Source organism: Stenotrophomonas sp. 10N36, assembly GCF_056395005.1.
Genome location: NZ_JBFTIS010000007.1, coordinates 56,545 through 114,215 on the forward strand (window position 1 = coordinate 56,545; position 57,671 = coordinate 114,215).

Sequence of the window (57,671 nt, forward strand, 5' to 3'; positions counted from 1 at the left end):
AGACCCGGGTGGCCTACTGGGAACAACGCGCGTCCGATGAAGTGGCCACCATCCTTGGCGTCAACGGTAGCGTTGGCAGCAACGAAGTGGGCAACGTAGGCAAGACCCTGCGCCGTGGCTGGGACGCGCAGCTGACCTGGCAGGCCAACCCGCACTGGCGCGCCTGGGCCTCGTACTCGCGGCAGAAGGCCGTGATCCAGGTACCCGACCCCACCGCGCCGAGCACCCGTGGGCGGCAGATCGAAAACGTACCGAACTGGCTGGCCAGCGCCGGCATGGAATACGCCCCCACCACGGACTGGACCTTCAGTGCCTGGGGCAATGGCCAGGGCGACTACTTCGTGGAGCGCACCAACACACTCGGCCGTTACGGGGGCTACGCGCTGTTGAACCTCAGCGCCAGCTACCGGCTGGATGCGCGCACCCAGCTGGCCCTGCAGCTGAAAAACGCGACGGACCGCTTCTACGTGTATGCCTGGTATGACACTGGCTCGTCGGGCTACTCGCCGGGCGATGGCCGCGCGCTCTACCTGAGCTGGACCCGGGAGCTCTGAGATGGACACCATCCCCACCCCGCGCACCCCAGGCCGCTGGCGCTTCTACCGCGCGGTGTGGCGGTGGCATTTCTATGCCGGCCTGTTCGTGCTGCCCTTCATCGCCTGGCTGGCGCTGACCGGTGCCGCCTATCTCTACCAGAAGCCGATCGACCGCTGGGTGCATCATGACCTGAAAGTGGTGGCACCCTCGCCGCAGGCGCCTGCGCTGCCCAGCGCCCAGATTGCCGCAGTCACCACCCTCTCCCCCGGCGACGTGTTCCGCTACACCACGCCCGAACGCGCCGATGGCAGCGTGGAAATCGGCGTGCTGCGGCCCAACAGGCAGCGCGAGGTCTACTACGTTGACCCCACCACCGCGCAGGTGCTCGGGCACCTGCCCGACAAAGGCACGTTCTCCGGCGTCGTGCGCCGCCTGCACAGCCTGGACCTGCTGGGCGACTACGCCAGCGCACTCATCGAGATTGCCGCCGGCTGGGCGATCCTGCTGGTGCTCACCGGTCTCTACCTGTGGTGGCCACGCGGTCAGAAAGGCGGCATCACGACCGTGCGCGGACAGCCGCGCCAGCGCCTGTTCTGGCGCGACCTGCATGCTGTCACCGGCGTCTGGGTCGGATTGGTGCTGCTGTTCCTGGCCGTCACCGGCATGCCGTGGTCAGTGGTGTGGGGCAAGCAGGTGAACGCCTGGGCCAACGGCCAGGACTACGGCTACCCCGCCGGTGTGCGCGTGCAGGTGCCGATGTCGCAGCAACGGCTCGCCGATGCCACCTCGCCCACCTGGTCGATGGAACAGGCGCGGCTGCCGGCGTCGGCCCTGCCCCATGCGCACCACGCCGCTGCCGAAAAGCACGACGGGCACGAAGGCCACGGCGGTGGCACGCTGGGCGACCTGTCAGCGCAACCGGGCGCCATCGGAATCGACGCGGCCGTGCAGCGGTTCAACCGCCTTGGGCTGGCGCCCGGCTACAGCGTGGCCCTGCCGCGCGGGCCGACGGGCGTGTACACCGCCTCGGTGTACCCGGAAGACGTTGCGGGCCAGCGCGTGGTCCACCTGAACCAGTACAGCGGTCGGGTGCTGCTGGACATGGGCTACGCCGACTACGGCGCGCTGGGGCGCGGGCTGGAATGGGGCATCAACGTGCACCTGGGCCAGGAATACGGCACGTTCAATCGGCTGTTCCTGCTGGTGGCCTGCGCTGCCATCGTGATGCTGTGCGTCAGCGGCGCGGTGATGTGGTGGAAGCGCCGGCCACTGGGCGGCATCGGGGTGCCGCCACTGCCCAAGGAACGGCGCACGGTCGCCATCGTGTTCGCGCTGCTGTGCGTGGGCGGGGTGCTGTTCCCGTTGGTGGGGGTGTCGCTGCTGGTGGTGGGCGTGCTGGATTTTGTTGCCAGTGGTGGATGGCGCAGCCAGGGCTAAGGCATGGCGCGTTGCACTGTGCCAACAGGTCAGCCCCCAGGACCAACGGCGCTTGGCAACGCGGCCAAGATCCCGCAGAGTTCCCGGCACGCACCACCTGCCCTTGAGTCATGACACGCCTGCTCATCATTGAAGACAACCCGGAGTTGGTCGCCAACCTGTACAGCTTCTTCGAGCCACTCGGCTATGTGCTCGACGACGCGCGTGATGGTGCCACCGGGCTGCGCCTGGCCACGCAGAATGATTATGACGCCATCCTGCTGGACCTGATGCTGCCGCGGCTGGATGGCATGACGCTGTGCCAGAAGCTGCGTCAGGAATTCCAGAATCCCGTACCGATCATCATGCTGACCGCACGTGATCCGGTCGACGACCGGGTGCAGGGGTTGGCGCTGGGGGCCGACGACTACCTGATCAAGCCTTTCTCGCTCCGGGAACTGGATGCGCGCATCCAGGCGCTGGTGCGTCGCGCCCAGGGCCGGCAGGTGCAAGGCACCCTGGCATGGGAAGACCTGCAGGTGGACACGCGTGCTCCCCAGGCATGGCGGCAGGGCCAGGCCATCAGCCTGACCCCCAGTACCCACAAGCTGCTGCTGTGCCTGATGCGCGCCGCACCTGCCGTGGTGAGAAAGCAGGAGATGGAATACCTGCTCTGGGGCGACGATCCGCCCGACAGCGGCGCACTGCGTACGCACATCCATGAACTTCGCCAGCACGCCGACCGGAACTTCCCGTCCACGCTGATCGAGACGGTTCACGGCGTCGGCTGGCGCTTGAGCAAGCCGCAGAAGGCGACCGCGCAATGACACGGGAGCAGCGCTGAGGCCATGCGATCGATCTACCGCCAACTCACCCTGCGCACGCGCATCATCATTTCCTTCGTGCTGCTGATGGTGGCCGTGATGGGCTTCATCGTGGCCGCAGAGCAGCTCGACTATGACGAGCTGCGGGCCTACGTCATCTCAAAGAGCCTGCACAACGAGATGCATCGGCTGGAAGCGGAGATGGCCAACGGCACCCTCCCCACCCTGCCCGATGGGAGCCAGCTCTATGACGCCAACACCGTGCCCGCAGCGCTGCGAAGCTATACGCCCGGCTACTACAGCGCCAAACATCCCGACGTCTGGCACATGCTGGTGTTCGACCGCGACGGACAGCGCTACTACCTGCGCCAGGACGCCAAACGCTACCAGTACCTCGAGCACGTCATCGACGCGTACGCGTTGGTGGTCATCATGTCGTGCATTCTGTGCGCGTTCTGGATCGGCCGGCTGACAGCGGCGCGCGTCATCGCGCCCATCACGCGCCTGGCCGATGCGGTGGAGCGCAAGGAAATGCCGTTTCCGTTCCAGGACGCCCGGGACGAGATAGGCGTGCTGGCACGCGCTTTCGCGCAGCACAGCGACGAGGCACAGCAGTTCCTGCAACGCGAACGGTGCTTCGTCGGCGATGCCAGCCATGAACTGCGCACGCCCCTGGCCATCATCGCCGGCGCGGCCGAAACCATCGTGCACCAGCTGCCCGACGACAGTCACCTGCACTCCAGCGCCGAGCGCATCATGCGCACCACCCAGGAGATGCAGCGCCAGCTGACCTGCCTGCTGTTGCTGTCGCGCGACCCGCATCGGCTTGAGAAGGACGACGTCGCGCTGCGCCCCTTGATCGAAGAATGCATTTCCCGTTGCCCGCCCTGGCTGGCCAACAAGCCGGTGGTGGTGGTGCTGGACGCCCCGCAGGATCCGCGCGTCCCCACCAACGCCGAACTGGCGCGTAGCGTGGTCTGGAACCTGCTGCGCAATGCATGCCAGTACACCGACGAAGGTCAGATACACATCAGCGTGCAGGACACCACCCTGGTCATCGCCGACACCGGCCCAGGGCTGCCCTCCAGCATCGATCCCCAGCAGTTTCAGCGCTTCACCCCCAGCGCGCGCCAGAGTGGCGAAGGGCTTGGCCTGTCCATCGTGCAGCGGATCGTGGAACACCTGGGGTGGCACATGGCCGTCGAAAGCTCGGAGCATGGCTGCCGTTTCACCTTGGACATGTCGGCAGCCTAACCACCTGGCGCGGCCACACCCTGCAACAGGGGCGAATCCTGACAGCTTTCTGACGCCGCCTTCCCAATGCTCTGCAGCGATCCATTCCCCGTGAGCTGCACATGCATCCCCAAAATCCCCCTGGAACCGGCAAATATCGCCACGGCAAAACCGGGCTGAACCGGATCCTGCACACCCTGATTTACTCCCGCGATGGCTTCATGGCCACCGTCCGCGGCGAGGCCGCCTTCAGGCAACTGCTGGTCCTGCATGGCGTGCTGATGGCCGTGACCTTCGTACTGAACCTCAGCCCCATAGAACGTGCCGTGATGCTGGCCGTGAGTTTCATCAGTTTGTTGGTGGAGCTGCTCAACTCCGCCATCGAGGCGGTGGTCGACCGCATTTCGCTGGAGCGCCACCCGCTCTCCAAGAACGCCAAGGACATGGGCAGTGCCGCCCAGACCGTGGCACTGCTCATGGTCGGCGCGGTATGGGCCGTGGTGCTGCTGGCGTAGGTCACCACGCAACGCGCGCATCTGGTTGCGAGCAAACCTGACAACTTCCTGATACTCGCCTTCTGATACTTCGCGCACTTTTCGCTCCCCGGAAGAATGCGCGTGATTCAACGTCTTGTTTCTGGGCGGCTCAACCCGGTGCACCTCACCTGGATAGCCGCACTGTTCTTTGCCACTGTGGGCAACATGGCACTGTGGCAAACGCTCTGGACCCACGTGGAGATCAACAGCCTGCGCAGCGTGTTGTTCTTCATCAGCCTGCCCATGTTCCTGTTCTGCGCGTTCAACGTGCTGCTTACGCCGGTACTTGCGCTGCCTTATCTGCGAAAACCGCTGCTGGCGCTTCTGGTGCTGGTCAGCGCGGCCTGTACGTACTTCATGCTGCATTACGGCGTGCTGATCGATCGCAGCATGGTGCAGAACGCACTGGAGACCAACCAGGCAGAGCTTGCCTCCTACTTCTCCGCCCCCCTGCTGCTCACCGTGCTGGCGCTGGGCGTTCTGCCGGCTGCTGCCATGGTGTCCTTACCCACCCGGCGTTTCGGCGGCGCCCTGCACACCGTGTCCTGGTGGGTCATCAACATGGTGGCGGCACTGGTGATCCTCACCGTCGTGTCCCTGGCGTTCTACAAGGACTACGCTTCCCTGCTTCGCAACAACCGCCAGCTCAAGGACCAGCTGCTGCCCGTCACCGTCGTGCGCAACGCCAATGGCTACCTCAAGCGCAAGTACATCGCCGTCTCGAGACCCCTGCAGACCGTCGCCGAAGATGCCCGGCGGCCGGTGCCGGTGGAAGGCCGGCGGCCCCGGCTCGTCATTGCCGTCGTGGGTGAAACCGCGCGGGCCCAGAACATGCAGCTCAACGGCTACCCCCGCGCCACCAATCCGGTGCTGTCCACGCGCGGGGACGTCATCGCCTTCAAGCACGTCTCCTCGTGCGGCACCGCCACCGCCATTTCCGTGCCCTGCCTGTTCTCCCGCATGGCACGAACGCAGTACGACGAGGTCCGCGCAGCCACCGAGGAGAACCTGCTGGACATCCTGCAGCGCACGGGCGTGGGCATCCTCTGGCGCAACAACAACAACGGCGGCTGCAAGGGGGTGTGCGCGCGCGTGCCTACCGAACACATGCCGGCGCTCAAGGTGGCCGGGCAGTGCGTCAACAAGGACGGCACCTGCTACGACGAGGTCCTGCTGCACCAGCTCGGGGCCCGCATCGATGCCCTGCAGGGCGACGCGCTGATCGTGCTTCACCAGCTGGGCAGCCATGGCCCCACCTACTTCGAGCGCTACCCGCCAGACGGCAGGGTGTTCAGCCCCACCTGTGACAGCAACCAGATCCAGACCTGTACCAACGAGGCGCTGACCAACACCTACGACAACACCCTGGTCTACACCGACCGGATGCTGGGCAAGGCCATCACCCTGCTGGAGGGCTACGCGGACCAGCGCGACGTGGCGATGGTCTATGTGTCCGACCATGGCGAGTCGTTGGGCGAGCGCGGCATGTACCTGCACGGCACGCCGTACCTCATTGCGCCCCCGGAGCAGACGCATGTCCCCCTGCTCATGTGGTTCTCGCCGCGCTTTGCGGAACAGGCCAACCTCAGCCTTGAATGCCTGCGCGACAGCGCCGAGGTCGGGCGCTACAGCCACGACAACCTCTACCACTCCCTGCTGGGGCTGTTCGATGTGCAGTCCCGCGTCTATCGGAAGGAGCTGGACCTGTTCGCGGGCTGTCGTCCCGCTGCGGCCGCTATGACGCCGGGGATGACCCACTGACACGGGCACCGGGCGTCCCGTCCAACCCACCCGCGCGGTGCCGGGTCCGGTGCACCTCCACGGCCCGTCCTACTCGCCCCTCAGGCCCCGCCACTGGTCCCTTTCCCTTGTGCGGCGGTCCCTTCCGGCCTGTAACCGATCCGCCTGCCCCGCATGCTGCGGCTCCCTCATCCCGTCCCTTCGTATGACCCGACGACACGATATCGACGCCCTGCGCGTACTGGCCTTCGCGCTGCTCATCCTCTATCACCTGGGCATGGCCTACGTGGACGGCTGGGGCTTCCACCTCAAGAGCACCCACACCACGCCGGACCTGCAGTGGCCGATGCGCCTGGTCAACGGCTGGCGCATGTCCCTGCTGTTCCTGATTTCCGGGGTGGCCATTGCGCTGCTCGGGCCGCGCCTGGCGGCCGGGCGCTTTGCCCTGCTGCGCACCTGGCGACTGCTGCTGCCGCTGGTATTTGGCATGTTCGTGGTTGTCCCGATCCAGCCCTACTGCGAAGCCGTCAGCAACGGCCATGCGTCGCCCGGGTTCGGTGCGTTCCTCCTGCGCTACTGGCAGGTCCGCCCCTGGCCGGAGGGCAGTTTCGCTGGCGCCCCGTTCGGCATCACCTGGAATCACCTGTGGTATCTGGCCTACCTGTGGTGCTACAGCATGGTGCTGGTTCTGCTGAAGCCGCTGCTGGATTCGGCCCCGGTTCGTCGGCTTACCGGGCGCATGGCACGGTCCCATGGCCTGTTCCTCCTTCTCGGGCCGGCCGCGGTGTTGCTGCTGTGGCTGGTCTGGCTCGCCCCGGCGCATCCGGCAACCAACACCCTGGTGAACGACACCTACCAGCATGCCAAGTACTTCACGGTGTTCCTGATCGGCTATGCACTCGGGCGGGAGACCGCGTTCTGGCAGCGCGCTGTCGCCTTGCGCTGGGCCAGCCTTGTTGCCGTGTGCCTGGCGGTCTGCTGGTACTTCCTGCTGGAAGCGCTGGGCCGATGGCTGCCGGCAGACTCGGTATTGCGCACCTGGCCGGAAGGGTTCTGGAGCCTGCAATCCCGGTTCTGCGAGATGCTCTATGTGTGGGGCGTGATGCTGACCCTGCTGGGCTGGGCCAAGCGCCATCTCGACCGGCCCTTCGCCTGGCTGCCGTACTGCACCGAGGCCGTGTACCCGTGGTACATCCTGCACCAGAGCGTTCTCATCGCCGCCCTGTTCTGGCTGAAGCCACTGCACCTTGGCCCCGTGCTCGAACCCCTGCTGGTGTTGTTGGCAACGGTGGCCGGCTGCCTGCTGCTGCACGAATACCTGATTCGTCGCGTGCGCTGGATCCGCCCCCTGTTCGGGCTGAAGGCAGCCAACGGCGACATTTCCCGGCGCCACGCCGCCGTCACGAACGCACGCGCATAACGTGCCAACCCCCGCGAGCGTCGGGGCAGTTCGTCCCGACCTTCGAGCCTGTGCACGTGAATCCATCGCCCCCCGTCCTGCAGCCGTCCCGCTCGCCCGATCGCGCGCTCGACGCGGTCAACTTCTTCCTGGCCGATGTGCGGGACGGACTGGGGCCCTACCTCGCCATCTACCTGCTGGCCGTCCACAAGTGGGAACCGGCCAGCATCGGCGCGGTGATGACCGTGGCCGGGCTCGCCGCCCTGGTCGCGCAGACGCCGGCCGGCGCCTTGATCGATCGGGTGAACGGCAAGCGGGCGACGATCGTGATCGCCGCGATTCTGGTTACCGTGAGCTGTCTGGTGCTGCCCTGGACCGCCTCGTTCACGCTCGTCGCGCTCACCCAGGCGCTCGGCGCCATCGCCGGTACGGTCTTCGCCCCGGCCATCGCGGCCATATCGCTCGGTATCGGCGGGCCGCGGGTGTTCGCGCGGCGCATGGGCCGTAACGAAACGTTCAATCATGCGGGCAACGCCGTCGCGGCGGTGCTGGCCGGCGGGCTGGCCTATGTGGGCGGGCCCGTGGTGGTGTTCTACCTGATGGCGGCCATGACAGTGGCCAGCATCGCCGCCGTGCTGATGATTCCCTCCGCGGCCATCGACCACGAGCGTGCACGCGGGTTGCCGTCGCCCGGGCAGGACGCGCCCGCGCCGGCCTGGGTCCGCCTGCTGCTACAGAACAGAACGTTGGTGATCCTGGCCGCCTGCTGCGCCCTGTTCCACCTGGCCAACGCGGCGATGCTTCCACTGGTGGGCCAGAAGCTGTCCCAGACCAGCCCCGCGCTGGCCACCACGCTCACTGCCGCATGCATTGTCGCGGCCCAGCTGGTGATGGTGCCGGCCGCGCTGCTGGTGGGTTCCCGGGCCGACGCCTGGGGGCGCAGGCCGCTGCTGCTGGCGGCGTTTCTCATCCTGCCGATCCGTGGCGTGCTGTATCCGCTGTCCGACGCGCCTGCCTGGCTGCTCGGCGTACAGCTGCTCGATGGTATTGGGGCCGGCATCTTTGGCGCCCTGCTCCCGGTCATCGTCAGTGACCTCACCCAGGGAACCGGTCGCTTCAATGTCACGCTGGGCGCGGTGTCCACCGCATTCGGGCTGGGCGCCGCCTTCAGTCCGGGGCTGGCCGGGATGATCGTCCAGTTCGCTGGGTATGATGTCGCGTTCCTGACCCTGGCAGCGATTGCCGCACTCGCCTTCGTGCTGGCCATGGCCATGCCGGAGACCCGCCCCCAGGCCAGCAATGCCGCCGAATCCGCGACACCGCCGTCCGACACCCGCCTTTGAGTTTCCCCGAGCAATCGATGCAGATCCCCACCACGTCCCTGATCATCTGGACGGTAACCGCCGTCGCCACCTGCGGTGTCATCTTTCGCCCCTGGCGCATTCCCGAATACGCCTGGGCACTGGGCGCGGCCGCGCTGCTGACCGTCACCGGGCTGCTGCCGTTGAGCACGGCCATGGCCGCCGTGGCCGAAGGGGGCGATGTCTACCTGTTCCTGATCGGCATGATGGTGCTGGCCGAACTGGCACGGCAGGAAGGGCTGTTCGACTGGCTGGCCGCGTACGCGGTGCAGCACGCCAAGGGCTCGGGGAGACGCCTGTTTGACCTGGTGTTCCTGGTGGGCACCCTGGTCACGATCTTCCTGTCCAACGACGCCACGGCCGTCGTGCTCACGCCGGCGGTCTACGCGGCCTGCAAGGCCGCCCGGGCCAACCCGCTGCCGTATCTGTTCGTCTGTGCGTTCGTGGCCAACGCCGCCAGTTTCGTCCTGCCCATTTCCAATCCGGCCAACCTGGTGGTCTTCGGCGATCACATGCCCTCGCTGCCCGAATGGCTGCGGCAGTTCACCCTGCCTTCGCTGGCCGCCATCGGCATGACCTACCTGGTATTGCGACTGGCGCATCGCCGCCAGATCGCACAGCCGCTGGTGGCGCTGGCCGAACAGCAGCCACTGTCCGAGGGCGGCCGCCTGTGCGCCATCGGCGTCGGCGTCACCGGCAGCGTGCTGCTGGTCACCTCGGCCATGAACGGTCCGCTGGGTCTGACCACCTTCTGCGCCGGTGCAGCCACCCTGGCCGCCATCCGTCTGCGCCAACGCCGCAGCCCGCTGCCGATCCTGCGGCATGTGTCCTGGGGCGTGCTGCCGTTGGTTGCCGGGCTGTTTGTACTGGTCGAGGCAGTCGCGAACACCGGGGTGATTCGCATCGCGGCCGACGCACTGGAGGCCTTTGCACGCACGTCGCCCGGCGAAGCCAGCTGGCTGGCCGGTGGCGCGGCTGCCGTGGTGAGCAACCTGGCCAACAACCTGCCGATCGGCTTGGTGGCCGGCTCGGTGGGGCAGATGGCCGACCTGCCCACACAGACCCGCGCCGCGCTGCTGATCGGCGTGGATCTCGGCCCCAACCTGTCGGTAACCGGCTCGCTGGCTACCATGCTCTGGCTGGTGGCGCTGCGCCGCGAAGGCGAGCACGTCAGCGCGCTTGCCTTCCTGCGCCTGGGCATCCTGGTGATGCCGCCGGCCTTGCTTGCCGCGCTCTGGCTGCTGTAGTCGCCTGATGCCCTGGCGCACTGGTTTGCGTGACTACAACCAATGGCACAGGAAACCCGGGTCTTGCGCGCGCTACGTTGGACCCAAATGGAATGGAAGGAGCGCAGGTGAAGCGTCTATTTTTCTCGGTGGCGTTGCTGCTCATGTCTGGAATGGCCGGAGCAGCGTCGAAGGCAGTGGATGGGAAGACCACCGTCGTCGTGCTGGGCGTGGATCACGCGGCGCAGCTGGTGGCCCGCAATGATCGACCTGCGCTGCTTGCCGCTTTCCTGGCGCATGCCAAGCCCGATGCCATCTGCATCGAGCGGTCGCCCGAGGCCTTCGCGCGCAACGACTACTACGAATTCACCTACGAAGTTCAGGACGTCGTGGTTCCCTTCGCCCGGCGCAACGGCATCGACCTGTGCCCCATCGACTGGGAGCCGCCCGTGGAGGACGCCCGGCTCGGGTTCGGCCTGGACCTGGGCACGGCGCCGGAACTGCGCCCCGCCAGCGGATTCCAGCAATTCCTTTCGTTCCCGTCGCCGAGCCACCTCACCCGCGATCTCTTCCACGCCGACGACGCAACGAACGTGGAGCGCATCGCGCAGTGGGCCGCCACCCCGGCCAAGCGCGCAAAGGACGATCTGCCGCGCAGGCTGTATCTCTATCGCACCTACCTGCAGGCCCAGCGGGTGGCCGCCGCGGCGAAAGCACACCCTGGCGGCACGCTGGTCGTGGTGGTCGGCGAGTTCCACAAGCGGGATATCGAAGCGATTCTGGGCGATGCCGCCGACCTTCGGATCGTTCAGCCGTCCAGTCTCGGCAAGCCAACCGAGCAACAGGTGCGCCAACAGGAGCGCCGTGACTATCGCGTGGCTGTGGCCAGTTTCAACCTTCTGGGCGTCCAATCCACCACCGGCAACATCGATCGCGCATTCGTCCGCGAGACGGTGCAATCACTGAAGGCCGAACAGAACTCGCCCGAAGTCCGGCTGCTGGAAACACGCCTGGATCTGCTCGAAGAACGCATCACGCCCGCCGTGGCGGTGGACCGCTATCGCAGCATCGCCACAGACGCCGGTGATGCCCGCTTTACCTGGACCGGCGTCACCGACGCCGCGCGCCTGGATTCGTACTTCGATCCCTTCGGCAATCTCACCGTGCGGCAGCGCGCCTTGCTTGAAACGGCACGAGAGCTGCACCGTGCCGGGCGCGGCGAGGAGGCGGCCGGACTGCAAAAGACCCTCGGCAACGAACTCGGCGAGCGCAAGAAGTCCCAGCTTGCCGGTTACTGGGAACGCTACATCGCGCCATCGGCAGCGCCGTAGCCCGCCACGGTTTCTGCCGCCTGCCCGCTGGGATCGCGAAGCAGGACACGGTGTACTGAAGAAGGGCACCCTCTGGGTGCCTTTCTTTGCATTCCCGCTCGGCTAGAGCAGCACCTGCCGCGTGCTCCCAAGATAGCGATGGATCTCCTCTTCCACTGCCTCATCGATCATATACACCGGCCGCTGGCCATTCGGACAGCGCAGGCGCGGGGTGGTCCCGAACAAACGGCAGATCAGCGGGCGCTCCGCGTAAATCTCGCACCCCTGCTCCCCCAGGTAGGGGCAACTGAGCTCGGCCAGGGCAGCATCGTGCTCGGCCTCGCTTTTCACAGGCAGACGCGCCATCTCCTCGCTCGACACCGTGACCGGGCCACAGCAGTCGTGGCACCCGACGATGCACCGGAAGGAAGGGATCTGATCGCGCAGCCGCAGGAGTGTGTCGCTGTTGGTATAGGGCATTGCGATGAGCCTCGGCCACGCATCGGCGGAAGGGGCATTTTACTCCCCCGCGGTCTCGATATCGCCGATCACTGCGGAAGGCGTCAGATGACGCACTCCCCCAGCACGCGCGCGATCGCAGCCGTCAGCAGTCTCCCCAAGGTTTCCTTCGCCAGCCCGGGGTCGCGCACGGCGCGCATCGCCAGGCCCTCCACCAGCACCCGCAGCAGCAGGGTGCGGGCGTCGATGTCCCGTTCATCCGGGCGGCGCCCCCGCCGCGCGTCAGTCAATCAGAGCAGGTACCATCCAGCGAGTCGCTACCGATCAGGAGAGCGACGATCCCAGCTCCTTCATGCGCCGCCTATGCAGGGACAACACCATCACCGCCAGCACCGCGGCCGACGCGCCCGTCAGCGGGATGGACGCCAATGACGCATAACTGATCGTGAGGCCGCCCAATGCACCGCCCAGCGCAGTCCCCAGATTGAAAGAGGCAATGTTCAACCCCGCCGCCACCGAACTGTAGGCGGGAATGAAGCGCTGGGCCTGCCTGAGCAGTCGCAGCGTCAGCAGGGTCACGATGGCGAAGAAGCAGATGCCCAGCGTGCCGATCAGGACCATCATCAGCACCGGCATGCTTGCCACGCCGTACAGACCGAGCAGATTCAGCGCCAAGGCGACCAACGCCAGCCGAATGCTGCGATCCACGTCCATCGCGTCGGCAAGGAAGCCTCCCAGGAGATTGCCGGCGATCGCACAGATGCCGAACAGCAGCATCCCCATACTCAGCCACTGCACGCCCACCGCAGTAACCTGCTGCAGGTAGGGCGAGACGAACGTAAAGAACGAGAACGTGGCAATACTGACAAGCGCGCCGATACCGGCGGTGATCAGCAGCTGGGGGTGGGTGATGGCCTTGATGCCCTTCCATGCGCCAGCGCCGGTTGACTCCACCTCGGCCACGCCGCGCGGCATGCACAGCACCAGCCCAAGCATGCCCCCCACACTGAGCACGCCGATAGCCATGAACACCACGCGCCAGGACCACAGGCTTCCCAGATAGGTGCCGAGCGGAACGCCGATGGCCAGTGCGAGCGTCAGCCCGATCCACACCACCGACAGCGCCCGACCGGATCGCTGTGGATCCACCAGCCGGGTGGCCGCGTCGGAGGCCACCGCCATGAACACGCCGTGGCCCAGGCCGACCACGAAGCGGACAGCCAGCAGAACCACCAGATTGGGCGATGCACTCATCAGCAGGCTGCCCACCCCAAGCAAGGCCGTAGCCAGCAACAGGATATGCCTGTCCCGCCAGTGGGCGACCAGCGCGGTGATGAACGGCGCCCCGATGGCGGCACCCAGTGCGTAAGCGGCAATGGCCGTACCGACCAGGGAAATCGGCGCATCCAGATCGTCGGCAATGGCGGTCAACAGCCCCGCGACGACGAACTCGGAGAGACCGAACGCGAATGCGCACAGCGAAAATACATAGATGGCGGCGGGCATTGCGGATCCTCAACAGCGGGGCTGCCGAAGACTAGTGGCTCGCCTGATGCGGGTGAAGGACTGTCTGCATACCGCACCAAGACGCGGCGCGTCTCATCCGATCAGGGCGATGGCAATGTCTCCAGGACCGCCTGTATCAACCGGTCGCGGATCGCCGATGCCCGGGTCTCGTTCCACGCCATGAACAGGTCCAGGCGGGACAGCGCATCGGAAGCGTCCGCCTGGAGCGGGCGGAACACCACGTCCGTCCGCGCATTCGTCGCCAGGGACGCAGGCAGCAGCGCTACGCCGAACCCAGCGGCCACCAGGGCGATCAGCGTCTGCATCTGTCGGCCGTGCTGCACGATGTCGGGAACAAACCCCGCTGCGTGGCACAGGCTGAGGAGCTGGTCATGGAACCCCTTGCCGAGCGTCCGCGGTGAGGCGACGAACGCGTCGTCCTTGAGCAGCTCCAGCGCGATGGTCGGGGCCGCTTCCAGCCGATGGCCGGCAGGCAGCGCGACGACAATCGGTTCGCTGGACACGGTGGCCATGCGCAGGTGCGGGACAGACGTTCCGGGCGTCCGCATGAACCCAATATCCGCCCTGCCCTCCTCCAGCGCGATCACCTGCTCCTGGGTAGTGGCTTCCACCATGGTGAACGAAATGCCGGGGGAAGCATGTCGGAAACCGCGAAGCGCGCGTAGCAGAGGCGTGTAGGGCGCGATGTTGATGAAGGTCAGCGTAAGGTGGCCCTCAATACCTTCCGCCACCCGCCGCGTCTGCGCCACGCCCTCCTCCAACGCGCGCAAGGTGCTGCGCGCAGTGACAAGGAATGCCACCCCGGCCGGGGTCAGCGCCACACTGCGGTTGGTGCGGACGAAGAGCGGCGCACCGACGGCGCTCTCAAGCTTGCGGATTGCCTGGCTCAGCGGGGGCTGGGCCATGTGCAGCCGCTCGGCGGCACGATTGAAATGCAGCTCTTCGGCAACGGCAACGAACTGTTGGAGCAGGCGGGTCTCGATCACTGAAACGCCACACCTCTTGTTTCCCCTGGATTGGGCGTGGTCAACATAGCAAATCACTGCGCCTGGGGCGCCGACGCGATCTCGATATCAACGCCCCCCGGGGGTGTATGCAGCGTTGCGCGAACGGCTGGCAGAGTTGGAGGCGAACCGGGCGATCACCTGCGCCATGGACAGGTAGACGCGAGCTACACCGTGCGACCTGCATCGGGGGGTAGAGCCACCGCATGGGTGGCTGCCGTGCGACCGGGATCATTGGGGCGTCAGCCGCCCACCGACGTGGGTATCAATCGGCGCGGCAGTGGTGACGGAACAACACTGCGGCCCATCACGACAATCCCGTCACGGGTTTCCGGAGATGCTCTGCTCATTCCCCCTGTTCAGGAGCAACGATGCCCACCTCAGCATCTTTTGTCATTCGCTCCTTTGAAGCGAGCTATGCCTCTTCCGGCGAAGTAGATCGCATTCTGGCGCTCACTGTCGAATGCGGCCATTGCAGCACAACCACTGCCTCAACCCTTGGCTCCCTGATGGAGCTTCCAGGTGGTGCGCTTTTTCGCTGTGGGCAGTGCGGCTCGCATCACGCCGTCAGCAATGCGCGGCTCTCAGCTATTGGCGAGCCTTCCAGGCGTTCTGCGGAGCACGCGTTGGCACGGGAAATACAGCTCAACCCAATGCTGCCAGTGGCCCATCGAGCTCTGGCCATCGAAACGAGATAGTAGCCGGCGGACGTCCTGGCCTTGGCCTCGACGTCCATGCTCACCGTCCTGATGAGCTGCCCTTGGACGTCGCATTCTTGTCCCCGTCGGACGGCGCGTCGGGGTCTTCCTTCCCGGCGTGAGCATGTCCGCCCGTCGGGTCTTCGATCTGGATGACCTTCCCCTTCTGCCACGCATCGGCGCCTGCATCGATTGAGGGCGCGGCGATGTCGGCACGGCGCTTTCGCTTGTCCTCACTACTGACCCCGAGCCGGGCGTCACGGGCAGCAACCATCGCCGGGTCCGCCTGGCCATCCGCGGTGAATCCCGTCATCAGCTGCGGCATGCCTCGGGGCAGGTCCTTGTCCAGGTCTGTGTGCCAGGTGTGCCAGGTCTTTCCGTACGTATGGATCAGCTTCTCCATCAGCGCGTGCTCGGCCACCTCGGGAATCCCTGGCGCGATGAGCTGCCCGGATGTCACCTCTTGAACGTGGCTGTGCCATAGCGCCTTTTCCTGCTCGGGAAGGCCTGCAAAGAGCGTCTCACTGATGATGTATTCCACCCCCATCAACTTGGCGTCTTTCACGTTGCCGTCGTAGATCGTGCACTGGATGACATCCTCGTTGAGGATGGCGCAGTAGTGATGAGCTTCCATCTGGACCTTCATCTGACCGTTGTAGAAATGGAATCCGTCCAGATAGGCGTTGATGGCATCGACCGGCGGTCGGTTCTGCAGCACGGCTGCCCCGGTCTCGAGCGCTTTGGTTTTCGCGGTTTCTTCGGCCCCGGGCGCTTGGACGCTGGATGCTGTGTTGCCGCCACCGCACCCGGACAAGGCGAAGATCACAGCGGCACATACGACGGCTCGATGCATTGCGGCTCCTCCTGAACGTCCAAAACGATCCGACTTTGCGTTCCAGACGCAGGACGTGCGGCGATGTTCAGTGCGGAACATTCCCACCGACCGTCACTTGCCCAGATGCTTGCCAACCGCTACCGCGGTCGGCCCTACGGCCTTGGTCCACTACTGGACCTCTTTCTAGCCCCCCAACGGTGGGGCGCGGGTGAACATGCATTGCATGCCCCTTCACCCCTTCCATCCTGAATTGCGGCCTCTGGGCCAAGCGCGGGAGCGGGTTCAACGACTCGTGCGAGGCGGTCACCAATGCCTGAACGACGCAAGGAAAGGGGTGTGCAGGCCGTGCGCCAAGGGCCACATGGCGTGCGTGTAGCAGATCTTCACGGATCTGCGCACACGCCTAACGAGAGTGCGCCTAGCTTCAGCGCTCCACCCACCACCAACCCGGAGAATCCTCATGGCGATCAAGACCGCAGAAGACCTGTTCATCCACGAACTGTCGGACATTTACAGCGCGGAGAAGCAGATGGCCAAGGCGCTGCCCCGCCTGGCGCGCGCTGCCACCGACCCGGACCTGGCCGCCGCCTTCGAAACCCATCTTGAGGAGACCCAGGGCCAGATCGAGCGCATCGACCAGGTCGTCGAACTGCTGGGCATTCGGCTCAAGCGCATCAAGTGCGCCGCCATGGAGGGGTTGGTTGAGGAGGGGAAAGAAGCCATCGACAGCATCGAGGAAGGCCCCGTGCGCGATGCCGCGCTTATCGGCGGCGCCCAGAAGGTTGAACACTACGAGATCGCGTCCTACGGCACCATCGCTGCCCTCGCCAAGCAGCTGGGTTACAAGGACGCGCTTCCGCTTCTGCTGGAAACCCTGGAAGAAGAAAAGGCAACCGATGAGAAGCTGACGATCCTGGCCAAGTCCGGCGGCAACGCCAAGGCGGCAAAGGCCGCCTGAGGCCCATGGCTCGGATTCAGCAGTGATCCACGGAGCGGCATGGACCGCCGCTCCTTCACTCCAGCCTCTGATGGAGCCTCACGGCCAAACGGGCGATTAAGGCGCCAGAACAGCTATGCGTATGCCCAGCCCTGCGCTCCTGATCATCGACATGTTCACGTTGTTCGATTTCCCGGACGCCGACCAAGTAAAGCCCAAGGCTTTGGAAGCCGCGCGGCACATCGCAAGGCTCGCGCAGCATTTCCGGGATCGAGGCCATCCGGTCATCTACGCTAACGACAACTTCGCCAACTGGCAGATGGATTTCAAAGAGCTGGTGAGGCTCTGTTTGGCCACGGAGGGTGCGTCATCGGGGATCGCCAAGATCCTCCAGCCGGAGCATGGCGACTACTTCGTGCTCAAGCCCAAACACTCGGCGTTCCTCGCTACCCCGCTCGCCGTGCTGCTTGCCAAGCTCGGCGTGAGGGAACTCGTGGTTGCCGGGATGACGGCGGAGTCATGCATCACGGCCACATGTTTCGATGGCAATGCCAGGGAGTATGAAACGATCGTGATTCGGGAAGCGGTTGCCGGCATCGGCGCCCGAAAGACCACTGCATTACGACTGCTCGAAGCGTCCAAGGCAGCCACCGTCCTCAAACTGGCCAGCTACCTGCGCCGCTGAGGCGTCGAATGAATACGTCCTCTGCCGCCGTCTCAGCCGTCCCCTGTTACATAAGGAGGCGACTCCCCATAGGTGGACGTGGTGGCGTCTGCATCGAAGCCGTTGTATGCGGTGCGCCGTCAGCGGCCAGATGGGGCGCTTCCGGAGACCCGATGCCGGTCTGTTCAAGGCCCTCCTGAACCGCTACAAGCAGCCGGCTCGCACAGCGAACGGCGCTCCCCAGGGCCGGATCCAGCCCCACAAGGTAAACGAAGCATCCGTCGAACTTCGCCGACGCCGTCTCCAGGCCCTCTGAATAGGTCATCTCGCGTTTGAGCGCCTTGAACCAGCGCTTGGGCGGCTCGGCGTCCAGCTCGATCACGACGGCGGCTTCGCCGAAGTCCAGCGGCATTGCTTCGATCCTCACCACCTTGGGGCTTGACGGGGTCTTTTGTCTGGCGGCCATTGCCCTTCTCCTCTGGAACAATGACGGAGAAGTATCCGCAGCAGGCGCCAAGACCGCGTCAAAATTCGCGCGCGCCTGGCAGTGGCGCCGCGTAGGCCCGCAGGAAGAGCGCGACGGTTGCATCGGGCCCGGACACTGGCCTGTCCCCTTGGGGTAAGCCATGTTCTGTGAGGAGCAGCCTCAGGAACTTCTCGCTGTCTGCGGCGTGGGTCGGGCGGCTGGACGCCTTCGTGAATGCGTCTTCTGCAAGCTTGAAATACGGTGCAAGCATCGCGTTCCAGTGTTCCCTGTAGACATCATGGGCCGGGCCAGAGTGCGACAACGCCCGGCAGAACGCCTGGCACGACGCATCTGCCGCCAATCGCCCGATGCCGTCAGTGATACGCCTCAGCGCGTCGCCGAGATCGGCAACCCCGTGCATGTCGAGCACGCCTGACGGCATCGATGCCAGGTGGCCGTCCATGACCGCCCTGTAAAGCCGCTCCTTGTCACGATAGTGCGCGTAGAGGGTGACCTTCGTGACGCCGCAGACCGTCGCGATGCGCCTCATCGTTGCCCGCTCAAAGCCCTCCTCCGCAAAAACAGTGGCCGCTGCTTCACGGATGCACCGCCTGGCGCTCTCCCTCGCCCTCTCCCAGCGGAGGCTGGTTTTGCTTGCGCAACGGGTCGAGGCCGCGGTGTTCACAGGCGCCGGAACAGCGCGCTGGCATTCACGCCGCCAAAGCCGAACCCGTTGGTCAGGGCGAACGCCATGTCCGCCTTCCGCGGCACGCCGCCTACAATCGACAGTCCTTCGGCCAGCGGATCCGGTCGCATCAGATTGAGCGTCGCCGGCGCGATCTGATCACGCAGAGCGAGCACGGTGAAGATGGCTTCGATGCCACCTGCTGCCCCGAGCAGATGCCCGGTGCTGGACTTGGTGGCAGAGATCAGAAGATCGGGTCGGGTACCAAACAGCGCGCGCATCGCCGCAAGCTCTGCCCGGTCGCCCACCTGGGTGGAGGTGGCGTGCGCATTGATGTGATCGACCTGCGCAGGCGTAATGCCTGCCTGCGCCAGCGCGATCTCCATCGCCCGGCGGGCCCCGCTGCCGTCCTCGGGCCCGGCCGTCAGATGGTAGGCATCGGAGGTCGTGCCGTAGCCAACCAGTTCGGCCAGCGGTTTGGCGCCACGCGCCAAGGCGTGGTCCAGACGCTCGATCACCAGCAACCCTGCCCCTTCGGACATGACGAACCCGTCCCGCTGCTCATCGAAAGGACGAGACGCTGCTTGGGGTGTGTCATTGAACGACGTGCTGAGCGCCTTGGCCGCTGCGAATCCACCCAGGCTGACCCGATGCATCGCCGCCTCCGCCCCACCGCACAGCGCGATGTCCGCCTCACCGGACCGGATGAGACGCGCCGCATCACCAATGGCCTGGACACCCGCCGCGCATGCCGTGACGGGCGCGCCCTGCGGGCCCTTGAACCCGTAACGGATCGACGCCTGCCCCGCCGCCATGTTGGCCAGGAAGGTCGGCGCAGTGAACGGCGACAGCCGGCCAGGCCCGCGGCTGTCGGTGGTGTGGACCGCATTGACGATGGATCCAAACCCGCCGATCCCGGTGGCAATCACGGTCGCCGTTCGCAGCAGCCCGCGGGCATCGGCGTCCTGCCACCCCGCCTGCTCAAGCGCTTCGTGGGCGGCGACCAGCGCGAACTCCACGAACCGATCCATCTTCTTGAGATCTTTCGGCGCGATGATGCCGGTCGAATCGAAGCCGGCCTCGGGATCTTGAATACGGTCAGGCACGCGGCCACCCACTTCACAGCCGGTTCCCGCCGCAAGCTCGGCCCCCAGCGATCCAATGCCGGAGCGCCCGGCAAGGAGGCGCGACCAGACGGTCTCCACCCCGCAGCCGAGAGGACTGACCACGCCCATTCCGGTCACCACGATGCGATCTTTGTCGGCACTGCTCATACATCACTTCCCATATAAAAGAGGTCCGGGCCAGTGTCAGGCAACGGGGGTCTTTTCCGCTCGGACCTTGAACCAGATGGCATACATCGCCGGCAGGAACACCAGCGTCATCACGGTGCCGGCAATGGTGCCGCCGATCAGCGTGTAGGCCAGCGTTCCCCAGAACACCGAATGGGTCAGTGGAATGAAGGCCAGCACCGCTGCCAGCGAGGTCAGGATCACCGGGCGCGCCCGGTGAACCGTGGCCTCGATGATGGCGTGGAAGGTCTCCATGCCGGCTTCTTCGTTCTCGTGGATCTGACCGATGAGGATGAGCGTGTTGCGCATCAGGATGCCCGACAACGCAATCAATCCCACCAGCGCGTTGATGCCGAACGGCTGCTGGAACAGCAGCAGGGTGGGCACTACGCCAATCAGCCCCAACGGACTGGTCATGAACACCATGATCATCGCGGAGATGGATCGCACCTGCAGAATGATGATCAGCAGGGTCACTGCCAGCATGATCGGGAACAGCGGCAGCATGGCGCTCATTGCCTTGCCCGATTCCTCGATGGACCCGGCCTGGGCAATGGCGTAGCCCTCGGGCAGCGCGGCAATGAGGGGCTCAAGCTGCTTGCTGATCGCGGCGGATACATCCGGTGGCTGCAATGCGTCGTCAATATCACCGCGCACGGTGATGGTGGGTACCCGATCGCGACGGCGCAGCACCGGCTCTTCCATCCGGACCTCGACCGAGCCGATCTGGGACAGCGGCACGCGCTGGCCAGCAGCACCGACCAAGGTGAAGTCCGCGATCCGCGCAGGATCCAGGCGTGTGTCGCCGCCTGACCGAGCGACAACCTCGACGGTGCGGATGTCCTCGCGCACGGCAGTGACCGGCACCCCGCTCAGGAAGAACTGCAGTTGCTGCGATACAGAGGCAGACGTCATTCCCATGGCTTGCAGGCGGTCCTGATCCAGCGTGAAATGCAGCGTTGGCGTGCGCACGCCCCAATCGGTGTTGACCGTGCGCATCATCGGGCTGGCGTGCAGGGTCTGCTCGACTTTGGCCGCGATGCCCCGGATGACGTCCGGATCCGGACCACTGACCCGATACGCCACCGGGTAAGGCGAGTAAGGCCCAAACACCAGCTGGGTCACGCGCACCCGCGCCTCGGGCGCCAAGCCCTCCGCCACCGCCTGACGCAGTCGTGCTTTCAGCGCATCGCGCTGTTCCTGGCTGTCGGTACGCACCACGATCTTGGCGAACGCCGGATCGGGCAGTTCCGGGGAAATGGCGAGGTAGAACCGGGGCGCGCCCTGACCGATGTAGGCCGTGACGATCTTCGCTTCTTCCTGCCCAGCGAGCCACTGCTCCACCTTCCTGGTGGCCAGGTTGGTCTGCTCGATGGCCGTGCCGTAGGGCATCTGCACTTCGACCAGCACTTCCGGGCGATCGGAAATGGGGAAGAACTGCTTTTTCACCAGCCCCATGCCCACCACAGCAAGCACGAACAAGCCGATCACCGAACCCGCCGCAAGCCACTTGCGTGCAATCACCCGCGCCAGGATCGACCGGAAGCGGTTGTAGCGCGGCGTGTCGTAAAGACTGCTGTGCCCGCCTTCCACAGTCTTGAGTTCAGGGAGAAGCTTCACCCCCAGGTACGGCGTAAAGAACACCGCGACCACCCACGACACGATCAGCGCGATGCCCACGATCCAGAACATGTTGCTGGTGTATTCGCCGGCAGTGGACCGGGCGAAACCATTGGGCATGAAGCCCACCGCAGTCACCAGGGTGCCGGCCAGCATGGGCGCCGCCGTATGGCTCCATGCGTAGGCCGATGCCTTGACCCGGCTATAGCCCTCTTCCATCTTCACGACCATCATTTCGATGGCGATGATGGCGTCGTCCACCAACAGGCCGAGCGCCAGGATCAGCGAGCCGAGCGTGATGCGGTCAAAGTTCTTACCGGTTGCGGCCATCACCATGAACACAGCAGCCAGCGTCAGCGGCACTGCGGCCGCCACCACCACCCCCACGCGCCAGCCCATGCTGACAAAGCACACCAGCATCACCACCAGCAGCGCGGCGAAGAACTTCATCATGAACTCGTCGACCGACGCGCTGATGTTCACCGCCTGATCGGTCACCTTGTCCAATGCCATCCCGACCGGCAGCCCCTGATTGATCTTCTTGACCTCCGCGTCGAGTGAGGCGCCAAGATCCAGGCCGTTCCAGCCGTCCCGCATGACGATGCCCAGCAGCATGGCAGGCTCGCCACCGTTGCGGATCATGAAGGTCGAGGGGTCTTCATAGCCACGCTTCACGGTGGCGATGTCCTGCAGTTTCAGGGTCTTGCCCTGCGCGACGATGGGCGTATCGCGGATCTTTTCCAGCTGATCCAGCGCGCCATCCAGCCGAATGAAAATCTGCGGGCCCTTGGCCTCGACCGAGCCTGCCGGGGTCAACGCGTTCTGTCCGTTCAGCGCCCCGAACACGTCCTGCGGCGTGATGCCCAAATTCGCCAACCGCTCGTGGGAAAGCTCCACATAGATGCGCTCGGACTGCTCACCGATGATGTTGACCTTCTTCACGCCGGGCACGTGCAGCAAGCGCTGGCGCAGGGTTTCGGCATCGCGCGCCAATGCGCGGAAGGGTTCGCCCTTCGCCTTCAACGCAAACAGCGCAAACGTGACATCCGCGTACTCGTCGTTGACCATCGGGCCGATCACGCCTGCGGGCAGGTTTGCGGCCTCGTCCGCCATCTTCTTGCGCGCCTGGTAGAACTCTTCCTGCACCTGCGACGGTGGCGTGCCGTCCTGCAACGTCAGTGTGGTGAAGGACAAGCCAGGCCGGGTGTAGGTTTCGCTGCGGTCATACCAGCGCAGCTCCTGCAGACGCTTTTCCAGCTTCTCGGCGACCTGGTCCTGCATTTCCGTGGGCGTAGCCCCAGGCCAGGCCGTCACGATGGTCATGACTTTGACGGTGAACGCGGGGTCCTCTGCCCGGCCAAGCTGGAAGAACGACACGATGCCGGCAACCGAGATCAGGAAGATCAGAAAGACGGTGATGGCGCGCTCGCGCACGGCAAGCGCCGACAGATTGAACCCACTCACCGCTGGGCTCCGGTTGCCACTGCGCGCTTGGCCGTGTCGGCCAGACGAACCACCTGCCCTTCGCGGAGCAGGTGAGCGCCTAGAGCCGCCACGCGATCCGATGCCTTGAAAGCCCCCTCAACCAACGCCTTGTCATCGCCCAGTTGCTTGACGGCTACCGGCGTCCACGTGGCCTTGAGCGGCTCACCCCCGATCACCCAGACACCGGGTCCGGTGCCAGGATCGAACAGGGCGCCCAACGGAACCTCCACGCCTGCCGACGCACCGGTAGCTGCTGCACCGCCAAGTTCAACCGTCACCGTTGAACCCAGCGGCAGCGCCGTGCTGCCCTCTTCCAGGGTGTAGCGGGCTTCAAACGTACGGGTTGCGGGGTCGGCCGATTCAGAGAGCACGCGCAAGCGCGCGGGGATCGTGCCGCTTCCCCCGAACGACGACGCCAGGGCCACCGAACCAATCTGGGGACGAAGTGTCTCCGGCAACTGGACGACCGCCTCTCGGCTGCCCGCACGGGCAAGCCGGGCAACCACCTGCCCCGCCGCCACAACCTGACCGGGCTCAGCAGAGATGGTCATGACCACCCCGTCGGCATCGGCAACGAGCGCGGTGTAGTGGCTGGCATTGCGCGCAACCCGGGCCTGGGATTCGGCCGCGTTGAGTGTTGCAGCCGCCGCGTCGGCCGCCGCTTTGATCTGGTCGTAAGACGACCGTGACACCACACCCTTGGCCGCCAGATCGCGATACCGCGCTTCATCCGCCGTGGCCTGCACGCTTTGCGCACGGGCAGCGATGACGGCCTGCTGCTGAGAGGCCGCGGCCAGGTTCAGGTCGTTGGGATCGATCCGGTAGAGCACATCGCCGCGCTTGACCGTCTGACCGGTCTCCACGAGGCGCTCAGTGACCTTGCCGCCGACCCGGAAGGCCAGATCGCTCTGCACCTTTGCGGCGATGGTGCCCGTAAACGTGCGTGCGTTTCCCGCGCCCGGTTGCACATGGGCAACCCGGACGATGGGCGGCGCGGTCCGGGGGTCGATGTCATCCGACGTTCCGCAGGCCGCAAGGAATAACGGAACAACACAGGAGATGGCTGTGAGTACAAAACGGCGCCGCATACGGTCTTCCGGAGTGGGGTATCCGGAGGCATTCTGTTCCTAGTGACCGTTTTCGTCAATAGTCACTCTCATTGCGGGGCAAGACTCCTGAGCACCAGGTCCTGCAAGGCCGTAGGCGCTTCCGCATGCAGAGCCGCCAGGTGTGGAAGCGTCACTGGGTTCAGATAGGGAACCAGGACCTGATAGACCGCCTGGCTGGTCGCTTCGAGCGGCGTCGCGCGCTCAAACACGCCGGACGCGCGCCCCTCTTTCAGGATCTCTTCCACCAGCTGCCGGATGCGGCCTTTGTAGGCCTGGGTCGAGGGCCATTGATCCGTCGCGGCCGCCACGGCGATTTCATAGAGGCGGCGATCCTGGAGGAACAGGCGAAGACTGGCCTCCACGATCACGGTAAACAGCACCCGCAGCCTGTCAGGCGGGGTTTGAACCCCCTCCAGGGCCGCATGCACCTCGCCTTCGATCTGCGCCAGGCAATTGGTGCAGATGACCTCCCCGATGGCCTGCTTGGAGGCAAAAAACTTGTAGATGTACGCCTTGGAGAAGCCGATGGCCTTGGCCAGGTCAGACACCGTGGTCTTGTCGTAGCCGTAGTGACTGAAGTGCGCGGTGGCCGCCTCGATGATCTGCGTGCGCACGTCGTGCTCAGCGGGGCCACGCCCGGCATCAAGCGCTGCGGAGGATGAAGTAGACATCGGGGAAGCGTAGCGCTGCGCGGTGACGCGGGCAAATAGTGACCAATCGGGTATGGGTTTACCCACGGCCGTTGTTGATTCCCGTGCGGCTTCTCAAGTCGCCATCCCCACAGGGGCCGCGCGCTTACCTGCGCAGCTCACCCCTGAAGCGCGGCCTCAAGCCGCAGGTGCGTCCGGCAGCCGTGCCAGTATGTCGTTCCGACAGGCGTCCAGAATCTCGTCGGCCAGTGCCGCATCGTCCGGGCAGGACCGCGACAACACCACCGCGCCCACCGCCTGCGCAATCAGCGCGATCCGCCGCGCACGGCTGCGCTCGGCGGCGGCAGCATCAATCTGGCCATCGCGACCTGAGCCGTCCTCCAGCTGCGCTTCGATACCGGTTGCAAACGCAGCCTTGACCGACGCCGGCTGACGCGCGGCATCCGTGCACAGCGCCGCCATCGTGCAGCCTTGCCCCGGCGTATCCCGGTGTTCGCGGGACAGGTAGTAGGTCAGGAAGGCGCGCAGATCGGTCCCGGCCAATGCCTCGGCGGATGTCGCAAAGCCACAGGCGGCCGCTTCCGCCATCAGGTCGGCCTTAGACCCGAAGTGCTTATAGAAGCCGCCGTGCGTAAAGCCCGCGGCCCCCATCAGGTCTGCTACGCCCACGCCGTCGTATCCCCGCTCCCGGAACAGGGTGGAGGCGGTTTCGACGATGTGCGCCCGGTTGGCCTGCGCCTGTGCCTTGGTGACCTTCATGAACGATGCCCTGCAACGCGGTGCTGCGGAAGTACGGCACTTTACCACACTTAGATTACGCGCATCATCAAACCATTGACATCTAAGATTACGGTCATCATCATTGCGCCACCACTACCCCGGAGCGGGCTTCCGCCCTCCGCAACGCTCCCTCAACGATCACGACCCCACACCCCATGACGACCCCGACGCTCTTCCAGCCCTACTCCCTTGGCCCGCTGACGCTGGTCAACCGCATCGTGATGGCCCCGCTGACGCGCAACCGCGCCGGCGCCGGTCTGGTGCCCAGCCCGCTGGCCGCCACCTACTACGCCCAGCGCGCCTCGGCCGGCCTGATCATCACCGAGGCCACCCAGATCTCGGCCCAGGCCCAGGGCTACCAGGACACGCCGGGGCTCTACACCCAGGACCAGATCGACGGCTGGCGCGCGGTCACCGATGCCGTGCATGCCCGCGGCGGGCGCATCTTCGTGCAGCTGTGGCACGTGGGCCGCATCTCGCACGTGGATCTGCAGCCCGGCAATGCCTCACCCGTCTCCGCCTCGGCCATCCGCGCGCAGACCAAGACCTTCGTTCACAACGGCTTTGTTGACGTGTCCGAACCGCGCGCATTGGCGATCGACGAGCTGCCGGCCATCGTCAACGACTTCGGCCAGGCTGCCGCCAATGCCATCGCCGCCGGTTTTGACGGCGTGGAAATCCACGGTGCCAACGGCTACCTGCTGGAACAGTTCATCAAGGACGGCGCCAACCAGCGCACCGACGCCTACGGCGGCTCCATCGAGAACCGCGCGCGCCTGCTGCTGGAGGTCACCGCCGCCGTCGCCGAAGAGATCGGCGCGGATCGCACCGGCGTGCGCATCTCGCCCGTGTCGCCGGCCAACGCCATCGCCACGGTCAGCGACCCGCAGCCGCAGTACGACTACATCGTCGACCAGCTCAGCGCGCTGGGCATCGTCTACCTGCATGTGGTTGAAGGCGCGACGGGCGGCCCGCGTGACCTGGCGCCCTTCGACTTCGATGGGCTCCGCGGTCGTTTCAAGGGCACCTACCTTGCCAACAACGGCTACGACCTGGACCTGGCCAGCGCACACCTCGCCGAAGGCAAGGCAGACCTCATCGCGTTTGGCCGTGCCTTCATCAGCAATCCCGATCTGGTGGAACGCCTGAAGACCGGCGCGCCCTTGAACGCATTGAACCCCGCCACGTTGTACGGCGGCGGCGCGGAGGGCTACACCGACTACCCCGCATTGACCGATGCGACGCCGCAGTAATCCGTTCGACAGCGTCGCGCTGCCCCCCTTCTCCGCCCACCCAATTCCAAGAGACACACCATGAGCCTGCTTCCCACCGTCCTCATCACCGGCGCCTCCAGCGGCATCGGCACCGTTTACGCCGAACGCTTCGCACGCCGCGGCCACGACCTGGTACTGGTCGCGCGCGACAAGACGCGCCTGGACACGCTGGCCGCCCGCCTGCGCCAGGACACCGGGGTCGCCGTAGACGTCCTGCCGGCCGACCTCACCCAGCCCACCGATCTGGCCATGGTGGAAACCCGCCTGCGCGACGATGCGCGCATCGGCATCCTGATCAACAACGCGGGCATCGCCCAGTCCGGCGGCTTCACCGCGCAATCGGCCGACAGCATCGACCAGCTGGTGACGCTGAACACGCTCGCCCTGACGCGCCTGGCCGCAGCCGTTGCACCGCGCCTGGCCGACGCCGGCGAAGGCGCGATCGTCAATATCGGCTCGGTAGTGGGCCTGGCGCCCGAGTTCGGCATGTCCGTCTACGGTGCGACCAAAGCGTTCGTGCTGTTCCTGTCGCAGGGGCTCAGCCTGGAGCTGTCGCCCAAGGGCGTCTACGTGCAGGCCGTGCTGCCTGCCGCCACGCGCACCGAGATCTGGGAGCGTGCCGGCATCGACATCAACACCTTGCCGGAGGTGATGGATGTCGGCGAACTGGTGGATGCCGCCCTGGTCGGCTTTGATCGCCGCGAAACCGTGACCATTCCGCCGCTGCATGTGGCCGCACGCTGGGACACGCTGGAGGCATCGCGCCAGGGCCTGCTCTCGGACGTCCGGCAGGCGCAGGCCGCAGAGCGCTATCGCCCATGAAAGCCTTCCTCATCGACCGGTACGGCAAGAAGGAAACGGGCCATATCGATGACGTGCCAACGCCGGCGCTGCGCGACGACGATGTGCTCATCCGCGTGCACGCGGCCAGCGTCAACGCGCTGGACCCCAAGATCCGGCGTGGCGAATTCAAGGTGATCCTGCCGTATCGCCTGCCGCTGATTCTGGGCAACGACCTGGCCGGCACGGTGGAGCGTGTCGGCGCCGGGGTTTCCCAGTTCAAACCGGGCGACGAGGTATACGCACGCCCCGACGATGATCGCATCGGGACGTTCGCCGAGTTCATCGCCGTCAGCGCCGCATCCGTGGCACTCAAGCCCCACAATGTCACCATGGTGGAGGCCGCCTCGCTGCCGCTGGTCGCGCTGACCGCGTGGCAGGCGCTGGTCGAAACCGCCCAGCTGAAACCGGGACAGAAGGTCTTCATCCAGGCGGGCTCCGGCGGCGTCGGCACCGTGGCGATCCAGCTGGCCAAACACCTTGGCGCGTTCGTTGCCACCACCACCAGCACCCCCAACGTGGCGTGGGTGAACGACCTGGGCGCGGATGTGGTCATCGATTACAGGCAGCAGGATTTCGCCACGGCACTGCGCGACTACGATGTGGTGCTCAACAGCCTGGGCAAGGATGAACTGGAGCGCTCGCTGCAGATCCTCAAGCCGGGTGGCCATCTCATCTCCATCTCGGGCCCGCCCACGCCCACCTTTGCGACCGCGCGCGGGTTGGCCTGGCCGCTCAAGCAGGTCATGCGCCTGCTCAGCCGAGGCATCCGCAGCAAGGCCAAGAGGAAGGGGGTGACGTATTCCTTCATCTTCATGCGGGCCGATGGGGCGCAGTTGGGCACCATCACATCGCTTGTTGAGTCCGGCGCAATCGTCCCGGTCATTGATCGGGTGTTTCCGTTCGAGGACACCCAAGGCGCGCTGGCCCATGTGGAGAGCGGGCGGGCGAAGGGGAAAGTGGTGGTGGAGCTGCCGTAGTTGGATCGCCCCCGCTGCGCGTGCCATCCAACCCGTAGATGCCGGTCAGGGGGACCGGCGATCGCGGCTCTCTTCTCACGCCCCTCCTTGCCCCTCCGGCCCCGGCAAAGCCAGGCCGGGACACGGGCGCTCTGGCTCCGGCCGTCGCGGCGGCCTATGATGAAATCCAGACCCAGGCCCGCGTCGTCACCCCAGGGGCCCTCAATGCGAACGCGTGAGCATGCCAAATACAGGGCGGTTCTATTTGTTTGAAGTGAACGTGCAGCCAGGTCGGCCAGACTCGGGCGAGGAGCCCAAAGTGCTCAGTGTCCAGGCCGAATGTCTTTCCTGCCATCACGTCACCTCTGCCGCCGCCCCGCCGAGCCTTGTGAACATCCCGGGCGGAGGCGCAGTGCTGGAGTGCCCAGCGTGCGGCAGCCGTCAGGCGATCTCGGCGGCGCGTTTCGTGGAGTTTTCGCAACGGTCGGCTGCCGGCCCTGCGCCCCCGGACGCACCGCCGCAGTGATCCGGGCCTCAGCGGCTGACACGTGTTCGGGACGTTGAATCAAGGCGACTGTCTCGCGGTCCCTTAACTGCCGCCTGGCCACTGGCCTGCCACTGCCCGTGGGCCGCCTGCGTTGCGGGCGATCCCCATTCTGAAGCCGCGCGCCGTTCCCCTGCGCGATCGGCGCCGGGCGTTTCACAGGGTGCAAGCGGTTCAATGGCGATCATGGCAGCGAACGCGTATCCCTGCGTCGGCCCTACGGAATCCAGCCCATCGTGCTTCAGAACCTGCTTCATTTCGCCCCGCTGATAACCGCCGCCATGACCTGCGTGACGGCGTTGATCTGGGTGGTTTACCTCAGTTTTTTCCTGCGCAGCTACCGACGTCAGCAGCGACCGTCCATTCTGATCACATCCGGCGCCGGCAAGGACCTGGACGCGCATTGCTTCGTGACCAATCTGGGATTGGAACCGGTGTATCTGCTTGACGTGGTCATCGACCTGATTGAGCCGGATGGCAAGGTCGTTCGCGCGGTCATACCCGAACGCACAGAGCGCTGGAGCCAGGATGTTCCCGGCGACGACGACGATGTCCGCCGTGCGACCAACGTCGGCTCGCTCACCAGCGGGGGCGAACGAGACCTGGGCCGGTTCCGTACGCTTATCGAGCGCGCCAGCAAGGAGAATCCGGAGATCGCGTCTGATGCAGACTTCACCAGTCTGGAGGTGACCGTGGTGACGGTCACCGCGAGCCAGGCAGAGCTGTGCGGGGCGTCGCGCTGCTACCGGATCGACCACCGTACCGATTGCCTCCCTCAACTGAGGGCAACGACCATCAAGGCCAGGCAACTGCAGGGGTATTTCGCGCGACGCAGCCTGACGCGCCTGCTGACCGCCCAGCTCCGATCAACGGCTATGGGTTGATCGGTAATGCCGTGACGGGCGCATGGGAAGTGGTGCCAGACCTGGGGAAGTTCAGGTGGAAGATCGCCCCTTGCCCTGGTGTGCTTTCCAGCGCGATATCACCCCCCTGGCCGAGCATCAGATCCTTGGCCATTGCCAGCCCAAGGCCCGTTCCCTGACCGTGCGGCTTGGTCGTCACGAAAGGCTCAAAAATGCGGCTTTTCAGCTCGTCGTCGATCCCGGGACCGGAGTCTGCGCATGAAAGGCAGATGCCATCACCGGCGTCCTGGGCGATCAAGCGGATGGTGCCCTGCCCCGCCATGGCGTCGTCCGCGTTGCTCAACAGGTTCAGCACGATAAGACCGAGCTGATCCCGGTCGAAATCGACGAAAAGACCTGCCGGAATTTCCGTATGCAGCCGAACGCCTGGAGAAATGGTCTGTCGGAGCAGCGGTGTCAGCTCATCGATCACGCCACGCAAATCGTGACGCTCAATCACGGCGTCGTTCTGCCGGCTGAACGTCAGAAGGCGGCGACTCAGCGTATCCGCCTTGCGAACGGCGCTCTCGGCACCCGCCAGGGATGCCGCGACTTTCTCAGGCGTCTGGCCACGCTTGGCCTGTTGGACGTATCCCAGGATCAGCGACAGCAGGTGGTTGAAATCGTGGTTCAGCCCTGCGGCCAGCCGTGCCACTGCTTCGATTTTTCTGGCATGAACAAGTTGCTGCTCCACGTTGCGGCGCTGCTCCACCTCTCCTTGAAGCCGCACATAAGCCTCGCTGGCGTCGCGGCCCTTCGCCCTCGCTTCGGCCAGACTATGGCGCAGCGCAGAGCTGGCACGGTCCAGCACTACGGCGATCAGCAGGAAAATCGACGCGCTGATGACCCCGTCGACGGCCAGCGCTGCCGACCCATTGGACGCCCATTCCGTCCAGAGCCCCAGACCGAACGCGCCCCAGATGGCGGCAGTGACGCCCCACAAGGCGCCGCGGCCAACCACCAGGGCCGCGATGACCATGCAGACCGTCAGCACCGGCTGCTCGAAGCGCTGGGCGGTGAACCCGCTGCCTGCATAGGACAGGCAGACCGACACCGAAAACACCGCCAGCAGTTGATACGCCGCCCAGCGGAAATGCCCCAGCCGGACCAACGCGAAGCCGCCCAGGGCGACGGCACTCAGCAGCAGGCTCAGTGCCATGCTGCCCAGCTCCCCCTCGCGCCAGGGGACATCCACCGCAAAAGCCCGGTATGCCCACGCCAGGGGCGGAAGCCCGCCGAGAAGCAACAGCACCAGCTGCAGCATCGGCGCGTTACGCAGATCCACCGGATCTGCCACGGGCACGTTTCTGAGCCAACGCACGGGCAGCGTCAACACGGCACGCGCCCCTCCGCCAGCAGATCGCCGGTCGGCATTACGGCCGGCAGTAGTGGCGTGATATCCGGGCGGAGACGTTCCCATAAACCTCAGTAGCTGCCTACCACGTTGAGATACCAGCCGCGGTGGTCGTAGTCGAAGTCGGTGAGCTTATCGCTGAAATCGGTGAAGTTGTAGCCCGCACCGATCCGGAAGTTCTTGCCCACGTCTCGATCCAGCCCGACCAGCCAGCCCTGGCGCGTACCGCCATCCTTCACCTGAAGGGTGCGGTATTCGGCCAGGCCGTGCCACGCCTGGAACAGGTCGTACCTCAACTGCCCCGCCAGGAAGGTTGTTGACGAGTCGAACCACGGGCCAGCGCCCCGCCCCATCCGGACCTCGCCCTCGCGCTGGGCCACTTTTGCTGCCACTTCCCACCGTTGATCGATCCGATACACGCCCTCGAAGGAGAGCACCTGGGTCTTCTGATCCACGTTGGTGCCGTTGATCTGTCCCAGCGTGGACAGGTCATACAAATACGTATAACGCCCAAAGACTCCCCATCGCGTGCTTTCCCACGGGCGCCAGGCAAAGCCGATGTTGCCCTCGATGAAGCGCGCCCCCTGGGTGGGGTCGATCTCATCATCGGTGTCCGACCAGTTCAGCCGGGCCGCCATGCGCCAGCTGTCGTTGAAGCGGTGGGTCAGGCGGTTGGTCACGACCCACTGCTCACGGCGTTCAGCACCGGTGTCGCGTCGCCATTCCAGCTTGCTCTGCCAATCGGTCACCACCGAGGTGCGTCCACCGGACACACTGACCGCGCGACGATCAACATTGCCCCCATCGTTGTTGACCAGCTCGCCGTCCTGGAGCGTGAAACCGAGATTCCAGCCCTGCGCGGGATAGAAATCCATGCCAAAGGTATGCGCCAGGCCGGATTCATCCGGATTCTTCAGATACTGGCTCTCATTGAACACGTTGACCTGGTTGGACAGGCGCCAGCGTTGGCCGGCCGTCCAACCGGACTGGCGCTCGGGGTTGAACAGAGAATCGTAGCTCGTGCTGTCCGTGGACAAGGTGTAACTGCCGTAGATGCTCTGCTGGGCGTTCACGCGATACTCGGCATCGATCTGCGTGGCGTCTCCCCGGTCCCCACGGGTGGTTTCCACGCCGATGGTCGAGCTGTCACCGAAGAGGTATTTGCCTCCCAGTGTGTACGCGTCGTTGTCGGCGTACTTGCCATGGTCGTCATCCAGCGTGATCTGCGCAACGCCGTACAGGTCCAGGGCGGTGCCCACGCGGCGGGTGTACTTGACGGCGCCCAGGGTGCCGGCCGCATTCCCGCTTGCGCGCTTCTCATCGGTCCGACGCAGCTCAGTGGTCAACCCGTCGAAATCACCGATTCGCCACTGTGCAGTCACCTGTGCCTGCTCCAGCGCCTCGCTCCCCCTCTCGGCACGGCTGACACGACCGTACAGCGACAGATCGCGATGCACCTGGCCCAGCACCTCGGCGCCATACTCGGTGACATCGGCCCCGGTGTCGTAGCGGCTGATGGAATAGCCGGCGCCCACGTCCCGCCACCATGCAGCAGCACTCCAGTCCTGGGCCGTCCAGCCGAGCTCCTTGAGGTTCACGCGTCCTTCGACGGCGGAGGCCTCGCCACTCTGCGGACCCGCACCATCGATGCGTCGGAAGGTGAAGCCACCATTGTCCGAGAAAAACAGCGGTGCGCTGCTCGATTCCGTGCGGCTGTGTTCGATCTTCAGGAAGGTTCCCTTGCCGGCCTGCAGGGTCAGGTCCGCTCCGGAAAGCTGGTAATCCTCGCCTGCGCGGTTCTCCTCGACCTGCGTGACACCCACGCCCACATGGTTGCCGAACCAATGCTTGGCCCGCACGCCTGCCGTCATGTCGTCTGCGTCGAAGTCGGAGGGCACCCACTCGTAATCCACGACCAGGCGCTGCTGATAGCCATCCAGCGGCGTGTCGCGTGTGATGGAGGGCATATGCTCGCGCGTGACCTGCGCAAGCGGCCGCGTCAGCAGGATTCGCCCCTGCAGTTCGTCGATCTCGTAGTCCGCCCCCCGCTTCAATGCGACCGTGCTCTCCACGCGGCCCGTGGTCAAATCGCGGATCTCCAACACCACCTGCTCCGAGCCCGGCAGGACATCGGCATGGCGCAGGTAGTAAAGGCTGCCGCCGGTGCCAAGGAACTCGCTATGGCCCGGTGCGGTCTGGGCCTCGGACGCAAACGCACGCAACTGCGTTGCCGGGTCACCCCACGCGTTGCTCGCGCGGGACCGCCAGTCCAGGGCCGCGCCGTACAGCGACCGAACGTACTGGGCGTACTCCGTGCCGGTGATTCCCGTGGCGAAGTTGCCCCAAAGGGCCTGGTTCTTGTCCCAATCCATGCGCACGTAGAACCGGCCCATCGTGTCCACATCGCGATAGACGCTGGAGTCGTCGCCATACACCGGGTAGTACAGATCCGGGTCCAGACGACGGAACACGTCCGTCGCATCGGCCCGGGTGAAGCCGGTGAACAGCGCCTCCAGATCCCGTTCGGTGGTATCGGCCTGCGCGGTGATGAGGTAGCGCCCCTGCGCTTTGGCCTTCAGGTAGAACGCAAGGCGGCCGTCACTGATGACGTCGTCCGCATAGCGCTCGTTCAGGGCAGATGCGTCGACGGATCCGCTGACCTTGTTCTGATACACCGTCACGTCTGCAAGGCCCACACCGAACAGGTAGCGGCCGGTGACGTTGACATCCAGGTGGCTGCGGATGGGCTCGCCTTTGCCGTCCAGTTCGATCAGGAAGGAGCTCAGGCCGATCGGGGACAGATACTCGGCGACGAACTTGCGCTCCATGTCGATCGGGTAGGCGTCGCCGTTGATCTTCAGGCTCACACCTTCGGGCAGGTTTCGCCCATGGATCCGAATGCGGGACCCGCGGATCGGGATGTTCTGCTGGCGAAGACCATCAATGGCGAAGACCTCGTCCAGCAGACGCTGCTCCTGCGCCTGCTCCGTGGTGAGCGCGGTGCCCATGTTCTTCTCCACGCTCTGACGCAGGGCAACCGCGCCCCGCTCGGCCTCTTCAGGCCGCACCAGCTGCAGTTGACGCGGCTGGGTTTCATCAAAGCGTCCGTCCGCATCGTAGGCACGCAGCACATAGACCAGCGCGTCTCCGGCCCGATAACGGAAACGGCTGGGCAATTCGCCATTCCACTCCGTGGTGGAGACCGCAGCCACGTCAATGGGCAACCGAGCCAGCGGCTCGATCAGATCAACATCTTCCGCCCGATGGATGCTCAACTCATAGCGCTCGATAAAGCGCGAGTAGTTGCTGCGAACGTAGAACTGCACCGGCTTGGTGACCCGGGTCCCATCGAACGCGATGATCGACGGCGCTGAGATGGACAGCGTCGGCTCGCCCAGCGTCGGGTCTTCGGTCGCCCAGACCGCGCCACCGTTCGGCAGGTCGATGGAGAACGTTCCACTGGCCACTGCTCGCCCCGGCTGCGCAAGCGCCACCTGCACGCGCCGATCCGGCGCCAGCGCTTGAGCCGTGGACCCCGGGGCCGTGCCCCGCGTCACCGGCTCGTCGTAGCTTCGGGTCTGGAGCTGGAAAAGCACTCCTTCTTCAGAGCGGCACCCGCTGTCCGTGCACGCGGTGCCCGGATCCTGAGCCTGGGCCGTTCCGAGTCCCATGCCGCTGGCAAGCAGGCTGATGAGCGCGCAATCCAGCACCTTCATTTGAATTTTCATGGCGTGTCCCCTGTTCCTTCTCAGCGACCGTGCTCGGCAGGGGCTGCCGGGTCTTCGTTGTGTTCTACCTTCACCGCTTCGCTCATTCCGCGTGGCAGATACGCAGCAATGGCGCGCTGCACAGCCTGAGCACGGCGAAGGCCAAGTTCCGTGTTGTAAGGGTGCGAACCCCGCACGTCCGTATGGCCGGTCAGGATCAGGCGCCCCTTTGTCTTCGCTGCGGCCGCCGCCACCTGCGCCAACAGCGGTTCAAACTCCGGCTTGATCTCGGCCTTGTCCGTATCGAACAGCACGGTTCCAAGGAGGGTGTCAGCCCCTTGCAGCGTCAGGGAGCGAGTGGCGGCATCGCCCAGGTCACCCCGCACACTGATGGACGTCCGTTGAGCCACGTCCGACGGTAGTACCGCCATCAGCGCCTCCCTTACGGCAACCGCGCGTTGATAGCCCAGCGCAGGGTTCCCATTGCCGCGGATCACCACTTCCCCGCCGTTGTAGGCGTTGATCTGGGCGGCCATCTCCCCGAGCACCGCGCCATAGCGCGGCTGTACTACAGCGCTGTCCGGGGCGAAGAGCACCTCGCCCAGCTGCACCTCGGCCATGTGCGCTTCGCTGCGAACCGGCTCGGGCATACGCACCCCGAAGTCGAAGCGGACCGGCACGCCGGGGGTTACCCGACGCAGCAACGGGTTGGCTGTCGTGAACTCGGCGCCCGCAGGCAGCGTGGAGGGGTCAACCTTCAGGATGAAGTTCCGCCCGTGAGTCCACGCCCCGCCATCGACGCCGGTGAGGTGGTAGCGGCCAAACTGATCGGTCTCAATCAGCAGCCCTTCCACCGACGCCAGACGGACGCCGGGAATGCCGCGTTCATCGATGCCCTCGTTGCGGATGATGTAATCCACCACCATCTCGTCGCCCTCGACGACGATGCGGCGCTCGACCACGGGCGCGGCGGCCGTCAGCCCCTTCGCAGCATCTCCCCGTTTCTCAACGCGGGTGGTGCCGTCGGCTGCCATATAAACGCGCATGCCCTGGTCGTTTTCGAGCACGAAGTCGTCGGTGAACGTGCCCTTGCGCAGCCGCTGACGGATCACCACCGCGTGGCGGTCCGCAGGATCGGCGACCGACTGGCGCCCGCTCAACCGGCCCAGGGAAAGGCCACGCAACAGCGGTGCGCTGGCATCGGACACAGGCGTCATGCCACTTCCATGGTCCACAAGGGTCGATCCGGCCACGTAATCGTCTGCCGCGAATCCGCCCTGCACCTTCAAGCCCGTCAACGCTGCGCTGTCCTGCCAGCCGTCTCCGTCCCGGTCATCGAACACGGTTCCGAACACCAGGCTCTCGTCCAGCAACGGATCGGCATCGAGCACTACTTCCGCGGTCGCAACGTTGGACGCCAGCTGACCCGTTCCATCGCGTGCCTGTGCACGGTTGATCTGCACACCGCGCTGGACCCCTGCGCCCACGCGCATCAGGTAGACCAAGGTCATCTGGTCGCCGATCTTCAGGTCGATGCCGTCGAATCGGACCGGATTGAAGCCGGACACAACAACGCTGGATCGGCCATCGCTGGCGAGCAGTGAGCCCTCGACATAGGTGAAGCCCGCCGGCGGGGTGTCCAGGACACTGCCGCCCGACAGATCCACGGTGCCGACGTTCTCAATCGTGACACTGTAGCGGACCAGATCGCCCGTCTTGACGTCACGCGAGGTGGTCGACTTGGTCAACCGAAGTGCAGCCGTGCCTTCAATCTCCACCGTGACGGTTGCTTCAGCACACAACGCGGTGGGATAGGAGGTGTCGCACACCCGGTATACGTAGGTGTCGGTGCCTACAAAACCGGCCGCCGGTGTATAGCTGCAGATGCCTGCTGCACACGTGACGGTGCCGTTGGACGGCGGCGTCATCACCAGAACGGATTCCGGATCCAGTGGCGCACCGTGGCTGCGGTCATTGCCGACGACGACCAGCTGCAAGGGAACACCCGGATCGGTGCGACCGGCATCGTCGATCGCTTCCACGCGATTGGGATCGATCGTGATGACCACCCGCGCCGTCGTGCAGTTCGTCGGGTTTCCCCGCTCGCAGATCTGATACGCGTAGCTGTCTTCGCCCCAGAACCCGGGGTTCGGCGTGTAGGTAATGGTGCCGTCGTCATTGACGACGATCGAACCATTGGTGGGCGGCATGTGCTCACTGACCTGGACCACTGCCGGATCTGCCGCCTTGCCGTCCAGCAGGTCATTCTGCAGAACGGGGGTAGTCACCGGCGTGTTCTGCGGCGTGCGGTCGCGATCATCTTCTGCGTCGATCTCCCAGGCCAGGACCGGGATATCGAGGCTCGGAGCACACGCGGGGCTATCCGTCCCGGTGCCGCAAAGGCCCGGCGTTGCCGTGGCGATGAGCGCAACGTTGCGGACGTTGCCTGCAACCACATCGGCCTGGCTGACCCGGTACGTGCCTTCCAGAACGCAGCGTGCGGCCGGCGCAAGGGTGAGGCAGGTGATGCTTGCCGGCGTGATCTTGCTGTCGGTCACAACGACATCTTTCAGCGTCGTATTACCCACATTGCTGGCAGTGACGGTGTAGGTGAGGGTGTCATTGAGCGTCACCGAGCCCGACCCGTCTTCATCGGCGTTGCGGGAGAGCTGCTTGGTCGATTCGAGCGCCGGCACTTGCGCCACCGGCGTGCGCACCGTGTCTTCCGGACTCTTCACTGGAACCGAACCGGGGTTGCCCGGCGTTGACGGCGGCGTCCCTTCAGCATGGGCGGTATTGACCACTTCGCCCGCGTCCAGATCAGCCTGGTCAAGCGTGTAGGTTCCCGTGCAAACCGTGCTTGCGCCCGGCGGCAGCGTGTTGACCGGGCAGCTCGGTGCAGTGGCCAGCTTGCTGTCCACGACCGTGAGCGCGCTCAACGTCACGTTGCCCGTATTGGTGACCAGGAAGCTGTAGGCGATCGTGCTGCCCACTGCGTTGCCACTGGCAGGGCCGGCCGTCTTTTCGATGCTCAACGACGGCGCCGCCGGCAGGTCCACGATCTCCTCGTCTTCCGTGCTGGGCACACGCGGCGGGTTGGGGTTGCCCGGGGTCGCCGGCGGCACGCCTTCGGCGTGCGCGCGGTTCACCACGCGGCCCGCGTCAAGATCGCCCTGGGTCAGGGTGTAGGTGCCCGTGCACGTAGTCACGGCGCCCGGGGCCAGCGTGGTCACCGGGCAAACCGGCGCAGCGGCCAACTTCGCATCCACAACGCGGATGTCACCGAGGGTAACGTTGCCCGTGTTGGTCACCACAAAGGTGTAGGCGATGGTGCTGCCCGCCGTACCACCCGAAGGGGTACCGCCCGTCTTCACGATCGAGAGCGACGGCGCGGACGGCAGATTCGTGGTCACCTCGTCCTCGGGACTCGGAACCCGCGGAGGGGTCGGGTTACCCGGGGTTGCTGGCGGGGCACCTTCGGCATGCGCCGAATTGAGCACCTGCCCTGCGTCGAGATCGGCCTGCGTCAGGGTGTACGTGCCGGTGCAGACCACCGTGGCGCCAGGGGCGAGCGTGGTCACCGGGCAGGCCGGCGGCGTGCTCAGCTTGGCGTCGATCACCGCGACCTCGGTCAAGGTCACATTGCCGATGTTGGTCACCCGGAAGCTGTAGGCGATCGTGCTTCCGACGGTGGCGCCGGTCGGCGAGCCGGCCGTTTTCACGATCGACAGCGACGGGTCCGACGGCAGGTCGGTTGTTTCCTCATCTTCCGGGCTGGGCACACGCGGGGGGGTGGGGTTGCCCGGGGTCGCCGGCGGCGTGCCTTCTGCCCGCGCAGCGTTGACCACCCGGCCTGCGTCCACGTCGGCCTGGGTCAGCGTATAGATGCCCGAACAGGTCGTGGCTGCGCCCGGTACCAACGTCGTCAACGGGCACGTGGGGGCGGCGGCGAGTTTGTCATCCACCACCACGATGTCGTTCAACGTCACATTGCCGGTGTTGGTCACCAGGAACGAATACCGGATGGTGCTGCCCACGGCCGTCCCGCTCGGCTGGCCTGCGGTCTTGACGATGCTCATTGCCGGGGACGCAGGCAGATCAACGGTTTCCTCGTCCTCCGGGCTCGGCACGCGCGGTGGCGTGGGATTACTGAACGTGGAAGGCGGGGTGCCTTCGGCTCGGGCCGTGTTCACCACCCTGCCCGCGTCCAGATCCGCCTGCACCAACGTGTAGGTGCCCGTGCAGGTAGTCGTCGCGCCGGGCGCAAGCGTGGTGACCGGGCAGACCGGTGCCGTTGCCAGCTTGGCATCGACCACCGCAATGTCGCGCAGTGTCACGTTGCCGGTGTTGGTGACCAGGAACGCGTAGGCGATGGTGCTGCCCACGGTGGTTCCACTGGGGAGGCCGGCGGACTTGACGATGGTGAGGGCCGGGGCCGACGGCAGGTCCGTGATCGCTTCGTCTTCCGGGCTGGGCACGCGGGGCGGGTTGGGGTTGCTTGGCGTTGCCGGCGGCACGCCTTCGGCACGCGCGCGGTTCACCACGAGGCCCCCATCCAGATCGGCCTGCACCAGGGTGTAGGTGCCCGTGCAGGTGGTCGCCGCTCCCGGTGCCAGCGTGGTCACCGGGCACACGGGCGCCACCGTCAGCTTGTCATCGACAACCGCAACGGCGTTCAACGTGACGTTGCCCGTATTGGTCACGACAAAGCTGTACGTCATCGTGCCACCAACGGTAGACGTACTCGGGACGCTGCCGGTCTTTACGATCGTCAACGCAGGCAGCGCCGGGTCCACTGGCGTGTCCAGGGTGGGGTTGCACGATGCGGTGCTGTTGCCAACGGGGCAAACCCCGTCGGTGCCCGGCGTGGTGATCGAGGCTGTATTCCGGACCACGCCGCTGTCCAGGTCCGCCTGGGTGACCGTGTAAACACCGGTCAGCACGCACGCGGCGGCAGGCGCCAGATCCGCGCAGGTAAGCGTGGCCGGCACGATGCGTGCATCGGCCACCACGACAGACGGCAGCACCATATTGCCCGTGTTCGTCGCTGTGACGACGTAGGTCAGCACATCACCCACGGCAACCGTGCCACTGGGCGCAGCACCGTTGACCAGGGTCAGGGCTTTGGTCGACGTCAGACCGGGCGTCAGCGTCAGCGGGGTGGTCTCCTCGCAATCATTGCCCGTCGCGGCACAATCCACCGGCGTATTGCCTCGCACCGCCACTTCGTTGCGGATCGCTGTCGCCGCGCCGGGAATCGTCGTGGCCACCAGTACCCGGAAGCGCAGCGTCGCCGATCCACCGGCCGTGATGTTGACCGCGTTGCTGTTCGAACACAGCGCCGCAGCGCAGGTGAAGTCGCTACCAGACGGCAGGAACGTCGTGTTCGCCGGCACGCCCTCAACCACATCCCCTGCAAAGAGCGTTGCGGCCTGCGAGCCTGCGATGTGGCTGATGCGGATCTCGTATTCCAGAACATCGCCTGGCGCGACGCTGGTCCCCGGCGTTTGGCCGTTGACCGTGCTCAGCACCTTGTTGACCTGAAGCTGCGGCGGCGCAATCAGCGGGAAGCTGCACGAAGCAAGGTCGCGACCGCGATCACTTCCGCTGGTCAGGGACGACGTGCCCACCAGCGTCATGGTGCCGGTGGCCAGATCCATCGCGTAATAAGCGCCCGTTGCATTGACCACGACGTAGAGCTTGCCGTCTGCGCCAAACGCTGCGCCGGCATAGAACGCACCGCTTGGTGCACCCGTGAACCGCTGCTGTAGCGTGGCCGTGCCCGCATTCACATCGACGCGATAGAGATCAGAGCCGGCCACCAGCCAACCCATGCCATCCTGATCGAAGGCGATGTCGCCGGACCCGGTGTCCGAAGGCGCCACGTCGTACGTCAGCGTGGTGGGTGCGCCGGCGGTGTATCCAAAGGCCCCGGCGGGATCCAATCGATACATGCGAGCGGTCCTGCCGGTGACGGGGGTCACCATGTAACCGACGCCGTCGCGGGTCATGCCCGCGCGTGGCAGATCCGCCGCGATCACCGCGCCGGTCTGGTACCAGCCGCCATTGTTCGCATCGTAAGCCCACACTTCGCCGCCCGAGCCATTGGCGCGGGTGTGGAACAGCAGGCGGTTACGCGCTGCATCGAGCATCAGCCCATTGAGGTTGCCAGGGAGGCTGATGGCCAGGTCGCCCACGGTTTCGTCCGTGCCCGAACCTGGAACAAAGCGTCGGAAGCCCGCCCCGTTCACAATGCCGAACATGCCGCCATCGGCCGGGCAGAAGTTCACCGCTGCAATCGCCGGCAGCTCGACGGGACCGATGGTGGCCGAAGCGCGTCCCTCGTAGTCGTCGGCAACCTCGACGGTTTGCCCGTTGTGGGTCACCTCGGCGTTGTTGACGATCTGGGCGGTATCCGGTGCGGTGTCGCTGACTTTGACCTGGAAGCGCAGCGTTGCGCCCTGCCCCGACGTCAGCAACCCTCCGCCGGTCGCATTGGCGCCCGCGCCGACGCGGAACACCACGCGATTGCCGGCGGCGTCGAATTCCGCAACGTCGTCCCCCGCTCCATCGGTTTCAGGCGCGTTGTTCCCCGCAATGCCACGGCCATCGTCGGACACCACGCGCAGACTGCCTGGCACAAACGCCGTGTGGGTCGGAATCGGGTCGCGAACGGTGGTTCGCGTCGCGCCGTCCTGGCCGCTGTTTTTGAATGAGACCGTGTACTCCAGAATGTCACCACGCCGCAGGGGACCGGTCGGGTGGGTCACATTGCGTACCGTCTTGTCCAGGGAACTGACCAGATCGGGCACAAACAGGTCGGTGACAAACACCAACGCGTGCGGGAAATACGCATCGCCTGTGCTGGTGAACGTCAGGGTCGCGCCGGTTGCGCTATTGGCCAGCCGCGGACGGGACGAAGCCGCGTTGGCTGCATTGTTGGAGATGTCGACGAGCTTCAGATCAACGGCGAACTGATTGGCGTAGTCGGGCGACTTGTTCGTGAAGCGCTCGCCCAGCCGGGTGATGCCGCTGTTCCAGAAGTTGTTGGCAGGGCTCAGGGCATCACTGACCGCGCCAGGATTAAGCACATTGCCATTGCCGCTCAGCTGGAAAGCGTCGCCAGTGATGTCCCCGTCGCCCTCCCACACCAACGCACCCATGAAGGCATCAAAGGGCCCGCTCGACGGCGTCAAAAGACCCGATACGGACGCCGACTGCGCGTTGCCGCCGCTGACGTAGCCCGCATCGCCGTCGAACACCATCAGACGGCGGAACGGCTTGCTGCTGTCCTCGTAGAGCACAATCAGCGCCCAGCCGCCGTAGTTCCCCAGCCCGCCACCATTGCCTGCCACGGCGGTCAGGCCGCCGGCGTAATAGGTTCCGCTTCCCGAGGCGGCGACCAACGCGGTCACATCCGCGTAGGCGGTGTAGGGACGGTTTGCGTCCGTATCGCCTTGCGCATTGAACGTGTTCAAGTCGGCCGCACTGGCGGTCACCGAGCGGTAGGCGCCGCCCGGCGTACGGAACTGAATCGTCCGACGGTCGACATCGGTGTTGCCTGCACGGGATCCCCAGTACAAACCCGCCGATCGGACGCGCGCCCCTGCTGGCAGGGCCAACGTGGCTGCCGACGAGTTCGCCGGCACGCTCGCGGGAAGCCCGGCAGCATCCACGTTGATGAACTCCATCACGCGGTTGCCATTGCCACCCGTGCTGTTGCTCATCCGCTGGTTCGCGCAGTTGGCCGAGCCGGTTCCCGTGGTGGCGCAGGTCAGCAGGGCGTTGCCCACCATGGCCACGTCGCCGCGGACGTTGAAACTATGGCGTGGGGCAAGCTGAGCTTGTGCCGTTAGTGGCGCCAGGGCCATCAGCACCAACAACCACAGTCCTGAGCCGAAGCAACGACGGAAACGCCCCTGCGAAGAGCGTGCGAGCTGACGAGCCATATCCTTGGAACCCCTGTTGGTGCGGCGGCACAAGCCGTTTACGAAGATCACGCACGCGCACGGAAGCGCACCGCTGGTGTCAGCGGTCGGAGCTGTAGAAGAACGTTGCTGCGGCAGATTGCCGAGCGCCCCATTGCGAGGCGCGCACTATAAGCAGGGGTCCGGGATCACTCAATCACGGTTGTTTTCACCGCGTGAAATAAAACGAAATAAACCGTGAATTCCACTTACGGCGTCCAGGCATACCCTACCGACCGGATGGACCTGACCGGCAGAGGACGCTGACACCCCTCCTCCACTTTCCGCCGCAACCGATGCACGACCATCTCAAGCCGGAAGGGGTCGAATTCGGGAAGTTCGGCCACAATGCTCTGGCTCAGATCCTCCCGGGAAATGGCGGATCCCGGCTTGCGCATCAGCGCGGCGAGGAACAAAAGCTCCGCGTGGGAAAGCTGCACCTGCTTGCGCTCGGGTGAGGTAAGTCGCCAGCCATCCAGGGCGAGATCCCAGCCATAGGCATTGAGAACCGCAGGGATAGCTTGCTTGGGCGAGGTCGCGCCACGACGGCGCAGAACGCTTCGCAACGTCGCTGCCAGCACTTCGGTCTCGACAGGCTTGACGAGGTAGGCATCGGCACCACCGTCGAGCCCTCGGATCTGGTCTGCGCTGCCGGACCGCCCCGTGAGCAGAACGACGGCGATGTCGGCGCTTCGCCGAAGGTGCGTCAATGCGCTGAAGCCGTCTTCGTCTGGCAAGCCAACGTCCAGAACGACTGCGTCTACCTCGGACCGCATCAGGTATCGATACATCTCCAGTGCGCTGCCGGCGCCCTGCACATCGAAACCCATCTCGGTCAGATCCGGCACCAGGATCTGCTCGCGCAATTCCAAGTCGTCTTCCACCACGAGGATTCGCTTGCGTTGTTCCGATGGGAGAGACTCCATCGATGCCTCCGTTTCATAGGGGGCAGTTCGCCCACCCCAATCCGCACATCGTCTCAACCGGCGTCCCCGCCAGCGACGCTATTCTGCCTACTCTATAGAACTATCCTGCTTCCTTGAATGGGTCAGGCGGGCGCTCGTCCTCGTGGAAATGGGGTCCAGGCGAACGCGCTCGAGTCCATGAAGGTGGGCAAGCTCGGCCCCACAGGTGATTCAGAGCGGGGGATGCTTCAGCCCACCCTGCGCCGACGCCTCCCCGCCTGAGGCGCTTCAGGTTCTTGAGTCCGTTGCTCAAGCTATCCAACCTGGCAGCGTGCTCCATGGCCTATTTGGCAGGCGTCAGGTGTGTGCGGCAGAGCGGGCGCGCGCTATCTGGTCGCCTTGCGCCGCACTTCCAGAAGCAACGCTTCCTGTGCCTTGCCAGACAGCTTGCCGAACTCATCGATGAGCTCGGCAAGCTGGTCAGTCTCAGCAAACAGATACGCAACGGAAACACCCAAGGCACGCGCGATCTTCTGCGCCGTCTCGATATCGCAACTGTGCACGGCCCGCTCGTACCGGTTGATGCGAACGCCCGCAACATCTTCTGGCAATCCCACAAGCACCCCCAACGCGCGTTGAGTCAGGCCCTGCTCAAGCCGGCACGCGCGAAGGCGGCGGGCAAACACAGGACGGATGGACGTAGGTGTGCGGGTCATGCAAACAAGCATGACCCAGCGCTACGCTGAACGTAAATTACGTTCAGCGTACTCGGAACAGCAAGGCCAGATGCGTCACATAAGCCAGCGCATTGCCTCGTAATCCCCCGCCCCCCGGCACCTTTGCGACCGTGCCGCGCTCATCCCGTGCCAAACGGACAGCAGTGCCACCCCTGCTGCCGGTGCGCCATCTCGTCCAGATCCCGGTCCGCGCCTGCAGCGTCCAGCGCCGCCCCTGCCCCCGAATGACGCGCCACATACTCCCGCATCAACGCCTGCAGCACCTGTGTTGCGGGGCGACGCTCGCGTGCTGCCGCTTGCTGGAAGCGGGCGCGTAAGCCGGCGTCCATCGTTACCTGCATGAAGACACTCTCGTTCATGAGTTCCTCCTACTGCTGGATAGTGAAAAAGGATGCAATCCGCACGGCAGTGCCGTGCTGTGCCCGCCTGCTGGCGGCACGTCCCGATCAGCCGGCGGTGCGCTGCAGCTTCCTGGGGATCTTCTTGGGCAGCACCACCGGGCGCTCCACCACCGTGAGGGTGATGCAGCCAGGGCTGGTTTCAATCTTCAGGCGTGCGCCTACGTCGAAGCCGAGCTTGTCCAGCCAGCGGCCGCGTAGGCGCACGTAGGGAATGACCTCATCGGTGCCGTATTCCTCGCGGGTGGGATAGTGCTGCGCGCCCACTTTGCAGGTGGGCGCCGGGCGAGCGTAGGGCTTGCGTTTGGGCGGGACGAATTCGGGCGGACTCACCCAGGACCTGTGCATGTTGGACCTCCTGTAAGGATCGCCCTCGCCGGGATGGCGAGGGTGTCGGGAGGCTAGAAGCCGATCGAAGCTCGGTGGGCGTATTTCCGCAAGGGTGTTGTATTAGCCACCCTCCCGACTCAGGACGTCCAACTTACACTCTTCAAGGAGCTTCTAGACTCCGATGCACACCATGCGCGTTGATGCGGAGGATAGGAAATTGCTTGTTTCTTTTGAACCGCGAAATTTGGTTCATTGCCTCTACGCCGACTGGAGAATGAGCATGCACACGCTCCGGTGCAAAGGCAGTCCAGAAGGCACCGTTGGTCCAACAAGCCCCCATGCCAATCCGCGATGAACCTGAAGAAAACCCCGCCGAAGCGGGGTTTAGCGCATCAGGCACCAATCAAACTCTCTGCCGGAATCCCAAGGTTCCTGTGCAGGTTGCGAATCATCTCTATGGACAAGCCGCGCTTTCCGTTAAGTACTTCATACACGCGGTTTGGCTTGCCAATCGATGCTGCAAGATCTTTCGGCTCAAGCCCGGCTTGCTCCATCCTGAACTTGATGGCCTGGATCGGATCCGGCGCCTCTATGGGGAACTGCTTGGCTTCATACGCCTGGATGAGCGTGGCCATCACGTCCAGGTATTCGCCTTCCGGGCTATCAGGCGCGGGGTCAGCCTCCACAAGCTTGGAGATCGACTTCAGTGCAGCCTTGTAATCAGCAGGGGTGCGAATGGGGGAGATGTTCATCTCAGTCAACCTCTATGGTTGCGGCATCTATCTGATCGTATTCGGCGTGCGTGCCGATAAACTTCACGTAGACAATGCCTACTTGGTAAGCAACCGCCACGATCAGACGGTGGTCGTTGCCCTTGATGTTGAACACCACTCGGTTATTGGCAACGAAGCTTGCATTCCGGTAGGCGTTCTTGATGTCCTGCGGCGACTTCCACGTGGCCGCCTTCGCCTCGTCATGCCACGCCTTCAAGGGCTGCTCGGCCGGCGGGTTCGCCTCCCAATAGTCCCTGAGCGTGGCAACGGCGATGACCCTCATGCCGCAATCATAGTCCCATTTTGGGACTTGTCAAGACGATCGACCACTGCGCAAGGCGGGTTATGCCGCCAGCGCAGCGAAGAGGCGGCAGGACGGTTGGTGCGAAGCAGGCCGGGCCTCAGACGCAGCCGCCAATACCCACCCTCGTACATGTTAATCTTTCTCATTCGCACCTACCCCCTCCCCGCCCCCGATGACCCGCCCGTCGCTTCGCCCCTCTGCCCTGGGCTTGTCCCTGACCTTGGCCTGCCTTTCGGCCCACGCCGCTCCACCCTCCTCCCCCGATGTGCAGCAGCTCGACGCAGTGCAGGTGCTCGGTCGCGCCCAGACCCTCTACCGGGTGGACGACGCCACGGTGGGCACGCGGACGGACACGCCGCTGGCGCTGGTGCCGCAGTCCATCCAGGTGGTGCCGCGTGAGCTGATTGAAGACCAGGCGGCCCGCCAGATCACCGACCTGTACCGCAGCATCAGCGGCATCAGTTTCTTCAGCTATGCCGGCGTGACCCTGCGCGGCTTCCGCCAGGAAAACGTGCTGTATGACGGCCTGCGCGGCGACCCCTATGCCGGCTTTTCGGTGCCGCAGCTGTTCAACATCGAGCGCGTGGAAGTCCTGAAGGGACCGGCCGGCGCCCTGTACGGCGGCGGCGATGCCGGGGGCGTCATCAACTACGTCACGCGCAAGCCCAAAGCCACAGCCGAACGCCGCATCGAACTGCAGGCCGGCAACAACGATTTCCGGGCTGCGTCGATCGAGGCCACCGGGCCGCTGAACACCACGGGCAGCGTGCGTTACCGCGCCGGGCTGTATGGCGACACCGAACAGGGCGTGCGCTGGAACGCGGACAGCGAAAGCGTGATCGGCGATGCCTCGCTGGCCTTCGACGTGGGCGACACCGGCGAGTTGACCCTGCAGTTCACCGACATCACCCAGAACCTGGGTGGCAACCGCCTGCGCGGCGTGCCGGTGGACGACAACGGCAGTTTTCTGACCGACCGTCGCTGGAACCACAATGAAGCCACCGACTTTCTCGACATGCGTGCCAAGGTTGCGCTGGCGCAATACCGCTTCTCGCCCAGCACCCACCTGGACGTGGATGTGGGTGCACGCTGGTTCGAGAACAACGAACACCAGATCTACCACGAGCCGATGGGGCTGATCGACCGCAACCGCGACGGCGTGCCCGAGTGGATGACCCGCCAGCTGCGCAATCAGATCCGCGACAACGATGCATTCACCGCCAACGGCAACGCCGTGTGGCGCGTCAGCACCGGCAGCATCGAGCACAAGGTGCTGTTCGGCGCCGATGTGTACCAGCAGGATGCCGACTTCACCGCGCAGACCGCCAACAGCGCGGATCTGGCGCGGGGTGCCGGCCCGGTGCCGGGGATCGACCTGTTCAACCCGGTGTATGGCGAAAGTTCGTGGCGCGACTACAACCTGGCCGCCCTGCCCTGGCGCAGCACGAGCACGCGCAGCAAGCGCTATGGCGGCTACCTGCAGGACGAACTGACGCTGACCCCGCGCTGGCATGTGCTGGCCGGACTGCGCTGGGATGGCTTCAAGGACGATGACCGCATGGCCGGCACCCGCGTGGACGGCAACGACATCAGCTGGCGGCTGGGCAGCACGTATACCGTGCGGGAAGGCATCAATGTCTACGCCAATATCGCCAGCGGCTTCATGCCCCAGAGCGCGGCCAACCAGAGCGCCGAGGCTGGCGGCCCGTTCGATGCCGAGCGCAGCAAACAATGGGAAGTGGGGTTGAAATCCCTGCTGGCCGAGCGTGTGACCTTGAACCTGGCCGCGTACCGTATCGACCGCAGCAATATCGTGCAGGCCACCGGCGAGATCGTGGACGGCGTCAACCAACTGGCCGCCCTGGGCCTGGTGCGCAGTACGGGCATGGAGCTGGATCTGCTGGCCGATGTCACCGACCGCTGGGTGCTCAACCTGACCTATGCCTACAACGATGCGCGGGTGAAGGATGCCGGCAGCAATGGCATTACCAATGCGTCCGGTGATCGCTTCGCCAATGCGCCGCAGAACAAGCTCGGCCTGTGGACGCGCTACGACCTGCCGGCGATCAATTCGGCCATCGGCTTCGGCGCCGATTACGTGGATGAGCGCGTCAGCCTGGATGGCCAACGGGTCAAGCCGTACACCGTGTTCGACATGAGCTGGAAGACGCAGTGGCAGCAGTGGCAGTTCCAGGCCAACGTCAAAAACCTGTTCGACAAGGTCTATGCGGCCAGTGGCTTCACCGAGCGCACCGGCCACTTCCCGGGTGAGCCACGCCGCGTGTACGTGCAAGCGGCGTACGCCTTCTGAGCCCGCCCATGCGCCAGCCTACGCCAGCGCCCCCCAACCGCCCTGCACGCAGCGGGAGTGGGCGCCGGCTGTGGTTCGACCTGCACAGTTGGCTCGGCCTGAAGCTCTGCCTGTTCATGGGCTTTGTCTGCCTCACCGGCACGCTGGCGGTGTTCTCGCAGGAGATCGACTGGCTGCTGCACGCCCCCATGCGCGTGGCCGATGGGGGTGAGCACGCCGGTTGGGGGCCGGTCATCCATGCCGCGCAGGCGGCACATCCTGACTGGGAGCTGGAAGGCATCTCCGCCGGCCACACCCGCCTGTTCGCGGCGCGCGCGCAGATGCGCCTGCCCGATGGCAAGCGACGCTTTGTCTGGATCAACCCCTATACCGCGCAGGTGACTGGCGACACGGGCTGGTTCAACACGCAGCGGCTGCTGCGCAACACCCACCGCCACCTGATGCTGCCGGTGGCCTGGGGCGTGCCACTGGTGGCGGCGCTGTCCATCCCGTTGCTGCTGTCGCTGTTGAGCAGTCTGTACATCTACAAGAAGTGGTGGCGCGGTTTCTTCAAACGGCCCGACCCCTCACGACCGCGCCGCTTGTGGGGCGATGTCCATCGCTTGGCCGGGGTGTGGTCACTGTGGTTTCTGCTGCTGATCGGGTTGACCGGGGCGTGGTATCTGATCGAATCCCTCGGCGGCGATGCACCGGCGGCGCCGACCATGCGACTGGCCAAGGGCGATGACCGCGCTGCCGCCGTAGATCCGGCCGCCGTGGACGCTGCGGTGCAGACCGTTCGCCAGCAATGGCCCCGCCTTCACATCCTCGGCGCCATTCCCGCACGCGATGGCGGCAGCATCCTGTTCCTGGGGGAGGCCGACGCCTGGCTGGTGCGGGAGCGGGCCAACAACATCGCCGTGGACCTGCGCACCGGGCACGTGATCGGCATGCATGACGGCCGTGCGCTGGGGGTCCATCAGCGCATCGCCGAAATGGCCGATCCCCTGCACTTCGGCAGCTTCGGCGGTTGGCCCATCCGACTGCTCTGGTTGCTGGCGGGCACGCTGTTGACCGGCCTGTGCATCACCGGCGTGTATCTCTACGGACTTCGCACAGTGGATTCGCTGCGATCCGCAGCCAAAAGGCGGCAGACATGAGTCATGAAAAGCTACCCGGCCCCTGGCGCGCGGCGTGGCACGGCATGGGTTGCTGGCGCTGGCTGTGGCTGGCCCTGCTGCTGGTGTGGGCGTCGCTGGTGCCGCTTGAGGCCATGAAGTAGCGATGCTCACAAAACACCATTGCTCGACAGGATAAGCACGCGCATCGGCCGGCCCTCGGTCCACGTCGGTTGCCGGTGCGCTGACCCGCTGGCATAGGCCCTGCCACGCCCGTCAACCGAACGGGGCGGCAACGCATCGAATCAATCCCATCACGGGTAGCCAGAAATCCGACACCTTCGGCCGCAAGAACTGGCCAGGAAAGAATGACCTCAGGGTTGGTCCCTGGTCGCCTGGAGAATGACGGTCAACTCGCCCGGCTCCTTGAAGTCTGCTGCCACGAAACGCAGACGTAAGGACCGCAGCCGCCATTCGCGCAGCGGCGCGAAACGCCACTGGTAAGCAACGAGCACCCGGCCGATGCGCCGCGCGACATTCTGCGTCACCCCCCTGACCTGATGCGTCAATACCATGACCCGCAGCGTCACCCATACGTCGCGCGCGCCGCAATGGCTGCTGTAAAACCGACGCCCGTCCTGAACATCTGACAGCGCAGATGCAAGGCACTGAATCCAAACGCCCACTGCGTTCGTACAACGGTGGCTGTTGAGCGAAACACGGAATGAACCCCCGTGGGTGCCCTTGACCATCCCCCCTTCCTGCGACCGAGCTCCGATGTGCCCTCCAGCTACCCCAGAAGACGAACGACGGGCAGCCCTCAGCGCGATGCAGGTCGCTGACGTAGACACCGTACCGTCGCTGGACCGAATCACGCGCCTTGCGAGCTATGCCTTCAACGTACCTGTCGCGTTCGTCTCCATCCTGGGGGATGTGAAGCAGCGCTTCGTCTCGCAGATTGGATTGCCGGTGCAGGAAACAAGCATCCGCGCCTCCATCTGCGCGCACGCGATGACGGCCAATGGCGTGCTTGTGGTCTCCGATCTGATGGCCGATCAGCGCTTCCGGAACAATCCGCTGGTCACCGACGCGCCACACCTTCGCTTCTATGCAGGCGCCCCCTTGATCGCAAAGAACGGAGTGGTCATTGGCGCGCTCTGCATCATGGACAGGGAGCCCCGCGACTTCCCGCACATCGACCAGGAGCAATTGTCGGCGCTGGCGCACCTTGTGATGGCACAGCTGGAGCTGCGCAACATGTCCGGCCGCCTGGATCCTGTCAGCGGCCTGCCCAGCCGCCACCAGCTTCATGCCGACTATCCCGGGATCCTCGCGCGCACGCCATCCGAAACACGTTACGCAGTGGCGGTAGATGTCCTCGACCTTCCGCGTGCGACGGAGGTAGGGCAAGTACTCGGGCTGCAGCCTATGGAGGTCCTGATCCGGCGCGCCGGCGTACGGCTTCGCACGGCTCTGGAAGGCATTGCCACGATCTACCACGTGGGCGTCACCCAGTTCGCGTTTGTGGTCAACGTGCCCTCAGCCCAGCACCTCGAATACCTGATTCTGGAGTTGAGGGACAAGATGCTGCGCCCGCTCATGGCGGCTGCAGTCCCCATGTCACCGAGCTTCCACGCCGGCATCTGCGCTGTTGTCGATGACAATCAAAGCAGCCACGACCTTCTGCGCAAGCTGCTCGTCAGCGTCCATGGCGCGTTCGATGCCCGCCAGTCGTTTCTCTGGTACTCCGAAGGACGCGACGCGCAGATTCACCGTGGCTACCAGCTTGCGTCGGACGCCAAGCAGGGACTTCTCGATGGCGACTTTCATCTCGAGTACCAGCCGCGGTTCGGCGCCAAGGGGCTCAAGCCGGTCTCGGTGGAAGTGCTGATCCGTTGGACCCACCCTACTCTCGGCGCCATCAGCCCCCGCGAGTTCATACCGATATTCGAGCGAACGGCATTGATGGACCTGGTGACGGACTGGGTGCTGGACACTGCCCTGGATCAGCTTCAGGCATGGCTGGCGCAGCGGCGGCAGATCCCCCTGTCCATCAATATCTCCAGCGGCTTTCTCTCCAGTGCTGGCGCGTGGGACACCATCGCCGAGAAGCTCTCCAGCAGGGCCATCCCGTTCTCGATGATCGAGTTCGAGATCACCGAGGGTGAGTGGCTCAGCCCGAACTCCACTGCGGTTGGACAGATTGCCGCCATGGCAGGTGCTGGGGTCAGAATATCCATAGATGACTTCGGCAGTGGCTACAGCAACTTCAGCTACCTGTCCGACCTTCCCGTACACACGATCAAGCTCGACAAATCGCTGATCGATTGCGTTGCCACGGATCCGCGTTCGAGAGCCAAGGTCTCCGCCATCCACCACTTGGCCCATGAACTGGGCTACCTCACGGTTGCCGAAGGTGTCGAACACCAGGAGCAGCTCGATGTGCTGAAGGGCCTGGGCTTTGATCAGATTCAGGGCTACCTGCTAGCCGCGCCTGCGCCCGCCCTGAAGGTAGCGGAGCTGTTCGAGCCCGTCGCCGAGCACGTCAGTCCGGCGGGCCACGCTCAGACGCAGAGCGAAAAGGTGACCCCCATCCAGCCGCACCGTTTGATCGCAAGTGAGTTCGCCCCACGCCAGCACCGCGTTACACGTCGCACCTACACGTAACACCCTCCAGGCAATGCGTTGACATGCAGCGCTGCAGAAACGAACACCCACCTCCCTGCCTCGTACGTTCGCCTTAGGACTCAACCATGCAATTCGTAAGGAATCTGCGCATTGGCCAGCGCATGGCACTCGGCTTCGCTGCTGTCATTGGCCTGATGGTCATCATCGCCGTCATCGGAATCCATAGGGTCAACCTTATCGAACGGGACCTCCATTCGATCAACGAGGTCAACAGCGTCAAGCAGCGCATGGCCATCAATCTCAGGGGCAGCGTGCATGACCGCGCCATCGCCCTGCGTGACGTGGTGCTGTCCGATGACAGTCGGGGTCGGACGGAATCCATCCAGGGCATCGACGCGTTGGCGCGTGACTACGCCGCCTCTGCGGCCCCCATGTCCGCGATGCTTGCCTCAAGCACAGATGTCAAAGAGTCCGCGTTGTTGAAGCGGATCGAGGCCAATGAAGCCAACACGCTGCCGTTGCTCGCGCGTGTCATCGCGCTGCGCGATGCGGGTGATGTTGAAGCGGCGAAGTCGCTGATGCTCAGCCAGGCCAAGCCGGCATTTGTCGCGTGGCTGTCATCGATCAACGCATTCATCGACCTGCAGGAATCAAAGACCGCTGCCACGTCCTCGCAGCTGACGGCAACGACGCGTGGTTTTGCGATGCTCATGATCGGCGCGACACTTCTGGCATTGGTGCTGGGTAGCCTCATTGCCGTCGCGTTGACGCGCAGCGTGGTCCGCCCCATGGGCATGGCCCTACGGGCCGCAAACGATGTCAGCGAAGGTCGGCTGGATACCCCGCTGGCCTCCGATCGACGCGATGAGGCAGGCCAACTGCTGCACGCGATGGAGAAGATGCGCCAGCGTGTCAGAAGCGTGATCTCTGACCTGGGGGAGATGACCCACCGCCATGAGCTTGGCGAGATCAGCCACCGGATGAATCCCGAGGCTTATCCGGGCGAGTTTGGTGTCATGGTCAGCGACACCAATGCCATCGTTGCCGCGCATATTTCCATCAAGATGCAGCTGGTGCGTTTGATTGGCCGCTACGCTGTGGGCGACCTCTCCGGCGATATGGAGCGACTTCCCGGCGAGAAGGCCATCATTACCGAGACCATGGACCAGGTGAAGGCCAACCTGTCCTCCATCAGCCGGGACATACGTGAGCTCACGCAGGCGGCGTCCGAGGGAGACTTCTCGGCACGTGGCACGCCCAGCGATTATCAGTATGACTTCAGGACCATGGTGGAGAACCTCAACGGCCTTATGGGCATTGCCGAGCAGAATCTCGCCGACCTCTCCGCATTCCTCAACACGGTAGCCTCCGGGAACCTGGGCGCGCGCATGGAGGGAGACTTCAGGGGCGTGTTCGCCACCATGGGCGCGGATGCAAACAAGACCGCGACCAATCTGGCCGATATCGTCCGCCGCATCCACAGCGCGTCGGAGGCCATCACTGGCGCAGCAACCGAACTGTCCAACGGTAATCGGGACCTGTCACAGCGAACCGAGCAGCAAGCCGCAAGCCTGGAGGAGACGGCCGCGTCGATGGAGGAGCTGACCTCCACGGTCAAACAGAACGCATCCTCTGCCGACGAGGCCCATCGCCTGGCGATCGAGGCCGCGGCGGTCGCCGGCCGTGGTGGTCGGATCGTGGGTGAGGTCGTGAGCACGATGGCCGGCATCGAATCCTCTTCCCGGCGGATCGCGGAGATCACCTCGGTCATCGACAGCATCGCCTTCCAGACCAACATTCTTGCCCTGAACGCAGCCGTGGAGGCCGCACGTGCGGGTGATCAGGGCCGGGGCTTCGCGGTGGTGGCATCGGAAGTGCGCAGCCTGGCGCAACGGGCGGCCAGTTCGGCCAAAGAGATCAAGGACCTCATCGATGATGCCGGCGCAAGGATCGCCGAGGGCTCCAACCTTGTCACCACGGCAGGTTCCACAATGGACGAAGTGGTTTCAAGCGTTCAACGGGTCACGAGCATCATGCAGGAGATTTCGTCCGCGTCGCGGGAGCAATCGTCCAGCATCGAACAGGTCAACGGGACCATCGGCCGTATGGATGAGACCACGCAGCAGAACGCGGCTCTGGTGGAAGAAGCCGCCGCAGCGGCCACAGAGCTGGAGACACAGGCGTCTGGGCTTCGCGAGGCGGTGTCGGTGTTCAAGATCGATAGGGCGACGGCGCCTCGAGCTACGGCACCTTATCTGCGTGCTGTCGCTGCGCAGTAGCGTGAGGAGCGAACACCTCGCCTACTGACCATGGCGACCTGCCATCGTTCACTATCAAGGGCCGCTCCGGAGCGGCCCTTGATGCTGTATTGGTCAAGGCGGTTCCAGGCTGGCAGCGCCTCGTGAACCTCGGCACGACTACAGGTTCAGCACCTTCTGCAGCTTCCGGGCAATCCACCCCCTGAAGACCAGCGGGGCATCCAGCGCGCAGACACAGATGCAGGCGACACCCGGGGTCGTCACGGGCTGGTGCTCCACATCTTCGCCCAGGTCTGCCGCATCCCCGGGTGCGAAATGCCCAAGCGCGTCGTCGTAGGCCCCTTGGAGTATCTGCGTCAGCTCACTGTTTCCGTGGCTGTGCATGGGCAGGGATTTGCCGGGGGCTATCTTCATCATGATGAGAGAAGGAAGGCCGGGTGCCCTGATGCAGTGCACGCCAGGTGCCATCCAGTTCCATTTCAGTGACCGGTAGGACGATCCAAAATGGGGCTGAAGCGCTGCAGGCAGACGGTCCACGTCATCGCGTGCCGAGCTCGCCCCCATCTGGGAGAGGCCTTGCTCACCTCTCGAAGCGGGAATGCGGTCGAGCTTGTCCACCATCGCCTGGCGCAAGGCGGCTTGCGTGTCTTTCCCGGGCACGGGGCACGCCTGCTGATCCAGGAGCAGGCCACCGATCCTTTCAGCCAACCGCAACTGCTGACGGCAGTGGCCGCACGACTCCATATGCGCCGACGCAACAACGGACATCTCAGGACCCAGTGAACCCGCCGCAAAACCCAGGACGGTGGCTGGATCCAAATGGTGACGGGGACTCATCGCTGCTCTCCCATTGATGACTGAAGCTGAAGAAAGGCACGGCGTATGTGCGACTTGACGGTGCCTAACGGCATGCCGAGTTCTTTGGCAATCTCAGTGTGGGTTTTTGCTTCGAAGTAGGACATGCGGATCAACCGGGCTTGCGCGGCAGACAGTTCGCCCAGGCACTGCCTGAGCCGCACCTGCTCGGCGTGCAGCTCCGCCAGAGAATCCTGTTGAACGTCATGCTCCGCGGCCTGGTCCACGACATCCTGGGCATGCACCCATATGTGTTCACGCCGGACCCGATCAATGTGCAGGTTCCGCGCGACGCGATAGAGCCAGGTGCCCAACCCGCTTCTTGCAGGATCGTAAAGCTCGGCGCCATTCCACAGCTTGAGCATCGCTTCCTGGGCCAGGTCTTCTGCGACGACCGGGGGGGCCCCCAACCCACTCAGGTATCGGCAAAGGCGTGGCATGAAATGGTCGTAGATCCTCATGAAGCAATCGCGATCCTGGCGTCTGGCCACGCCATCCATTTCGGCGACCCATTGCTTCAGCTCGTGGCTTTGTGAGGGAGGAACGGAGATCATTCGAGCAACCTGAAAAGGGCGATGTCCGTGGCGCGAGGGGCACTGCCTGGATGGCAGTCAACGGGCGAAGGAGCAGCGCATTCGAATTCAACCCCTTTATACGATCAGGACGCTTTTCTGGATGCAGCTGAATGGGCAGGGATGACGGTCAGAGCTGTCGTCTTGTTCATGTCCATGAACTGCACCCCATCTCCCCCAATGGCAACCTGACTGCGCAATCAGTGTTATCCGTTGAATCCATGGCTGGGGGCCGGGTGGCCGAGCGTTCGGCCGTCGACCAGCGGCCAGTCGCCGCGATCTCTGAGCGCACACATTCGGTGCTGTCACGCCGCACCGCGGACAACCAGTATCCGTTCGAGCAACTTACCGTGAGAGAGTCATCCGTCGATCAACCCCTGCCCCACAGCCACCTTGATCAATACCAACCAAGGTATAGCGTCATCACTCCCCACGTGTCGATCAAGCCGTGCGCCAAAACGAGCGACCAGAGGTTGCGTCCAGATCGGAGGTAGGCAAACCCAAAGAGTGCACCGACCAGACCGGTCACGACGATCCCCGACAGCCCTTGATTTGCATGCATGAGACCGAAGACCAGTCCGCCAGTCAACGACGCGAAATATATGCGGCCGGGCACCAGAGCGAAGAGCGCGTGAAGCTGGTGCATGAGGAATGCGCGAAAGACAAGTTCCTCGCCGACTGCTGCACTAAGCCACGCGCCAGCAACAAGCGTCATTGCAGCAGGCAAATTGCCAAGCAACGGCCCGTAGCCGCTGTAGTCGGCCTTCGTGTCCGTCAGCTGATCCACGAGAGGTTGAATGAGCGGGTCGACAAGGCCAACAACAATCCCGACCAGCAAGGCCATCCACACCAGCGTTTGGCCGAAAGATCGCAGGTGTAGCCCACAAGAGCATGATGAGCGCGTCTCCATCCAAACCAACGTCACGCCTAGCAGACCGACCAGGGGCATGCGCCACGGGAATGGGAGCCACGGGAAATATGACAATGCAAGCACACATGCCACCAGGAGCAGCCTGATGGGCATCGCTATGCGGATGTGCGGGCTTGAGGGCACTGTCGAATCAGAGGTGTTCTGCATAGGGATTCTTCGTGTCTAAGGTCGGTCGTCACCTGGGGAGCCGTCTCAGTCCCGTGGAGCGACTAACGCCACAAGGCGTGGAAGT

The 57,671-nt window shown here is 64.8% G+C and carries 47 protein-coding genes (2 of these 47 only partly in view); 21 read left to right on the forward strand and 26 right to left on the reverse strand.

Annotation, left to right across the window (positions count from 1 at the left end):
* The 10 genes from AC1DCJ_RS08970 to AC1DCJ_RS09015 form a co-directional block, all read left to right on the forward strand.
* Positions 1 to 554, forward strand: the final stretch of a protein-coding gene (locus AC1DCJ_RS08970) for a TonB-dependent receptor (RefSeq protein ID WP_478070730.1). 1,486 nt of this gene lie to the left of the window's left edge; the window shows 554 of its 2,040 coding nt (coding positions 1,487-2,040); the start codon falls outside the window, past its left edge; its stop codon occupies positions 552 to 554.
* 1 nt (position 555) lies between these two features.
* Positions 556 to 1,974: a PepSY-associated TM helix domain-containing protein gene (locus AC1DCJ_RS08975; RefSeq protein ID WP_478070731.1), complete on the forward strand. Its 1,419-nt coding sequence runs from the start codon at positions 556 to 558 to the stop codon at positions 1,972 to 1,974.
* 110 nt (positions 1,975 to 2,084) lie between these two features.
* Positions 2,085 to 2,780, forward strand: coding sequence for a response regulator transcription factor (locus AC1DCJ_RS08980; protein ID WP_137189748.1), 696 nt, complete (start codon positions 2,085 to 2,087; stop codon positions 2,778 to 2,780).
* Between the two features lie 21 nt (positions 2,781 to 2,801).
* Positions 2,802 to 4,031, forward strand: a complete 1,230-nt coding sequence (locus tag AC1DCJ_RS08985; RefSeq protein WP_478070732.1) for a sensor histidine kinase — start codon at positions 2,802 to 2,804, stop codon at positions 4,029 to 4,031.
* A gap of 101 nt (positions 4,032 to 4,132) precedes the next feature.
* Positions 4,133 to 4,525, forward strand: coding sequence for a diacylglycerol kinase (locus tag AC1DCJ_RS08990; protein ID WP_478070733.1), 393 nt, complete (start codon positions 4,133 to 4,135; stop codon positions 4,523 to 4,525).
* 186 nt (positions 4,526 to 4,711) lie between these two features.
* A complete protein-coding gene (locus AC1DCJ_RS08995; RefSeq protein ID WP_478070734.1) occupies positions 4,712 to 6,307 on the forward strand; it encodes a phosphoethanolamine transferase in 1,596 nt (531 codons plus the stop codon).
* Positions 6,308 to 6,491: 184 nt separating this feature from the next.
* Positions 6,492 to 7,706 (forward strand): acyltransferase family protein, encoded by a 1,215-nt coding sequence (locus AC1DCJ_RS09000; protein ID WP_478070735.1) that lies wholly within the window; start codon positions 6,492 to 6,494, stop codon positions 7,704 to 7,706.
* Between the two features lie 56 nt (positions 7,707 to 7,762).
* On the forward strand, positions 7,763 to 9,028 hold the full coding sequence (locus AC1DCJ_RS09005) for an MFS transporter (protein WP_478070736.1): 1,266 nt from the start codon (positions 7,763 to 7,765) through the stop codon (positions 9,026 to 9,028).
* A gap of 17 nt (positions 9,029 to 9,045) precedes the next feature.
* Complete coding sequence (locus AC1DCJ_RS09010) at positions 9,046 to 10,293, forward strand: arsenic transporter (protein WP_478070737.1); 1,248 nt, start codon at positions 9,046 to 9,048, stop codon at positions 10,291 to 10,293.
* A gap of 107 nt (positions 10,294 to 10,400) precedes the next feature.
* Entirely contained in the window at positions 10,401 to 11,603 is a 1,203-nt protein-coding gene (locus tag AC1DCJ_RS09015; RefSeq protein WP_478070738.1) for a hypothetical protein, read from the forward strand.
* Between the two features lie 102 nt (positions 11,604 to 11,705).
* Here AC1DCJ_RS09015 and AC1DCJ_RS09020 read toward each other — a convergent pair whose 3' ends face one another.
* The 5 genes from AC1DCJ_RS09020 to AC1DCJ_RS09040 all read right to left on the reverse strand — a co-directional run bounded on the left by AC1DCJ_RS09020 (position 11,706) and on the right by AC1DCJ_RS09040 (position 16,123).
* The gene (locus AC1DCJ_RS09020) at positions 11,706 to 12,062 is read right to left on the reverse strand and encodes a YkgJ family cysteine cluster protein (RefSeq protein ID WP_038687801.1); all 357 of its coding nucleotides are present in this window, start codon (positions 12,060 to 12,062) and stop codon (positions 11,706 to 11,708) included.
* 83 nt (positions 12,063 to 12,145) lie between these two features.
* Positions 12,146 to 12,331 carry a hypothetical protein gene (locus AC1DCJ_RS09025; RefSeq protein WP_320491574.1) on the reverse strand — a complete coding sequence of 62 codons (186 nt, stop codon included), beginning with the start codon at positions 12,329 to 12,331 and terminating at the stop codon, positions 12,146 to 12,148.
* 34 nt (positions 12,332 to 12,365) lie between these two features.
* The gene (locus tag AC1DCJ_RS09030; RefSeq protein ID WP_478070739.1) at positions 12,366 to 13,547 is read right to left on the reverse strand and encodes an MFS transporter; all 1,182 of its coding nucleotides are present in this window, start codon (positions 13,545 to 13,547) and stop codon (positions 12,366 to 12,368) included.
* A 101-nt stretch (positions 13,548 to 13,648) separates the two neighbouring features.
* Positions 13,649 to 14,554, reverse strand: coding sequence for a LysR substrate-binding domain-containing protein (locus AC1DCJ_RS09035; RefSeq protein ID WP_478070740.1), 906 nt, complete (start codon positions 14,552 to 14,554; stop codon positions 13,649 to 13,651).
* A gap of 756 nt (positions 14,555 to 15,310) precedes the next feature.
* Positions 15,311 to 16,123 carry an OBAP family protein gene (locus tag AC1DCJ_RS09040; RefSeq protein WP_478070741.1) on the reverse strand — a complete coding sequence of 271 codons (813 nt, stop codon included), beginning with the start codon at positions 16,121 to 16,123 and terminating at the stop codon, positions 15,311 to 15,313.
* Positions 16,124 to 16,565: 442 nt separating this feature from the next.
* Between AC1DCJ_RS09040 and AC1DCJ_RS09045 the strand changes: the two genes are divergently transcribed.
* Together AC1DCJ_RS09045 and AC1DCJ_RS09050 are read left to right on the forward strand one after the other, a co-directional pair.
* Positions 16,566 to 17,063, forward strand: coding sequence for a YciE/YciF ferroxidase family protein (locus AC1DCJ_RS09045; RefSeq protein ID WP_038687788.1), 498 nt, complete (start codon positions 16,566 to 16,568; stop codon positions 17,061 to 17,063).
* A 121-nt stretch (positions 17,064 to 17,184) separates the two neighbouring features.
* Positions 17,185 to 17,727: a cysteine hydrolase family protein gene (locus tag AC1DCJ_RS09050; protein ID WP_448136871.1), complete on the forward strand. Its 543-nt coding sequence runs from the start codon at positions 17,185 to 17,187 to the stop codon at positions 17,725 to 17,727.
* Positions 17,728 to 17,773: 46 nt separating this feature from the next.
* Here the strand turns inward: AC1DCJ_RS09050 and AC1DCJ_RS09055 are convergent, their stop codons facing one another.
* The 7 genes from AC1DCJ_RS09055 to AC1DCJ_RS09085 form a co-directional block, all read right to left on the reverse strand.
* Entirely contained in the window at positions 17,774 to 18,118 is a 345-nt protein-coding gene (locus AC1DCJ_RS09055) for a hypothetical protein (protein WP_478070742.1), read from the reverse strand.
* 112 nt (positions 18,119 to 18,230) lie between these two features.
* Positions 18,231 to 18,857, reverse strand: coding sequence for a TetR/AcrR family transcriptional regulator (locus tag AC1DCJ_RS09060; protein ID WP_478070743.1), 627 nt, complete (start codon positions 18,855 to 18,857; stop codon positions 18,231 to 18,233).
* On the reverse strand, positions 18,854 to 20,131 hold the full coding sequence (gene fabF / locus AC1DCJ_RS09065; RefSeq protein WP_478070744.1) for a beta-ketoacyl-ACP synthase II: 1,278 nt from the start codon (positions 20,129 to 20,131) through the stop codon (positions 18,854 to 18,856). Before fabF ends, AC1DCJ_RS09060 begins: the two co-directional genes overlap by 4 nt.
* Positions 20,132 to 20,167: 36 nt before the next feature.
* A complete protein-coding gene (locus tag AC1DCJ_RS09070) occupies positions 20,168 to 23,233 on the reverse strand; it encodes an efflux RND transporter permease subunit (RefSeq protein ID WP_478070745.1) in 3,066 nt (1,021 codons plus the stop codon).
* A complete protein-coding gene (locus AC1DCJ_RS09075; RefSeq protein WP_137189762.1) occupies positions 23,230 to 24,342 on the reverse strand; it encodes an efflux RND transporter periplasmic adaptor subunit in 1,113 nt (370 codons plus the stop codon). Before AC1DCJ_RS09075 ends, AC1DCJ_RS09070 begins: the two co-directional genes overlap by 4 nt.
* 68 nt (positions 24,343 to 24,410) lie before the next feature.
* On the reverse strand, positions 24,411 to 25,034 hold the full coding sequence (locus tag AC1DCJ_RS09080; protein ID WP_428712562.1) for a TetR/AcrR family transcriptional regulator: 624 nt from the start codon (positions 25,032 to 25,034) through the stop codon (positions 24,411 to 24,413).
* A gap of 156 nt (positions 25,035 to 25,190) precedes the next feature.
* The gene (locus AC1DCJ_RS09085) at positions 25,191 to 25,772 is read right to left on the reverse strand and encodes a TetR/AcrR family transcriptional regulator (protein ID WP_313422516.1); all 582 of its coding nucleotides are present in this window, start codon (positions 25,770 to 25,772) and stop codon (positions 25,191 to 25,193) included.
* Positions 25,773 to 25,948: 176 nt separating this feature from the next.
* Between AC1DCJ_RS09085 and AC1DCJ_RS09090 the strand changes: the two genes are divergently transcribed.
* From AC1DCJ_RS09090 to AC1DCJ_RS09105, 4 genes are all read left to right on the forward strand, one after another.
* Positions 25,949 to 27,046: an alkene reductase gene (locus AC1DCJ_RS09090; RefSeq protein WP_478070746.1), complete on the forward strand. Its 1,098-nt coding sequence runs from the start codon at positions 25,949 to 25,951 to the stop codon at positions 27,044 to 27,046.
* Positions 27,047 to 27,106: 60 nt separating this feature from the next.
* The gene (locus AC1DCJ_RS09095; protein WP_478070747.1) at positions 27,107 to 27,889 is read left to right on the forward strand and encodes an SDR family NAD(P)-dependent oxidoreductase; all 783 of its coding nucleotides are present in this window, start codon (positions 27,107 to 27,109) and stop codon (positions 27,887 to 27,889) included.
* Positions 27,886 to 28,887, forward strand: a complete 1,002-nt coding sequence (locus AC1DCJ_RS09100) for an NADP-dependent oxidoreductase (RefSeq protein WP_478070748.1) — start codon at positions 27,886 to 27,888, stop codon at positions 28,885 to 28,887. Before AC1DCJ_RS09095 ends, AC1DCJ_RS09100 begins: the two co-directional genes overlap by 4 nt.
* Before the next feature lie 759 nt (positions 28,888 to 29,646).
* A complete protein-coding gene (locus AC1DCJ_RS09105) occupies positions 29,647 to 30,294 on the forward strand; it encodes a hypothetical protein (RefSeq protein ID WP_137189768.1) in 648 nt (215 codons plus the stop codon).
* On the opposite strand, the gene AC1DCJ_RS09110 is transcribed toward AC1DCJ_RS09105, so the two are convergent.
* The 9 genes from AC1DCJ_RS09110 to AC1DCJ_RS09150 all read right to left on the reverse strand — a co-directional run bounded on the left by AC1DCJ_RS09110 (position 30,284) and on the right by AC1DCJ_RS09150 (position 46,766).
* Positions 30,284 to 31,648 (reverse strand): sensor histidine kinase, encoded by a 1,365-nt coding sequence (locus AC1DCJ_RS09110; protein ID WP_478070749.1) that lies wholly within the window; start codon positions 31,646 to 31,648, stop codon positions 30,284 to 30,286. The two genes, AC1DCJ_RS09105 and AC1DCJ_RS09110, sit on opposite strands and share 11 nt — an antisense overlap.
* Before the next feature lie 89 nt (positions 31,649 to 31,737).
* Positions 31,738 to 35,394, reverse strand: coding sequence for a zinc ribbon domain-containing protein (locus AC1DCJ_RS09115; RefSeq protein WP_478070750.1), 3,657 nt, complete (start codon positions 35,392 to 35,394; stop codon positions 31,738 to 31,740).
* A 20-nt stretch (positions 35,395 to 35,414) separates the two neighbouring features.
* Positions 35,415 to 43,244 carry a DUF7507 domain-containing protein gene (locus tag AC1DCJ_RS09120; protein ID WP_478070815.1) on the reverse strand — a complete coding sequence of 2,610 codons (7,830 nt, stop codon included), beginning with the start codon at positions 43,242 to 43,244 and terminating at the stop codon, positions 35,415 to 35,417.
* A 305-nt stretch (positions 43,245 to 43,549) separates the two neighbouring features.
* The gene (locus tag AC1DCJ_RS09125; RefSeq protein WP_137189771.1) at positions 43,550 to 44,266 is read right to left on the reverse strand and encodes a response regulator transcription factor; all 717 of its coding nucleotides are present in this window, start codon (positions 44,264 to 44,266) and stop codon (positions 43,550 to 43,552) included.
* A 365-nt stretch (positions 44,267 to 44,631) separates the two neighbouring features.
* Entirely contained in the window at positions 44,632 to 44,961 is a 330-nt protein-coding gene (locus AC1DCJ_RS09130) for a helix-turn-helix domain-containing protein (protein ID WP_241658919.1), read from the reverse strand.
* A gap of 140 nt (positions 44,962 to 45,101) precedes the next feature.
* Positions 45,102 to 45,341, reverse strand: a complete 240-nt coding sequence (locus AC1DCJ_RS09135) for a hypothetical protein (RefSeq protein WP_478070751.1) — start codon at positions 45,339 to 45,341, stop codon at positions 45,102 to 45,104.
* 87 nt (positions 45,342 to 45,428) lie between these two features.
* Positions 45,429 to 45,728, reverse strand: a complete 300-nt coding sequence (locus AC1DCJ_RS09140; protein WP_478070752.1) for a SymE family type I addiction module toxin — start codon at positions 45,726 to 45,728, stop codon at positions 45,429 to 45,431.
* 374 nt (positions 45,729 to 46,102) lie between these two features.
* Complete coding sequence (locus tag AC1DCJ_RS09145; RefSeq protein ID WP_314401837.1) at positions 46,103 to 46,462, reverse strand: helix-turn-helix domain-containing protein; 360 nt, start codon at positions 46,460 to 46,462, stop codon at positions 46,103 to 46,105.
* Position 46,463: 1 nt separating this feature from the next.
* Positions 46,464 to 46,766 carry a type II toxin-antitoxin system HigB family toxin gene (locus AC1DCJ_RS09150; RefSeq protein WP_320491554.1) on the reverse strand — a complete coding sequence of 101 codons (303 nt, stop codon included), beginning with the start codon at positions 46,764 to 46,766 and terminating at the stop codon, positions 46,464 to 46,466.
* Between the two features lie 193 nt (positions 46,767 to 46,959).
* On the opposite strand from AC1DCJ_RS09150, the gene AC1DCJ_RS09155 reads away from it, so the two are divergent.
* From AC1DCJ_RS09155 to AC1DCJ_RS09165, 3 genes are read left to right on the forward strand one after another with little or no spacing between them, the layout of a single operon-like run.
* Complete coding sequence (locus AC1DCJ_RS09155; protein ID WP_478070753.1) at positions 46,960 to 49,098, forward strand: TonB-dependent siderophore receptor; 2,139 nt, start codon at positions 46,960 to 46,962, stop codon at positions 49,096 to 49,098.
* 8 nt (positions 49,099 to 49,106) lie between these two features.
* Complete coding sequence (locus AC1DCJ_RS09160; RefSeq protein ID WP_478070754.1) at positions 49,107 to 50,237, forward strand: PepSY-associated TM helix domain-containing protein; 1,131 nt, start codon at positions 49,107 to 49,109, stop codon at positions 50,235 to 50,237.
* The gene (locus AC1DCJ_RS09165) at positions 50,234 to 50,359 is read left to right on the forward strand and encodes a hypothetical protein (RefSeq protein ID WP_313245409.1); all 126 of its coding nucleotides are present in this window, start codon (positions 50,234 to 50,236) and stop codon (positions 50,357 to 50,359) included. Before AC1DCJ_RS09160 ends, AC1DCJ_RS09165 begins: the two co-directional genes overlap by 4 nt.
* A gap of 210 nt (positions 50,360 to 50,569) precedes the next feature.
* On the opposite strand, the gene AC1DCJ_RS09170 is transcribed toward AC1DCJ_RS09165, so the two are convergent.
* Entirely contained in the window at positions 50,570 to 50,947 is a 378-nt protein-coding gene (locus tag AC1DCJ_RS09170; RefSeq protein WP_478070755.1) for a hypothetical protein, read from the reverse strand.
* 76 nt (positions 50,948 to 51,023) lie between these two features.
* On the opposite strand from AC1DCJ_RS09170, the gene AC1DCJ_RS09175 reads away from it, so the two are divergent.
* Positions 51,024 to 52,862, forward strand: coding sequence for an EAL domain-containing protein (locus tag AC1DCJ_RS09175; protein ID WP_478070756.1), 1,839 nt, complete (start codon positions 51,024 to 51,026; stop codon positions 52,860 to 52,862).
* Between the two features lie 86 nt (positions 52,863 to 52,948).
* Positions 52,949 to 55,102, forward strand: a complete 2,154-nt coding sequence (locus AC1DCJ_RS09180; protein WP_478070757.1) for a methyl-accepting chemotaxis protein — start codon at positions 52,949 to 52,951, stop codon at positions 55,100 to 55,102.
* Between the two features lie 138 nt (positions 55,103 to 55,240).
* On the opposite strand, the gene AC1DCJ_RS09185 is transcribed toward AC1DCJ_RS09180, so the two are convergent.
* From AC1DCJ_RS09185 to thiD, 4 genes are all read right to left on the reverse strand, one after another.
* A complete protein-coding gene (locus AC1DCJ_RS09185; protein ID WP_478070758.1) occupies positions 55,241 to 55,918 on the reverse strand; it encodes a ChrR family anti-sigma-E factor in 678 nt (225 codons plus the stop codon).
* Positions 55,915 to 56,490 carry a sigma-70 family RNA polymerase sigma factor gene (locus tag AC1DCJ_RS09190; RefSeq protein ID WP_320491546.1) on the reverse strand — a complete coding sequence of 192 codons (576 nt, stop codon included), beginning with the start codon at positions 56,488 to 56,490 and terminating at the stop codon, positions 55,915 to 55,917. Before AC1DCJ_RS09190 ends, AC1DCJ_RS09185 begins: the two co-directional genes overlap by 4 nt.
* Positions 56,491 to 56,905: 415 nt before the next feature.
* Positions 56,906 to 57,457: a CPBP family intramembrane glutamic endopeptidase gene (locus AC1DCJ_RS09195; RefSeq protein ID WP_478070816.1), complete on the reverse strand. Its 552-nt coding sequence runs from the start codon at positions 57,455 to 57,457 to the stop codon at positions 56,906 to 56,908.
* A gap of 191 nt (positions 57,458 to 57,648) precedes the next feature.
* Positions 57,649 to 57,671, reverse strand: partial view of a bifunctional hydroxymethylpyrimidine kinase/phosphomethylpyrimidine kinase gene (gene thiD / locus AC1DCJ_RS09200; protein WP_478070759.1) — the 3' end only. It continues 775 nt past the right edge of the window; only the last 23 of its 798 coding nucleotides appear in the window; its start codon lies beyond the right edge, outside the window — the gene reads right to left on this strand; the stop codon is at positions 57,649 to 57,651.

What these genes read in the sequence shown, in the direction of transcription:
- AC1DCJ_RS08975 (WP_478070731.1), top strand. Translation starts at nt 556, where the DNA reads ATGGACACCATCCCCACCCCGCGCACCCCAGGCCGCTGGCGCTTCTAC.
- AC1DCJ_RS08980 (WP_137189748.1), top strand. Translation starts at nt 2,085, where the DNA reads ATGACACGCCTGCTCATCATTGAAGACAACCCGGAGTTGGTCGCCAAC.
- AC1DCJ_RS08985 (WP_478070732.1), top strand. Translation starts at nt 2,802, where the DNA reads ATGCGATCGATCTACCGCCAACTCACCCTGCGCACGCGCATCATCATT.
- AC1DCJ_RS08990 (WP_478070733.1), top strand. Translation starts at nt 4,133, where the DNA reads ATGCATCCCCAAAATCCCCCTGGAACCGGCAAATATCGCCACGGCAAA.
- AC1DCJ_RS08995 (WP_478070734.1), top strand. Translation starts at nt 4,712, where the DNA reads ATGGCACTGTGGCAAACGCTCTGGACCCACGTGGAGATCAACAGCCTG.
- AC1DCJ_RS09000 (WP_478070735.1), top strand. Translation starts at nt 6,492, where the DNA reads ATGACCCGACGACACGATATCGACGCCCTGCGCGTACTGGCCTTCGCG.
- AC1DCJ_RS09010 (WP_478070737.1), top strand. Translation starts at nt 9,046, where the DNA reads ATGCAGATCCCCACCACGTCCCTGATCATCTGGACGGTAACCGCCGTC.
- AC1DCJ_RS09020 (WP_038687801.1), bottom strand. Translation starts at nt 12,062, where the DNA reads ATGCCCTATACCAACAGCGACACACTCCTGCGGCTGCGCGATCAGATC.
- AC1DCJ_RS09030 (WP_478070739.1), bottom strand. Translation starts at nt 13,547, where the DNA reads ATGCCCGCCGCCATCTATGTATTTTCGCTGTGCGCATTCGCGTTCGGT.
- AC1DCJ_RS09040 (WP_478070741.1), bottom strand. Translation starts at nt 16,123, where the DNA reads ATGCATCGAGCCGTCGTATGTGCCGCTGTGATCTTCGCCTTGTCCGGG.
- AC1DCJ_RS09045 (WP_038687788.1), top strand. Translation starts at nt 16,566, where the DNA reads ATGGCGATCAAGACCGCAGAAGACCTGTTCATCCACGAACTGTCGGAC.
- AC1DCJ_RS09050 (WP_448136871.1), top strand. Translation starts at nt 17,185, where the DNA reads ATGCCCAGCCCTGCGCTCCTGATCATCGACATGTTCACGTTGTTCGAT.
- AC1DCJ_RS09055 (WP_478070742.1), bottom strand. Translation starts at nt 18,118, where the DNA reads ATGCCGCTGGACTTCGGCGAAGCCGCCGTCGTGATCGAGCTGGACGCC.
- fabF (WP_478070744.1), bottom strand. Translation starts at nt 20,131, where the DNA reads ATGAGCAGTGCCGACAAAGATCGCATCGTGGTGACCGGAATGGGCGTG.
- AC1DCJ_RS09075 (WP_137189762.1), bottom strand. Translation starts at nt 24,342, where the DNA reads ATGCGGCGCCGTTTTGTACTCACAGCCATCTCCTGTGTTGTTCCGTTA.
- AC1DCJ_RS09080 (WP_428712562.1), bottom strand. Translation starts at nt 25,034, where the DNA reads ATGTCTACTTCATCCTCCGCAGCGCTTGATGCCGGGCGTGGCCCCGCT.
- AC1DCJ_RS09085 (WP_313422516.1), bottom strand. Translation starts at nt 25,772, where the DNA reads ATGAAGGTCACCAAGGCACAGGCGCAGGCCAACCGGGCGCACATCGTC.
- AC1DCJ_RS09090 (WP_478070746.1), top strand. Translation starts at nt 25,949, where the DNA reads ATGACGACCCCGACGCTCTTCCAGCCCTACTCCCTTGGCCCGCTGACG.
- AC1DCJ_RS09095 (WP_478070747.1), top strand. Translation starts at nt 27,107, where the DNA reads ATGAGCCTGCTTCCCACCGTCCTCATCACCGGCGCCTCCAGCGGCATC.
- AC1DCJ_RS09100 (WP_478070748.1), top strand. Translation starts at nt 27,886, where the DNA reads ATGAAAGCCTTCCTCATCGACCGGTACGGCAAGAAGGAAACGGGCCAT.
- AC1DCJ_RS09115 (WP_478070750.1), bottom strand. Translation starts at nt 35,394, where the DNA reads ATGAAAATTCAAATGAAGGTGCTGGATTGCGCGCTCATCAGCCTGCTT.
- AC1DCJ_RS09120 (WP_478070815.1), bottom strand. Translation starts at nt 43,244, where the DNA reads ATGGCCCTGGCGCCACTAACGGCACAAGCTCAGCTTGCCCCACGCCAT.
- AC1DCJ_RS09125 (WP_137189771.1), bottom strand. Translation starts at nt 44,266, where the DNA reads ATGGAGTCTCTCCCATCGGAACAACGCAAGCGAATCCTCGTGGTGGAA.
- AC1DCJ_RS09130 (WP_241658919.1), bottom strand. Translation starts at nt 44,961, where the DNA reads ATGACCCGCACACCTACGTCCATCCGTCCTGTGTTTGCCCGCCGCCTT.
- AC1DCJ_RS09135 (WP_478070751.1), bottom strand. Translation starts at nt 45,341, where the DNA reads ATGAACGAGAGTGTCTTCATGCAGGTAACGATGGACGCCGGCTTACGC.
- AC1DCJ_RS09140 (WP_478070752.1), bottom strand. Translation starts at nt 45,728, where the DNA reads ATGCACAGGTCCTGGGTGAGTCCGCCCGAATTCGTCCCGCCCAAACGC.
- AC1DCJ_RS09145 (WP_314401837.1), bottom strand. Translation starts at nt 46,462, where the DNA reads ATGAACATCTCCCCCATTCGCACCCCTGCTGATTACAAGGCTGCACTG.
- AC1DCJ_RS09150 (WP_320491554.1), bottom strand. Translation starts at nt 46,766, where the DNA reads ATGAGGGTCATCGCCGTTGCCACGCTCAGGGACTATTGGGAGGCGAAC.
- AC1DCJ_RS09155 (WP_478070753.1), top strand. Translation starts at nt 46,960, where the DNA reads ATGACCCGCCCGTCGCTTCGCCCCTCTGCCCTGGGCTTGTCCCTGACC.
- AC1DCJ_RS09160 (WP_478070754.1), top strand. Translation starts at nt 49,107, where the DNA reads ATGCGCCAGCCTACGCCAGCGCCCCCCAACCGCCCTGCACGCAGCGGG.
- AC1DCJ_RS09165 (WP_313245409.1), top strand. Translation starts at nt 50,234, where the DNA reads ATGAGTCATGAAAAGCTACCCGGCCCCTGGCGCGCGGCGTGGCACGGC.
- AC1DCJ_RS09170 (WP_478070755.1), bottom strand. Translation starts at nt 50,947, where the DNA reads ATGGTCAAGGGCACCCACGGGGGTTCATTCCGTGTTTCGCTCAACAGC.
- AC1DCJ_RS09175 (WP_478070756.1), top strand. Translation starts at nt 51,024, where the DNA reads ATGCAGGTCGCTGACGTAGACACCGTACCGTCGCTGGACCGAATCACG.
- AC1DCJ_RS09180 (WP_478070757.1), top strand. Translation starts at nt 52,949, where the DNA reads ATGCAATTCGTAAGGAATCTGCGCATTGGCCAGCGCATGGCACTCGGC.
- AC1DCJ_RS09185 (WP_478070758.1), bottom strand. Translation starts at nt 55,918, where the DNA reads ATGAGTCCCCGTCACCATTTGGATCCAGCCACCGTCCTGGGTTTTGCG.
- AC1DCJ_RS09190 (WP_320491546.1), bottom strand. Translation starts at nt 56,490, where the DNA reads ATGATCTCCGTTCCTCCCTCACAAAGCCACGAGCTGAAGCAATGGGTC.
- AC1DCJ_RS09195 (WP_478070816.1), bottom strand. Translation starts at nt 57,457, where the DNA reads ATGCCCCTGGTCGGTCTGCTAGGCGTGACGTTGGTTTGGATGGAGACG.